This window comes from Psychrobacter namhaensis (genome assembly GCF_016107545.1).
GTDB lineage: Bacteria > Pseudomonadota > Gammaproteobacteria > Pseudomonadales > Moraxellaceae > Psychrobacter > Psychrobacter namhaensis.
Window position 1 is genome coordinate 1 of sequence record NZ_JABASS010000011.1, and the last position, 57671, is coordinate 57671.

52 protein-coding genes are annotated in these 57671 nt (G+C 44.4%); 32 read left to right on the plus strand and 20 right to left on the minus strand.

Going from position 1 to position 57671, the window contains the following annotated elements; translation table 11 throughout:
• Positions 1-143 precede the first annotated feature (143 nt).
• The 3 genes from JFC06_RS08860 to JFC06_RS08870 all read right to left on the minus strand — a co-directional run bounded on the left by JFC06_RS08860 (position 144) and on the right by JFC06_RS08870 (position 2539).
• On the minus strand, positions 144-1025 hold the full coding sequence (locus JFC06_RS08860) for an IS982 family transposase (RefSeq protein WP_198334757.1): 882 nt from the start codon (positions 1023-1025) through the stop codon (positions 144-146).
• 104 nt (positions 1026-1129) lie between these two features.
• Positions 1130-1453 carry a chaperone modulator CbpM gene (locus JFC06_RS08865; RefSeq protein ID WP_198334758.1) on the minus strand — a complete coding sequence of 108 codons (324 nt, stop codon included), beginning with the start codon at positions 1451-1453 and terminating at the stop codon, positions 1130-1132.
• An 81-nt stretch (positions 1454-1534) separates the two neighbouring features.
• Positions 1535-2539 (minus strand): DnaJ C-terminal domain-containing protein, encoded by a 1005-nt coding sequence (locus tag JFC06_RS08870; protein WP_198334759.1) that lies wholly within the window; start codon positions 2537-2539, stop codon positions 1535-1537.
• A 1251-nt stretch (positions 2540-3790) separates the two neighbouring features.
• Here JFC06_RS08870 and JFC06_RS08875 point away from each other — a divergent pair.
• Positions 3791-4153 (plus strand): septal ring lytic transglycosylase RlpA family protein, encoded by a 363-nt coding sequence (locus JFC06_RS08875; RefSeq protein WP_193005680.1) that lies wholly within the window; start codon positions 3791-3793, stop codon positions 4151-4153.
• Positions 4154-4248: 95 nt separating this feature from the next.
• Here the strand turns inward: JFC06_RS08875 and JFC06_RS08880 are convergent, their stop codons facing one another.
• A complete protein-coding gene (locus JFC06_RS08880; protein WP_198334760.1) occupies positions 4249-6270 on the minus strand; it encodes an ATP-binding cassette domain-containing protein in 2022 nt (673 codons plus the stop codon).
• A gap of 457 nt (positions 6271-6727) precedes the next feature.
• Here JFC06_RS08880 and erpA point away from each other — a divergent pair, with 457 nt between their 5' ends.
• The 8 genes from erpA to JFC06_RS08920 all read left to right on the plus strand — a co-directional run bounded on the left by erpA (position 6728) and on the right by JFC06_RS08920 (position 15285).
• A complete protein-coding gene (gene erpA, locus JFC06_RS08885) occupies positions 6728-7108 on the plus strand; it encodes an iron-sulfur cluster insertion protein ErpA (RefSeq protein WP_227670198.1) in 381 nt (126 codons plus the stop codon).
• Between the two features lie 339 nt (positions 7109-7447).
• The gene (gene gshA / locus JFC06_RS08890; RefSeq protein ID WP_198334761.1) at positions 7448-9022 is read left to right on the plus strand and encodes a glutamate--cysteine ligase; all 1575 of its coding nucleotides are present in this window, start codon (positions 7448-7450) and stop codon (positions 9020-9022) included.
• Positions 9023-9099: 77 nt separating this feature from the next.
• Positions 9100-9627 carry a disulfide bond formation protein B gene (locus JFC06_RS08895; RefSeq protein WP_193005684.1) on the plus strand — a complete coding sequence of 176 codons (528 nt, stop codon included), beginning with the start codon at positions 9100-9102 and terminating at the stop codon, positions 9625-9627.
• A 465-nt stretch (positions 9628-10092) separates the two neighbouring features.
• Positions 10093-10752: a copper resistance protein NlpE N-terminal domain-containing protein gene (locus JFC06_RS08900; RefSeq protein ID WP_226949448.1), complete on the plus strand. Its 660-nt coding sequence runs from the start codon at positions 10093-10095 to the stop codon at positions 10750-10752.
• Between the two features lie 346 nt (positions 10753-11098).
• Positions 11099-12586 carry a UDP-N-acetylmuramate:L-alanyl-gamma-D-glutamyl-meso-diaminopimelate ligase gene (gene mpl, locus JFC06_RS08905; RefSeq protein WP_198334762.1) on the plus strand — a complete coding sequence of 496 codons (1488 nt, stop codon included), beginning with the start codon at positions 11099-11101 and terminating at the stop codon, positions 12584-12586.
• A 330-nt stretch (positions 12587-12916) separates the two neighbouring features.
• Positions 12917-13171 carry a GlsB/YeaQ/YmgE family stress response membrane protein gene (locus JFC06_RS08910; protein WP_198334763.1) on the plus strand — a complete coding sequence of 85 codons (255 nt, stop codon included), beginning with the start codon at positions 12917-12919 and terminating at the stop codon, positions 13169-13171.
• 205 nt (positions 13172-13376) lie between these two features.
• Positions 13377-13931: a peptide deformylase gene (gene def / locus JFC06_RS08915; RefSeq protein WP_198334764.1), complete on the plus strand. Its 555-nt coding sequence runs from the start codon at positions 13377-13379 to the stop codon at positions 13929-13931.
• Positions 13932-14109: 178 nt separating this feature from the next.
• Positions 14110-15285 carry a type III PLP-dependent enzyme gene (locus tag JFC06_RS08920; protein ID WP_198334823.1) on the plus strand — a complete coding sequence of 392 codons (1176 nt, stop codon included), beginning with the start codon at positions 14110-14112 and terminating at the stop codon, positions 15283-15285.
• A gap of 266 nt (positions 15286-15551) precedes the next feature.
• Here the strand turns inward: JFC06_RS08920 and dapB are convergent, their stop codons facing one another.
• Both dapB and dnaJ read right to left on the minus strand, forming a co-directional pair.
• Positions 15552-16382, minus strand: coding sequence for a 4-hydroxy-tetrahydrodipicolinate reductase (gene dapB, locus JFC06_RS08925; protein ID WP_198334765.1), 831 nt, complete (start codon positions 16380-16382; stop codon positions 15552-15554).
• A 173-nt stretch (positions 16383-16555) separates the two neighbouring features.
• Positions 16556-17689: a molecular chaperone DnaJ gene (gene dnaJ, locus JFC06_RS08930; protein WP_193005689.1), complete on the minus strand. Its 1134-nt coding sequence runs from the start codon at positions 17687-17689 to the stop codon at positions 16556-16558.
• Between the two features lie 428 nt (positions 17690-18117).
• On the opposite strand from dnaJ, the gene JFC06_RS08935 reads away from it, so the two are divergent.
• Entirely contained in the window at positions 18118-18768 is a 651-nt protein-coding gene (locus JFC06_RS08935) for a DUF2939 domain-containing protein (protein WP_198334766.1), read from the plus strand.
• Between the two features lie 127 nt (positions 18769-18895).
• Here the strand turns inward: JFC06_RS08935 and JFC06_RS08940 are convergent, their stop codons facing one another.
• On the minus strand, positions 18896-19975 hold the full coding sequence (locus JFC06_RS08940) for a disulfide isomerase DsbC N-terminal domain-containing protein (protein ID WP_198334767.1): 1080 nt from the start codon (positions 19973-19975) through the stop codon (positions 18896-18898).
• Between the two features lie 315 nt (positions 19976-20290).
• Entirely contained in the window at positions 20291-20995 is a 705-nt protein-coding gene (locus tag JFC06_RS08945; protein ID WP_193005692.1) for a pseudouridine synthase, read from the minus strand.
• Positions 20996-21192: 197 nt separating this feature from the next.
• Between JFC06_RS08945 and JFC06_RS08950 the strand changes: the two genes are divergently transcribed.
• From JFC06_RS08950 to JFC06_RS08965, 4 genes are all read left to right on the plus strand, one after another.
• On the plus strand, positions 21193-21789 hold the full coding sequence (locus tag JFC06_RS08950) for a YigZ family protein (RefSeq protein ID WP_198334768.1): 597 nt from the start codon (positions 21193-21195) through the stop codon (positions 21787-21789).
• A gap of 118 nt (positions 21790-21907) precedes the next feature.
• A complete protein-coding gene (locus JFC06_RS08955; RefSeq protein ID WP_198334769.1) occupies positions 21908-22930 on the plus strand; it encodes a YheT family hydrolase in 1023 nt (340 codons plus the stop codon).
• Between the two features lie 60 nt (positions 22931-22990).
• Positions 22991-23533 carry an acyl-CoA thioesterase gene (locus JFC06_RS08960; RefSeq protein ID WP_198334770.1) on the plus strand — a complete coding sequence of 181 codons (543 nt, stop codon included), beginning with the start codon at positions 22991-22993 and terminating at the stop codon, positions 23531-23533.
• Between the two features lie 270 nt (positions 23534-23803).
• Positions 23804-24181 carry a DsrE family protein gene (locus JFC06_RS08965; RefSeq protein WP_198334771.1) on the plus strand — a complete coding sequence of 126 codons (378 nt, stop codon included), beginning with the start codon at positions 23804-23806 and terminating at the stop codon, positions 24179-24181.
• A 107-nt stretch (positions 24182-24288) separates the two neighbouring features.
• Here the strand turns inward: JFC06_RS08965 and JFC06_RS08970 are convergent, their stop codons facing one another.
• Together JFC06_RS08970 and JFC06_RS08975 are read right to left on the minus strand one after the other, a co-directional pair.
• Entirely contained in the window at positions 24289-25389 is a 1101-nt protein-coding gene (locus JFC06_RS08970; protein WP_198334772.1) for a hypothetical protein, read from the minus strand.
• A 1-nt stretch (position 25390) separates the two neighbouring features.
• Positions 25391-26596 (minus strand): hypothetical protein, encoded by a 1206-nt coding sequence (locus JFC06_RS08975; protein ID WP_198334773.1) that lies wholly within the window; start codon positions 26594-26596, stop codon positions 25391-25393.
• A 377-nt stretch (positions 26597-26973) separates the two neighbouring features.
• Here JFC06_RS08975 and JFC06_RS08980 point away from each other — a divergent pair, with 377 nt between their 5' ends.
• Positions 26974-28020, plus strand: coding sequence for an NAD(P)H-dependent flavin oxidoreductase (locus JFC06_RS08980; RefSeq protein ID WP_198334774.1), 1047 nt, complete (start codon positions 26974-26976; stop codon positions 28018-28020).
• Position 28021: 1 nt separating this feature from the next.
• On the opposite strand, the gene JFC06_RS08985 is transcribed toward JFC06_RS08980, so the two are convergent.
• Together JFC06_RS08985 and JFC06_RS08990 are read right to left on the minus strand one after the other, a co-directional pair.
• The gene (locus tag JFC06_RS08985; protein WP_198334775.1) at positions 28022-28972 is read right to left on the minus strand and encodes an alpha/beta fold hydrolase; all 951 of its coding nucleotides are present in this window, start codon (positions 28970-28972) and stop codon (positions 28022-28024) included.
• Positions 28973-29052: 80 nt separating this feature from the next.
• Positions 29053-29763 carry an aspartate/glutamate racemase family protein gene (locus JFC06_RS08990; RefSeq protein WP_198334776.1) on the minus strand — a complete coding sequence of 237 codons (711 nt, stop codon included), beginning with the start codon at positions 29761-29763 and terminating at the stop codon, positions 29053-29055.
• Positions 29764-29847: 84 nt separating this feature from the next.
• On the opposite strand from JFC06_RS08990, the gene JFC06_RS08995 reads away from it, so the two are divergent.
• The 7 genes from JFC06_RS08995 to JFC06_RS09025 all read left to right on the plus strand — a co-directional run bounded on the left by JFC06_RS08995 (position 29848) and on the right by JFC06_RS09025 (position 35662).
• Positions 29848-30024, plus strand: a complete 177-nt coding sequence (locus JFC06_RS08995) for a hypothetical protein (protein ID WP_198334777.1) — start codon at positions 29848-29850, stop codon at positions 30022-30024.
• Positions 30025-30028: 4 nt separating this feature from the next.
• A complete protein-coding gene (locus tag JFC06_RS09000) occupies positions 30029-30283 on the plus strand; it encodes a DUF2798 domain-containing protein (protein WP_193006406.1) in 255 nt (84 codons plus the stop codon).
• An 82-nt stretch (positions 30284-30365) separates the two neighbouring features.
• Positions 30366-31481 carry a DUF2157 domain-containing protein gene (locus tag JFC06_RS09005; protein WP_198334778.1) on the plus strand — a complete coding sequence of 372 codons (1116 nt, stop codon included), beginning with the start codon at positions 30366-30368 and terminating at the stop codon, positions 31479-31481.
• On the plus strand, positions 31474-32685 hold the full coding sequence (locus JFC06_RS09010; protein WP_198334779.1) for a DUF4401 domain-containing protein: 1212 nt from the start codon (positions 31474-31476) through the stop codon (positions 32683-32685). Before JFC06_RS09005 ends, JFC06_RS09010 begins: the two co-directional genes overlap by 8 nt.
• Positions 32682-33314: a GDYXXLXY domain-containing protein gene (locus JFC06_RS09015; protein WP_198334780.1), complete on the plus strand. Its 633-nt coding sequence runs from the start codon at positions 32682-32684 to the stop codon at positions 33312-33314. Before JFC06_RS09010 ends, JFC06_RS09015 begins: the two co-directional genes overlap by 4 nt.
• 177 nt (positions 33315-33491) lie before the next feature.
• A complete protein-coding gene (locus tag JFC06_RS09020) occupies positions 33492-34469 on the plus strand; it encodes a zinc-binding dehydrogenase (protein ID WP_198334781.1) in 978 nt (325 codons plus the stop codon).
• 176 nt (positions 34470-34645) lie between these two features.
• Entirely contained in the window at positions 34646-35662 is a 1017-nt protein-coding gene (locus JFC06_RS09025; protein WP_198334782.1) for a YhdH/YhfP family quinone oxidoreductase, read from the plus strand.
• Positions 35663-35715: 53 nt separating this feature from the next.
• Here JFC06_RS09025 and JFC06_RS09030 read toward each other — a convergent pair whose 3' ends face one another.
• Both JFC06_RS09030 and guaA read right to left on the minus strand, forming a co-directional pair.
• The gene (locus JFC06_RS09030) at positions 35716-36741 is read right to left on the minus strand and encodes a hypothetical protein (protein WP_198334783.1); all 1026 of its coding nucleotides are present in this window, start codon (positions 36739-36741) and stop codon (positions 35716-35718) included.
• 268 nt (positions 36742-37009) lie between these two features.
• The gene (guaA, locus tag JFC06_RS09035; RefSeq protein ID WP_193006415.1) at positions 37010-38614 is read right to left on the minus strand and encodes a glutamine-hydrolyzing GMP synthase; all 1605 of its coding nucleotides are present in this window, start codon (positions 38612-38614) and stop codon (positions 37010-37012) included.
• Between the two features lie 261 nt (positions 38615-38875).
• Here guaA and JFC06_RS09040 point away from each other — a divergent pair, with 261 nt between their 5' ends.
• Positions 38876-39373 carry a cupin domain-containing protein gene (locus tag JFC06_RS09040; RefSeq protein WP_198334784.1) on the plus strand — a complete coding sequence of 166 codons (498 nt, stop codon included), beginning with the start codon at positions 38876-38878 and terminating at the stop codon, positions 39371-39373.
• A gap of 103 nt (positions 39374-39476) precedes the next feature.
• On the opposite strand, the gene JFC06_RS09045 is transcribed toward JFC06_RS09040, so the two are convergent.
• Positions 39477-40280, minus strand: coding sequence for a crotonase/enoyl-CoA hydratase family protein (locus tag JFC06_RS09045; RefSeq protein ID WP_198334785.1), 804 nt, complete (start codon positions 40278-40280; stop codon positions 39477-39479).
• Between the two features lie 256 nt (positions 40281-40536).
• On the opposite strand from JFC06_RS09045, the gene JFC06_RS09050 reads away from it, so the two are divergent.
• The gene (locus tag JFC06_RS09050; protein ID WP_198334786.1) at positions 40537-41256 is read left to right on the plus strand and encodes a LysE family translocator; all 720 of its coding nucleotides are present in this window, start codon (positions 40537-40539) and stop codon (positions 41254-41256) included.
• Between the two features lie 65 nt (positions 41257-41321).
• Positions 41322-42347, plus strand: a complete 1026-nt coding sequence (gene rlmF, locus JFC06_RS09055) for a 23S rRNA (adenine(1618)-N(6))-methyltransferase RlmF (protein ID WP_198334787.1) — start codon at positions 41322-41324, stop codon at positions 42345-42347.
• Positions 42348-42451: 104 nt separating this feature from the next.
• Here rlmF and JFC06_RS09060 read toward each other — a convergent pair whose 3' ends face one another.
• The 5 genes from JFC06_RS09060 to dnaA form a co-directional block, all read right to left on the minus strand.
• Positions 42452-43048 (minus strand): manganese efflux pump MntP, encoded by a 597-nt coding sequence (locus JFC06_RS09060; RefSeq protein WP_198334788.1) that lies wholly within the window; start codon positions 43046-43048, stop codon positions 42452-42454.
• A gap of 126 nt (positions 43049-43174) precedes the next feature.
• Entirely contained in the window at positions 43175-45730 is a 2556-nt protein-coding gene (gene gyrB, locus JFC06_RS09065) for a DNA topoisomerase (ATP-hydrolyzing) subunit B (protein WP_406947981.1), read from the minus strand.
• A 575-nt stretch (positions 45731-46305) separates the two neighbouring features.
• Entirely contained in the window at positions 46306-47511 is a 1206-nt protein-coding gene (gene recF, locus JFC06_RS09070; protein ID WP_198334789.1) for a DNA replication/repair protein RecF, read from the minus strand.
• A 161-nt stretch (positions 47512-47672) separates the two neighbouring features.
• Positions 47673-48848 (minus strand): DNA polymerase III subunit beta, encoded by a 1176-nt coding sequence (gene dnaN / locus JFC06_RS09075; RefSeq protein WP_198334790.1) that lies wholly within the window; start codon positions 48846-48848, stop codon positions 47673-47675.
• A 172-nt stretch (positions 48849-49020) separates the two neighbouring features.
• Positions 49021-50466, minus strand: coding sequence for a chromosomal replication initiator protein DnaA (gene dnaA, locus JFC06_RS09080; protein ID WP_198334791.1), 1446 nt, complete (start codon positions 50464-50466; stop codon positions 49021-49023).
• A 593-nt stretch (positions 50467-51059) separates the two neighbouring features.
• Between dnaA and rpmH the strand changes: the two genes are divergently transcribed.
• From rpmH to ribD, 7 genes are all read left to right on the plus strand, one after another.
• Positions 51060-51194, plus strand: a complete 135-nt coding sequence (gene rpmH / locus JFC06_RS09085; RefSeq protein WP_007394757.1) for a 50S ribosomal protein L34 — start codon at positions 51060-51062, stop codon at positions 51192-51194.
• A 186-nt stretch (positions 51195-51380) separates the two neighbouring features.
• The gene (gene rnpA / locus JFC06_RS09090; RefSeq protein ID WP_198334792.1) at positions 51381-51752 is read left to right on the plus strand and encodes a ribonuclease P protein component; all 372 of its coding nucleotides are present in this window, start codon (positions 51381-51383) and stop codon (positions 51750-51752) included.
• 1 nt (position 51753) lies between these two features.
• Entirely contained in the window at positions 51754-52134 is a 381-nt protein-coding gene (yidD, locus tag JFC06_RS09095; protein ID WP_198334793.1) for a membrane protein insertion efficiency factor YidD, read from the plus strand.
• Between the two features lie 210 nt (positions 52135-52344).
• A complete protein-coding gene (gene yidC / locus JFC06_RS09100; RefSeq protein WP_198334794.1) occupies positions 52345-54027 on the plus strand; it encodes a membrane protein insertase YidC in 1683 nt (560 codons plus the stop codon).
• A 205-nt stretch (positions 54028-54232) separates the two neighbouring features.
• Entirely contained in the window at positions 54233-55669 is a 1437-nt protein-coding gene (mnmE, locus tag JFC06_RS09105) for a tRNA uridine-5-carboxymethylaminomethyl(34) synthesis GTPase MnmE (RefSeq protein ID WP_198334825.1), read from the plus strand.
• Between the two features lie 90 nt (positions 55670-55759).
• Positions 55760-56218: a transcriptional regulator NrdR gene (gene nrdR, locus JFC06_RS09110; protein ID WP_193006427.1), complete on the plus strand. Its 459-nt coding sequence runs from the start codon at positions 55760-55762 to the stop codon at positions 56216-56218.
• Between the two features lie 111 nt (positions 56219-56329).
• A complete protein-coding gene (gene ribD, locus JFC06_RS09115) occupies positions 56330-57385 on the plus strand; it encodes a bifunctional diaminohydroxyphosphoribosylaminopyrimidine deaminase/5-amino-6-(5-phosphoribosylamino)uracil reductase RibD (protein ID WP_198334795.1) in 1056 nt (351 codons plus the stop codon).
• Positions 57386-57671 lie beyond the last annotated feature (286 nt).

Below are 57671 nucleotides of genomic sequence, written 5' to 3' on the forward strand. Positions count from 1 at the left end.
CAGAACTCAGTCCTTGATATAAACTTAAACCGTCCAACATTTGGGGGTCAGTTCAAATCAGCCCTTTTTTATGGTCTAATTTTTACTATTTAGTTAACTAACCCCAGTTCGGGATAAGCCACATTGTAACTCATTGATACTATTTACAATGTTGCTACCTGTCCCTGCTGAGGCATATTTTTGATGGTGGGTTTATAGGGAAACCAGCAATAAGCAATTAAACCTGACAGCAAGTTTGTGATAAACCCCGTGACACTACGATGGCGTGAGTGTTCGATTTGGCACAAGTTTTTAAGCTCTCCAAACACCGTTTCAACCAAAGAGCGATGATTGAGTAGTGCCTCATCCATAGGCTCAAGTAATTGGGGTTTCATATTACGCCGAAGTTTGGTTATCAACGTGGTATCACTGTGTTTTGTGAGCCACTCGTTTAGGGCTTTACTGATATAGCCTCTATCCCCAAACACCTTGCCAAACACAGGCGTTGCCATATCCTTAACAGGCACTCTGTCATCCGTATTACCCGCAGTGACTTTAACAGATACAAGCTCGCCCTTATGATTGATAATGGCGTGTAGCTTAAAGCCATAGAACCAGCCCATGCTGCTTTTGCCTCGGGTTGCAAGTCCCTTAAAGACTTTATGACGGTAGATACGCTTGTTATGACAAACTGCTATCTTGGTTGAATCAATATAGCTGATACCCGTACAGTCGCCCATCATGCTTTGCAAGTAGCTGCACAGTGGCATGATACTGCGCGGCACAAGCTCTATAAATCGCGAGTAGCTCGGCAGATTTGGAAACGCCCGTTTCATCATGCCAAGCATGTGATGGTAGTAAAACGCCTTAAACTGTCGATACCGCAGTTGATGAAACAGTACCAAGATGGTCATAATCTCTGCTACACTTATCTGGCATGCTCTTAACCTTTGGTGTCCCGTTGCGATTAAATGAGCGTCAAACTCAGGTTTGAATTGCTGATAAAAGTCGTCAATATGGCAGTATAGTTCGGTTAGGTTGTCCATGTAAGAAGTCCTTGTTGTGAAGTTTGTCTTGGTAAACTCACTTTAGCAACTTCGGACTTCTTTTTTTATCTTTTTTTTGAGCCCTTATCCCGAACTGGGGTTAACTACCTCAAATGATCAGCATCTACCTCAATCACAGGGGCTGGCATATCGAGCTGACGTTTGAATCGGCGTAATTGTTCAAGCTCGTCTAACAGCTCCAGTATCAAACCAATAGCAGGGACGCTGGCTTCAAAGTCGCGGCTAAGACGTGAGGCACGGCGCACGGTTGTCAGCTGATAACCAGTAAATTGCTCATGCTCTGGCACATCATACTCAATGATATTTTCTTCAATCAATTCGATCACCCATTGGCGCTCTTGGCCACAGGCAGATACTAGCTCATCTAAGCTCATGATAATGTCGGTCAATTCAGGCGAGTGTTTCATAGCTGTTATCCTCGTTTGCGCTTTATTTCATCGTTATCGTATGGTTTTATCTCTATCACAGTGGTTGATCAAACACAGCCATTAACGGTTAATGCTGGTCTCAGAAAAAGCTTGTTTGAGCTGCTCGTAGGCCTGTGTTGCAGCCTCCGTACTGATATCAGGGTTCACGATGTTTAACGTTAAATACAAATCGCCCGCTTGTTTGGCCGGGATACCCTTACCTTTTAGGCGTAAGTTATTACCAGTTTTGCTGTTTTTAGGAATCGTCACCGCCAAAGTTCCTGCTGGCGTAGTCACGTTAATTTTGTCACCTAATGCCGCCTCCCATGGCGCGATATTAACGGTTTGATAGACGTCCGCTCCTTCGATACGAATGTTATCTGCATGACGAATTTTCACCTTTAAGAATAAATCGCCATTTTTGCCACCACCATTCCCAGCAGCACCTTGTCCTGCTAGACGGATTTGCTTACCGTCAGTGATGCCTTTAGGAATTTTAATTTTAAGCGTTTTATTATCGTACGCCACGCTACCATTAGGCTGGCGGACCGGAACATTCAACTTAATACTATAATCATCACCACTATATACCGAGGCTAAATCAACCGTAATCTCTGCATGCTGATCTTGCCCTTTGCTATCTTGCGAGCCAAAGCCTCCACCAAACTGATCAAAGCCGCCACGCTGCGACTGTCCACCTGCCGAGCCGCGCGCACCGCGACCGAACGCTGAAAAAATATCGTCGAAGCGAAAACCACCCTCGCCAAACGCTTCGCCATCACCGAACTGATCTTTGACATCTTCCCAACGAAAACCGCCCTGACTACCGCCTGCAGCTTGACCACCAAAACCGCCCCCTTGTCCAGCAAAGGGGTTGTCTAGCATGGCGTCATATTCAGCCCGTTTTTCTTTATCTCTGATGGTTTCGTAAGCGTTATTAATCTCCGCAATCTTGTTATCAGCGTCTGGATCATCACTGACATCAGGGTGATATTGACGGACGAGCTTACGGTATCTTTTTTTGATATCAGCGTCTGAGGCGTCTTTTTTGACCCCTAAAATGTCATAATAATTTTTCTCTACCATGTTATTTTTCCTTATCGTATTTATTATTAACGGTTTACTTAATACATAATATAGGGATGATGAGGCAATGTTTCATTTTTTGTTGCTGACTGTTGGTGTCGATAGTCGCGTTAATTTTTAGGGGGCACAAATAATTACATGTCGATACGTAACGGATAATCCAAACGAGACGCTGTCACTTATAGTGAATTCTCTGTATCGTTAAGAGCTCATCAATCATGGTGCCAAGCCTTAATGACTACTGGGTCTACAGCCTCGCTTAAAGCAGTATTATAGGCGTGTGTCAGTATGATTCTGGCATCATTGCTCTTCGATAACTGTTGCCGTAATGTCAATTTAGTAAGTGCATTTGCGGTACGGCCTTCGCGCTGAGCTACCACATAAGACAGCTCAGCACTTTGTATGTCACGCTTAGCCCGCAGGACCCGTTGTCTGCATGTCGGTCTTGATCGTAAATCACTGTATTTACCATACCATAGCCAAGTAGCTACTGGCCAAACGTTGCTCCTACCCTTGTACTCACTTGGATATAAGGACTGTGACTGTGATCGGTAAACAAATCGGTGCGCGCCCCTACCTTTAATGGCCAAGACAGCTTGAGCTTATCTGCTAATGTTTAGGTTAAGTTGTCCATTTTCTGTCTATCCCAACAGACAAAATCTGTCCGTATCCATTTATGATTATTAAGATCATTACCCCAAAGCAATGTCGACAGCATTAAATATTTCTGGTGCTAAGATCATGTTTAATTTTATAAAAACTACAATATGGTAATAATATAGAAATATTTTTTACACTAGCCTAGCTACTCTTTCATTTTACCTTTATTGATAGTGTTCAGTGACCATGAGCCGCTTGAGCGGTTGTACCTCATAGCTTTAGCCTAATCGGATCCCAAGCATTATTTATATTTTTCTACTGTGTTGGTTAGATTGCAAGAGACATCACTGATGATTATGTTACACAAATACTGGTTGACTCTATTATCTAGAGACACCGTTTTATTAGCAGACAGTAGGTGTAGCAACGCCTACCGGGCATTTTGTCACACCTGCTCACTGGCTGATTTTTTTGGGGCGATTTTTTGAAGTGTTAGAAGGGTAATATTTGAACTTGGGCGTTCTTTTACAGAGCCGTAAGGATACGACAATTTATGTGCTTTAAAATGAATATAACGTCGATACTCGTAGGGAGTATGGATGATATAGGCAAGAGTAGCTGTCTATCTTATAAATTGCTTAAAGGTATTAAATGTCTTATTTAATCAAGTCTTTGGTTATCACGTTGTCACTATTGCTGAGCACCACCGTTTTTGCTGGTAACACCAGTTATTATGGGAGTAAGTTTCATGGAAAACGTACCGCTAGTGGTAGTATCTTTAACATGAACTCTTTAACGGCCGCGCACCGTACGTTGCCGTTTGGAACGAAGGTACAAGTGACCAATCAAAAGACAAAGCAGAGCGTAGTTGTAAAAATCACAGACAGAGGGCCTTTTATTCGAGGCCGTATTCTGGATTTATCAAAAGCCGCTGCTGGTCAAATAAACTGTCAACTGTGTACCACGACAATGGAAATATTATCTTATGGTGATGGTAAATACCGTAAGGAATAACGTAATAAAAAAGGGAGGGCTAATGCCCTCCCTTTTTTACGTCTTTTTTGTATTAAAAACGACTGTCCCCATCAAAACCTGCTAATAAGACTCCTTTATTCAAAACCCGCTTCCATGTCCTCTAACGTCGTCATCGCTAACAGTAGCTGTTCTTCATGGTCACTATGCTGCTGCTGTAGAGCCGTTTGCTCATTGAGTAATACGAGCAAGTCAGATTTACGGCTGTCTTCGTAGAGGGTGCTGTCGGCAAGCTTTTCTTCAAGCGTGTCTAGTTTTTCCGCAATCTTAGCCAATACTTTTTCTGTGTTTTCAATATCACGGCGCACGGGTGCGGTTAATTTGCGTTGTTCCGCGGCTTGTTTACGCTGCTCTTCTTTGCTCAGAGCCGACTCAGCGGCTTTTTTTTTCGATGCTACCGTAGGCGCTTTATTACTCGTTTGACTATCGGCTGTTTCACGTGAAACAAACTTCTTACTCTCTTTTTTGTTTTTCTTCTTATGGCTACTTTTATCTTGTGAGTTTTCTTGCTTCCGCTTTTCTGCCAACCACTTACCATAGTCACTGATGTCACCATCGAATTCATCGATTTGCCCATCATGGACCAAATACAGCTCATCACAGACATTGGCAATCAGCTCACGATCATGCGAGACCAGTACCACCGCGCCTTGGAAGCCTTGTAGTGCGATGGTCAATGCTTGGCGCATTTGTAAGTCTAAATGGTTGGTTGGCTCATCCAGTACCAGCACATTTGGACGCTGCCAAACAATCAATGCCAAGGTCAAGCGCGCGCGCTCACCGCCCGAGAACAGCTCACTTGGCGTATCGATACGATCACCGCGAAAGTCAAAACTACCAAGGAACGAACGCAATAAGGCGTCTGAAGTCTTACCTGCCAAGCGACGCAACATCTCTATAGGCGTTGCTTTGGCATCTAAAATATCCATTTGATGCTGGTTAAAGTAGCCTAATTTTAGGGTATCAGACACACGGTACGTCCCTGATAAAATCCCAAGCTCACCCACTAATGCTTTAATCAGCGTTGACTTACCTGCGCCATTCATACCCAGCAGGCCAAGACGCGTGTCAGGCGTTACTTGTACATTGGCGTTGTAGAGAAGTGGCGTATCACTATAGCCGATATCCGCTTGTGTCAGCTCAATCAGCGGGGAGCTCATGTTGGCAGGCTCATAAAAGCGGAAAGAGAAAGGATTGTCTGCCATCATCGGTGACAGCTCTGCCATACGCTCAAGCTGTTTGATACGGCTTTGGGCCTGTTTGGCTTTACTGGCTTTGGCGCGGAAACGACGAATAAAGTCATCCAAATGCGCTTTGGTTGCTTGCTGCTTTTCAAACGCTTGCTGCTGCTGCGCCATACGCTCATGACGTGTACGGATAAACTGCTGATAATTACCCGTATAAAGGGTGATTTTTTGCTGCTCAACATGCAAGATGTGACCGACCGTGGCATCTAAAAATGCTTGGTCATGCGAGATCACAATGACCAGACCCGTATAGGCATTGATCCATGTCTCAAGCCATAAGATTGCATCCAAATCCAAATGGTTGGTTGGCTCATCAAGCAGCATTAAATCCGCACGGCTCATCAAGGTTTTGGCCAGATTCAAACGCATGCGCCAGCCACCCGAAAACCCCTCTACAGGCAACTCATGCTGGTTGGTATTAAACCCAAGTCCTGCCATGATTTGCGCCGCTTTGGTCGGCGTACGATAGCCATCGATTTCATCAAACTGCTGATGCAACACTCCAATCTGCTCATCGCTGACACTACTCAAATCATTTAACGCCGCGTTAATCTCATACCACTGCTCATCACCGCTCAATACATAATCAATCGCCGTCTGAGTACTGGCTCCCACTTCCTGCGCCATGTGCGCCACATGCCAGCTATCTGGAATGCTGACCTCACCCCGATCCAGCGTGACTTCAGTCTCGCCCTTGCCCATTTGCGTCAATAATAGGGCAAACAAGGTAGATTTGCCCGTGCCGTTATTGCCCGTTAAGCCAACCTTGTGGCCCGGATGTAGCTGGAAGCTTGCCCCTGCAAACAATTCACGGCCATCACGGCGAACACCAACGTCTTTAAATTCGATCATATAATTTCTTCATCTCAACAGTAATATAAAATATAAGGCAAGAAAAACACACATCTGGCATGTTAATTGGCGGCTATTATTTCAAACGCATGACCCATAGGCAAACGATTAAATAACTATTTCAAAACTAAGTATTTATTTGCGTAAAAAGCGCTTAGAGTTACAAAAAATAATGGGCATCATAAAGGCTAAAGTCGCTACATTAAATTTGGTTGGCGGTGACACGCTTGACAAACGATGTGCCACCCCCATTATGATATACTGCTACAAGAGATGTGTCAGCAATCAACGAAAACGTTGTGGTGGCACCAAAGTAATATTTATAATGTTTTAACAGCGTTGCCACAATGACAGCACCCAATCAAATCAAACGCCGTGCGTATCTTTATTTGCAAACAATGAATTGCAAACCCAAACAGGACGACGACAGCCTTTGATCCTAGCAACTGAGGTAGATATGAACGACTCAACCAACCAATTTAACCCAAGCTCGAGCCAACCTGTAGATCCAACCGTCTTGAGCCTCACTGACAGCGCAGCACAAAAGGTCCGTCGCCTACGTGAAGAAGAAGGTGACAGTGACCTGATGCTACGTGTGTACGTGACTGGCGGAGGCTGTTCAGGTTTTTCATATGGCTTTAACTTTGCCAATGACTTAAATGAAGACGATGCCAACTTTGACAATGGTGATGTGACGCTCGTCGTAGATTCGCTAAGTTATCAGTACTTGCAAGGCTCTACCGTTGATTATACTGAAGGACTAGAGGGCGCGCGCTTTATCGTGACCAACCCAAATGCCACCACCACTTGTGGCTGTGGCTCGTCGTTCTCTATTTAAATGAGGACGCATTACTTGTCCGTCATGATGCCTTAAAAGCTCGTCCGCGCTATGATAATACGCTTACCGTAGCGCTTTCAAAGCATCTATCTAATGGGTAGATGCTTTTTATTTTATAGAGTAATAGTAAAGCGCTGTTGATGAATAATTTAAACCAAATAACTGCTGGAATCTAGGCAGTTGAACCCTTGCAAAGCTTATCGTATTTGTAATTGTTCGTGGTTTTCAAGACAGCTTTAAGCTAAACTGACGGCATTCTAAATCCAATATTTACCTCTGTTATGGTCAAACGCCAGTCGTGTTTTGATCCACCATAATAAATAACAATAGATGACTATTATGAGTAATTTTGCGAGTAGCTTTGTTAATTTTGAAATTCCCAACTGGTTTGACACCAATCTGCTAACGGGTATGCTACGTGGTATCGAAAAAGAGGGGCTTCGCGTCAAGCCTGATGGTTACTTGGCCCAAACCCCCCATCCCAGCAAACTTGGGTCAAAACTCACCCATCCTTTTATTACCACTGATTATTCAGAAAGCTTACTTGAACTCATCACTGAGCCCAAAACCTCACCAAAAGAAACGCTGAACATGCTGCGTCAGCTGCACGTGTTGGTCTATCAAGGCATACCCGAAGGTGAGCTGATGTGGCCGCTATCGATGCCATGTATGCTGTCGGCTAACGATGAAGACATTCCATTAGCCAATTACGGCAGCTCTAATACTGGTAAGCTTAAAACCTTGTATCGTAGTGGACTTGGTATCCGTTATGGTCGTCGTATGCAGGCGATCGCAGGTTTACACTACAACTTGTCTTTTGGTGATGGATTGTTTGCAGCTTGGCAGTCACAAGTGCCTTCAGCGCAAAGCCAAACGCTGACAGAATTCAAAAACGAAAAGTACTTAGGACTTATTCGCAACTTTAAGCGTCTGACCAGTCTCGTTCTTTACTTACTTGGGGCCAGCCCAAGCGTGTGTCCTTGTTTTATAGCAGGGCGTGAGCATGATTTAGAGCGACTAAATGACGCAACCTACTACAAACCTGCCGCAACCAGCCTGCGGATGGGCAAGCTTGGCTATACCAATAGTGTGCAAGAGCAACTTGATATACGTTATAACTATCTACCAGAGTATGTGGATGGATTGCGCCGGGCGATTCAAACGCCGCATGAAAGCTTTGCCAAGCTTGGCTTAGATGATGCGGATGGCAACCCTATTCAGATCAATAACCATATTTTACAAATAGAAAATGAATACTATAGCCCTATTCGCCCAAAACAAATCGCGATGAGCGGCGAGACACCGACCGAAGCGCTTGAGCGTCGCGGTATCGCTTATGTTGAATTCCGCGCGATCGATCTCGACCCTTATAGCGATGTCGGCATCCGTCTCTCTAGCGCCTGTTTCTTAGAAGTCATGGCACTCTACTGTCTGCTGAGCGACTCACCCAACCTGCTACCTGATGAAGAGGAAGCGCTGGCCATTAATCTTGAGCGCGTGGTAAACGAAGGTCGCCGTGAGGGCTTGCATATCTTAGACAGTGGCAAAGAGAAATTACTCGAAAGCTGGATGCTAGAACACTTAGAACGTATGCAACCGCTTGCCGCATTACTTGACGCTCACTATGGTGGCAACGATTACCGTGCTGCAGTCGCCTTAATGCAAGGCAAAGCAGGACATCCTGAGTCGACCATCTCAGCCCAAGTCAATTCTGATAGTAAGCGTCTGGGCAGCTTATGGCAGCTTGGCTTTACCTTAGCCGAGCAGCATCGTGACTCACTATTGCAACAAACGCTGAGCCCAAATACCCAAGCTAAGTATGAAGTGCTGGCAGAAAAATCACTACTACAGCAAGCTGATATTGAAAAAGCCGAAACAGAAGACTTTATGGAATTTTTACAACAGTATCGCTAAGTCTTGACTGTGACCTTCAATGTTTTTGAATGTTATCTCATTTTTATAGATAACTACTTTATAAGAGTAACCATTTGATGCTACAGCTGACCACTTACCGCAGTTTACAAGTATTTTTAGTGATAATGGCCGTGATAGGTATGAGTTTTGCCCTGTTTTTTTTGCAGCGCCATCTGGGGCTTTTACCTTGTCCACTTTGTATTTTCCAACGTATTGGCTTGATGGTCATGGGTGGTTTTGCCCTCATAGCAGCACTATTCAACCCCAAATCTGTGGCTGTCAGGTTGGGGTTGTGGCTTGGTAGCTTAGCGGGGACTGGCTGGGCAACTGCGGTGGCGGGGCGTCACGTTTGGTTACAGCACTTGCCTGCTGATCAAGTGCCTTCTTGCGGCCCAGGACTCGACTACTGGCTAGACACCTTACCTATTTTACAAGTATTTAAAGAGGTCTTTGCAGGCTCTGGCGAGTGTGCCGCTATTGACTGGACATTTATGGGATTAAGCATCCCTGAGCAGTCTTTGATTTTATTTAGTTTACTACTGGTGGTACATGGTCTGATCTTATGGCGTATCCTGCGACCTGCCACCCATAATCGTCTTGCTTAGTAGCAAATTAGAATTCACATGGGTTTTCCGCTATAATCCTCTATCGCAGCAGACATGAGTGATATCCTCCTTCCTGTCTGTGTTGAGGTAAGCCCCTATTAAGCGCGGCTGCCAACCTTTATTAATCAGATCTACTGGTTGGTTGGGTAGTCAGCCTGACCTTTTAGATAGTTTGTCCATAACAAAAAAACCACAGATATAGCGATAGCTCTTGCTATCTTGACATAGCCTATGGGCCTTTTGTTTGAACAATGGGGTTTAGTTACGCAACCCTTTTAACCGCTAAGCTTGAGACTGTTGGTAACATCCTCTTAACGATAAAAATTTAAATGACGTTATTAAGTTTGCAACCTTTGGTTCTTTGAAAACTTATATATTCTATTATCTTGCATTTTTGACAACAGCGTTGTGTTGCCGATAGTATAGATAACCTTTAGACACACTGTTTTAAAAACTGTTTTTGGTATGACCATGATATATTTTGCGCCTATTCGCTCTATCCCTCTGACTGTCATTAGACGCGTTGGCTGCTCTTTGCTTGCGTTACCGATTTGTTTGCTGCTTGTTGGCTGCGACAGTGCCTCATCTAATGCCAATAAAGGCGTGGCGACTACCTTTGCTCCTGTGAGTAATTCAGCAGACTCTGATTTACAAAGTGCCGCCGTGCGCTTGCAAGATAGTAGTGTGGGTCAAGTGGAGTCTGATAGCGACTGGGATACAGGGGCCGATGGGCAATCGCTCATTGCTGCCGCCCAGTCTCAATCAAGCAATGAGGCGTATACGCAACAGACGCTGGTGGGATCAGACACGCCTAGCAGTAGCGCTCTACAGGCTACGTTAATGGGCGATTATGGGGGCATGGTTCCTTGTAACTCCTGTGCTAATATCGATGTTACCTTAAACTTGTTTGCTGACGGCTCAGTGCTAAAGACCAGTATTTATAACTATCCTGAAACACCACGTGCGCCGCTATTGGAGTCTGGTGTGTATCGCCAAGACAACAATATCATTACCATTGTCTATGAAGACAAAAACATTGAGACTTACTATATTCAAGACAATCATCTCGTGTTAATGGATGAGTACAAAAACCTTGACAGTGACTATACCCTATCGCGTAAATAAGACAGTAGCAGCATAGACAATGAGACAGCCAGTCAGAAAAAATAAGCGTCTGCAAATTTGTGGTTAGCCGTTATAAGATAAGGGTAAATCAGTCATATTGATGAGAAGAACAACGCCTACACGCTAGGCGTTTTTTATTGGTCATCTAACGGTGTTTACTTTACAATGAGTGCCTGTTGCCACACTGGTATGCTAGTGTCTGTTTGCACTTTTTAAGACAGACAATAGCCAGTGCTGATGATAGTTAGACAGCAGACCTCCGACCATTGCCAGCCCTTGAATGCTGCCAAAGTTACGGGGAACTCTGCCCTTTTACTCCTTTCATTTAAGTTCGTACGGAACGTCTATGCATATTCACATTCTTGGTATTTGTGGTACTTTTATGGGCTCACTGGCGCTACTGGCCCGTGCGCTTGGGCACACTGTCACAGGCTCAGATGCCAATGTTTATCCGCCCATGTCCACCCAACTTGAGAATGCGGGCGTCACGATCGAAGCAGGCTATCTGATAGAGCATTTACAGCCGGCACCAGATTTGGTGGTCGTCGGTAATGCCATGAAGCGTGGCATGGATGTCATCGAATATATGCTAGACAAAAACCTACGCTACACCTCAGGGCCGCAGTTCTTATCTGAGCAAGTGCTACAATCGCGCCATGTGATCGCTGTGGCGGGTACTCATGGTAAGACAACGACGACGACCATGCTCGCTTGGATACTGCAATATGCCGGCATCGACACTGGATTTTTGATCGGCGGTGTCCCCTTGGTCGATACCACTGACGCACGCCTACAGCAAGTCTTCGCACACAGCAGCTATTTGGGTGCAGAAAAAAACAGTGATGATAACTCAAAGACGGGGTATTTTGTCATTGAAGCGGATGAGTACGACTCTGCGTTTTTTGATAAGCGTTCAAAGTTCGTTCATTATCGCCCGCGTACCGCTATTTTAAATAACCTTGAATTCGATCATGCTGATATTTTTGCTGATCTCAACGCGATTCAGACCCAGTTTCATCACATGGTGCGCATGATACCCAGCACTGGCAAAATCATCATGCCAGCCGCGACCATCAGTTTAGAGGACACCTTAGCAAAAGGGGTTTGGACCCCCATTTGGCGTACAGCAGTGATCGACTCTACGGTGCCTGAACCGACTACAGAAGATAGCTCCCTAACAAACAGTAGTGACTGGCAAGCGGAGCTGTTAAGTAAAGACGGTAGTCAGTTTAAGGTGGTTTTTGCAGCTGATACTAATGAAGTAGCCATTGTAGATTGGTCGATGAGCGGCATACATAATGTGAACAATGCATTGGTGGCGGTGGCTGCAGCCTATAACGTTGGGGTCAGTGTTTCGACTGCTTGTGCCGCGTTATCTGCGTTTGCTGGTATCAAACGTCGCATGGAGCTGATTGGCAATGTAAACGACATCTTAGTCTTTGATGACTTCGCCCATCACCCCACTGCTATTATGACCACCTTAGACGGCGCCAAAAAGAAACTGGCTGGTAGACGTATCTGGGCAATCATTGAGCCGCGTAGTAACACCATGAAAATGGGCATTCACCAACACAGTCTAGCTGAGTCTGCCGCGCTCGCTGACCACACGCTTTGGTATGAGCCTACCGGTCTAGAATGGGGTCTAAAAGAAGTCATCGAACAGGCCACTGCCACAAATAGTGAGATTGGCCATCAGCAAGTGCTCTCTAGTGTCGATGCTATTATCGAGCACATCAGCACACATGCGCAAGCAGGCGATGCGATAGTGATTATGTCGAATGGTGGGTTTGAAGGTATTCATCAGCGTCTCTTAACTGTGCTACGTCGCAAATAACGCCCCAAATAACAGCGAGACATCCCTTGATTTAGACAAGAGCGTAGCTTTGTCATAGACGAGTTACGCTTTTTTATTCTCGGGTTTTGTGATTGTCTTTCTACTGATAGAAGACCTCATAACTAACGACGCTAGCGGTTTTGTAACTGTCGCTACCTTTGTAACCTTTCATTTACTTATCCTCTCTGCACATTAGCAAATCCCTGCTTTTTCTCACATAGCTCATACATTGGTAACATTTCGCGCTTACCTTTACGCCTATGCAGTGCTTACAATGTATTTATCAAAATTAGCAAAATATGATGAATGATAATAAATTAGGAGAATAGAATGAGCTTTATTTGGATGATTATCGTAGGTTTGGTCGCAGGTCTATTAGCACGTGCCATTAAGCCTGGCAGTGACCCTATGGGCTGGATAATGACCATTGTACTGGGTATCGTTGGTGCGTTGTTGGGCGGCTTTCTTGCAGGCCTCATCGGTATCGATGCGGATGGCGGCTTTACGGGTCTGATCTTCTCAGTGATTGGTGCCATCATCCTACTTTTCTTGTATGAGATGATCGTCAGCAAACGCGGCGTATAAGTGCTTGCTACACATCAGCTGAATCAAAAACAGAAAAGCCTTGCGGATTGCAGGGCTTTTCTCTGTTGAGTTTGGCTGATATTGTTCGACCTTCGCCAGCCAAAAAAGTGTGATCTAGGCGGGAAAGTATTGATAAGCATTACTTTTGTCCCCATTTATCTTATAATATCAACCCTATTTTATCCTTATCATTGAGGTGAGCGTTATGGCATTACTCCCTATCTTAAATTACCCAGACCCGCGCTTGCGCACCATTGCCAAGCCTGTCAAGGAAGTGACTGCTGAAATCAAAACCTTAATCGCTGATATGATTGAGACCATGTATGATGCCCAAGGTATTGGTCTGGCGGCCAGTCAGGTGGACCATCATATTCAACTCATTGTCATGGATTTATCTGAAGATAAAAATAGCCCTAGGGTGTTTATTAACCCAAAAGTGACGCCGCTGGTAGAAGAAAAACAACCGTATGAAGAGGGTTGTTTATCGGTACCTGATGTCTATGATAAGGTCGAACGTCCGAATAAAGTACGTATCGAAGCGTTGGATGAGAATGGTGAAAAAATTGATGAAGAAGTAGAAGGCTTACTGGCGGTATGTATTCAACATGAAATGGATCATCTAAATGGAGTAATATTCGTCGATTATTTATCACGTCTAAAACAAACGCGTGCTCGCGATAAAGTGCGTAAAGTCATCAAGATACGTGAAAAACAAGGCGAACACACAGCAGATAAACAGCCGCAAACCACCAATTCTTGATCGGGCTTTTATTTAGCGCTCTTGTCATATAAAGCGAGTGTTACATCAGCCAATTGGCTCATAGGCTTAAATTCATAAGCTTAGATTCATAATGGCATGAGGCAATAAAATAGTGATGTGACCTCGCTTTAATTCTCTAACATATATTTTTCTTCATTAAAGGTTTTCTACCATGACCATGATCAAAATTGACCAATATTTTGACCCTGCCGGCTGGCAGAAATTCACCAAAGCGGCTGAAGGTCGCGAGACGCCACTTTTGGTAGTGGACCTAAACCGCATTAAAACCAAATATCATGAAATGGTTGGTTTTTTCCCTACTGCCAAAATTCATTATGCGATGAAGGCCAGTCCTGCGGTCGAAGTCATCGATCTACTTGCTGATCTTGGCTCAAACTTTGACTGTGCGTCAATTTATGAGCTTGATAGAGTGCTCGACTGCGGAGTGGATGCGTCACGCATCTCTTACGGTAACACCATCAAAAAAGCCGAACATGTCAAATATGCATTTGATAAAGGCATCACTTTATATGCAACCGATTCAGAAGCAGATTTAAAAAATATCGCAAAGCACGCTCCAGGGTCAAAAATCTTTGTGCGTATCTTGGTGCAAGGGTCAGAGACCGCTGAATGGCCATTGTCACGCAAGTTTGGTTGCCACCCTGATATGGCGATTGAGCTGTTGATTCAAGCTCGCGATTTGGGCTTGGTGCCTTACGGCATCTCGTTTCATGTGGGCAGTCAGCAAAAAGATGTCGCTGCTTGGGATGATGCGCTGGCCAAGGTCAAATACATGTTTGACTGGATGAAAAATGAAGAAGACATTAAGCTACAAATGATTAATTTGGGTGGCGGTTTTCCAGCCAACTACATCAGTGAAGTGAATCCCATCAAGGTCTATGCAGAAGAGATCAATCGCTATCTGACGGATGATTATAATGCCGAAGACATGCCTGAGATTATTCTTGAGCCAGGACGTTCATTGGTTGGCGGTTCAGGGGTGTTGGTCAGTGATGTGGTCTTGATTTCTCGTAAATCAAATACGGATTTGACGCGCTGGGTGTATACGGATGTAGGCTTGTTCCAAGGCTTAATCGAGACATTGGGTGAATCCATCAAGTATCCTGTTTATACGCCAAAGATGGAAACGTCCACCAGCGAAGGTACGGTGGTATTGGCAGGCCCCACCTGTGATTCAACTGACATCATGTACGAAGAAGCAGGCTATCAGCTACCTGAAGAGCTGGAGATTGGCGATAAAATCTTTTGGTTGACGACGGGTGCTTATACCAACTCTTACTCATCGGTTGAGTTCAATGGTTTTCCGCCATTAGAAGTGGTTTACGTTGACTAGTTTCCAATCATTGATTGGTTTTTCATAACTGGCATTAATAAAAAGCGCGGCACTGTATATCGCAGTGCCGCGCTTTTTTGTGTTTGACCCTCTCACCAGCCAGCAACTACTGTACTCTTAGAGAAATTAGAACCAAGGCGGTTTGGCGTATATAGCCAATAATCAAAGCCATCATATTACTAAGCGTCGCTATCAGCCCTCCTCTAAATTGATTCACGTGCCATTCCTCATGATGAGTAAATCAGTACAGCCATAACTAGAAAACCCTACTCATTTAAGCCTAAAACATCCTGCATGTTATATTGCCCAGCTGATTGCTGAATGACCCAAGTGGCAGCACGTACCGCCCCAGCAGCAAAAGTCATCCGCGCTCGTGCACGGTGGGTAATCTCAACGACTTCGCCATCGGCAATAAACATCACGGTGTGATCGCCAATGATCTCGCCTCCACGAATGGCATGAATACCAATCGTCCCTGCTTCGCGCTCGCCCGTTTGACCTTCTCGGCCATACACGGCCACGTCTTTTAGTTGCTGTCCACGTGCTTCTGCAACGGCCTCTGCCATCATATACGCTGTACCTGATGGGGCATCGATTTTATGTTTGTGATGGGCTTCGATGACTTCTACATCAGCCTCTTCTCCAAAGGCTTTGGCAGCCATTGCTAGTAGCTTTAATGACAAATTGACGCCTGTTGAATAGTTACCGGCGTAAACAATGGCCACGTTCTCACTGGCTTGTGTCAGTACTTGCTCTTGCTGCTCATTAAAGCCCGTGGTACCGATAACCATAGCGACTTTGTGCTCAGCACAAATTTGCATGTTTTGTTCAGTGGCATCAGGCAAGCTAAAGTCAATCAAGACGTCGATGGCGTCTACTACCGATTTTAAATCGTCGACTATCTCTACGTTTAAACAACCGATCGCCGCGACTTCGCCCGCATCTGCGCCAACGAGGCTTGAGCCTTGACGTTCAATTGCAGCTTTTAGCGTCGTTTGGGGGTTGTCATTGATGGCTTCGATGAGCATACGCCCCATACGTCCACCCGCACCGATTACCCCTACCTTGATAGATTGATGACTTACTTGCTCACTCATATTTTTATCCTACGCCCTTTATAGTTAATACCGTTGTTTTTAAACACTGTTTGTCGTAAGTTTAGCAAATATCGCCCCATGAATGGTTTTTTATACCACCAATAAAAAGCCCAAAGGTTTCACATGGAGCCTTTGGGCTAGTATGCTAAACAAATCTCTGTTAGACAGGACTTTTAGTCAAACAAGTCGCCAATCTTTTTAAAGAAAGACTTTTTATGGGGCGATTGCTGATGCTTGCTATCATCATCCAACGTATCTTGGAATTGACGTAGCAGATCTTTTTGCTCACGTGTGAGGTTCACGGGCGTCTCGATGACCACACGGCAAATCAAATCGCCTTTCATCGTCGTACGAACTGGCGTTACGCCTTTACCCCGTACACGTAGCAATTTGCCACTTTGGGTCCCTTCGGCAACTTTGATTTTTACTTTGCCATCTAAGGTTGGGATTTCAACTTCTTTACCCAATGCCGCATCGGTAATACTCACTGGCACATCCATGTAGAGGTCAGCGCCTTGACGAGTAAAGACGTTGTGCGGTTTGACGCGTACTTCGACATACAGATCGCCATTTTGCACACCCGCACCGCCAGCTTCGCCCTCGCCTGCTAGACGGACGCGATCCCCATCATCAACGCCTGCTGGGATAGAAACCTCTAGCGTGCGTGATTTGTCCTTCACCCCATTGCCATGACAGTCAGGACAAGGGTTTTTGATTTGTTTACCCGTGCCGCCACACTGCGGGCAAGCTTGTTGAACCGCAAAAAAGCCTTGTTGCATACGAACTTGGCCTTGCCCATGACACATCTGACAAGTCACGACATCAGAGGCATCTTTTGCCCCTTTACCATCACAAGTGTCACAAGGCGCAGGGGCAGTAAAACTGATTTCTTTTTTGCAGCCGCGTACCGCTTCTTCGAGCGTCAGCTCAATCACATAACGTAGGTCTGACCCACGACGCGAACGCCCACCGCCGCCACGCGACTGACCAAAGATATCACCAAAGTTACCAAAGATATCGCCAAAGATGTCTTGGAAATTGCCGCCGCCTGCACCGCCAAAGCCGCCACCGCCCATGCCATTTTCAAAGGCAGAGTGACCCATACGGTCATAGGCTGAACGTTTTTCTTCATCACTCAGTACTTCATAAGCCATTGACGCTTCTTTAAATTTATCTTCTGCATCAGGGTCATCAGAGTTACGGTCTGGGTGATATTTCATCGCCAGCTTGCGGTAAGCCCGCTTAATCTCTTTGCTATCAGCCGTCTTGCTGACACCTAACACTTCATAAAAATCGCGCTTACTCATGGGCTCTCCTATCGTCTTTACAGTCTACCGGCCAGTCGATTCATTAACCCTAATCCATCCTCTCTAACCTCCCACCATCGCACTCTAAGGTTTCACATGAAACATAGTAGAAGATAAGGGGAAAACGAGAAGATAACGTATGAATCTATAAGCGAATACGGCAGGATGCTGCTTAGCCAAATCAATTATTAAAAGTTTGCGCTATTTATGGAGATGGCACAGCGATTTATCAAGCGCTTAGGCAGGGAAAGTGTGAGTTAGGATGAGATAGCCCATACAAAAAGGTTTTATTAAGAAATACACAAAGGTTTTCGTACCGTCATAACGGTCAGCCATGCTAGTATTTATCGCCCTGTTTATTGTTGAATAAACACTGCGGTTCATATTTACCTTCAAAGCCATTAATTTGTGATAAGGAATCGATTGTTATGAAGAAGCTGATTGTTTTATTGATGGTCATAGCAGTGGCAGTCTATGTAGGTTCGCCTTATTACAGCGCTTATCAGCTCAAAAACGCTTATGATGCCAAAGATGGTGCCACCATCGCGGCGGCTATTGACTATGATCAAGTGCGACCCAGTATTCAGAACCAATTAACCAGTCAGTTTTCGGCGACTATGAGCAACTATCCGTTGGTCGCTGAGCTGGGCGGCGAGCCATTAATCCAAGCCGCCAACAGTTTTATCGCGCAGGCAGTCGATGGCGCGATTACGCCGCAAAATATCGAAAAAATCATCAACACGCAAGGCCAAGCCAATACCGCCACCAAAGAGCTGGCGGCAGCGTGGGCAATCGCCAGCAATCAAGTCGACTTAAAAAACCTGATTCAAAATTTAATCATCCAGCGCGGTGATGTAAACGCGGTGGTTCAAAGCCAAATGCAGCAAATGATGCAAAAACAAGCAGCCGTACTCGAACAACAAGCAGCCCAAGGCTCTGATAGTGACAAACTAGAACTGAGCTACTGCGGTATAAATTGCTTCCAAATCAGCGGTCAAGTTAAAGGCTATCCCCTCACCATACAGATGCAGCGTGAGGGCCTGATTGACTGGAAAATCGTTGATATTGTTTTGCCTTAAACGTCCGTTATCCCAACCCATTATCCCAAATAGAAACCGCCCCATGATACTCACTCATGGGGCGGTTTTTTTATAGATCATTTTTATTAAAAATTTGATAAGAACGATTTAGAATGAGTGGTACTGGCTACTCTACTCCCAAGAACTCGAGAAACTCAGGACTCTCAAAGCTTGCTTGGTATAGCACGCCATCTTCACGATAAATGGCCGGTGTGGCCATCACGGCAAGCCCTGCGGCTTTTTCGCGATTGGGCGTGATAGGATCGATGTTACAACTGGCAGGTGCGAGCGTCATCTCACCTTGCAACATGGCTTTATCAAAGGCTTTACGTCGGCTATCTTCATCACCTTGACACCAAATACCACGCATTTGCGCGGGCGACTGCTCATATATCGGATAGCCGATAATATTTACCGTGACGCCTTTTGCATTGAGCATGGGCAAACGCTGATGTAGACGGCGGCAGTAGGGACAATTCACATCGTCAGCCACGTATATAACGGCTCTCTCAGGACTGGTGGCGGGATAAGTAATCAGCTGCTCGGCATCCAATGTCGCAAATACCGATTGGTTTTTACGCTGCTCAAACTCTGTATCAAGACCAACAAACTGACCGTTTTCGATCACTGATATCTCACCATCGGTGATGTACTGCGCATCGTCCGATAGTAAGAAAGGCACACCCTCCATCGTTGCGCCCCAAATAACGCCCGGCACTGCGGTATAAAAGAACGGGGTTTTGGTGCTCATGTTTTTGAGCGCGCTCATATTGGCAAGCAGCGCTGACTTGAGCGCAGAACTGACTGGCTGACCTATTTGTGCGCGGTGACTACGTTGCGCCATGTTGGACACTACTCGCTTGCTTGGGTTCTTTTGTAGCTCGCCTTGAATGACGTACTTACCATCTGCGGTCATATGCAGTGGCAACTGACCCACCAAATTGACTTGATACATATGGGGGAAGTTGGATGGCACAACAGAGGTAATTTGCGTTTTGATGCCTGCTTGCTTTAGGATTTGGCGCAGCCGCTTGTCGACAGACGGACTCACCGTGCCAGCCGCCTGAGTCCTTGCTATATTTTGACTGGCCACATTTTGATTGGTGTGATTGCTGCTAACATTAGCAGGGTTAGGCTGAGCACAAGCGGTGGTTGCCACGATAAAAGTAGCAATAAGAGTAGTGGATGTTAATAAAGAGCGTTTCACAGAGACAGTCCTATCTGGGTTTTCATAATGAGTATGTTTTGGTGATCAACATAGTACTCATACCTAGCCTATAAAAAGCGAATGAGCCATATATTATGCAAAAACATATATTAAAAAGAAAGATAGACTGTAGCATGGAGTGGATTTTTGCAAAGGCTTAAAAACGCATTATTGCAAAATTGCTACCCAGCTTTAAGAGACAGGCAACACAGAGCGCTGTTAGACCTAGCTGACAGTGTACAGACAGCAAAAAGCAGCGGACGTTTGGTGCGCTGCTGATGGTTTTCGGGACGACTTTTTAGGGCAGTGTCTTACTTAAAACTTGGCGACTTCATCGGCTGTTAAGAAACGACTGTCGCCTTTGTCCAGACCGTCTAAGTTGATATGGCCAATGCTGGCGCGATGCAGCTCGATCACTTTATTACCAAAATACCCCATCATACGTTTGACTTGATGGTACTTGCCTTGCTCTAAGGTCAGACGCGCGTGCGTTTCATCAATGAACTCAAGAATCGCTGGCTTGGTGGGTTCGTGATCGCCTTCTAATAAGATCCCTTCGGCAACTTTTTTTACCGCTTTTTCTTGGGCGTCGCTATCCATCGCATCTGCTAAGGTCAGCTCATAGACTTTTGCATGCTCGTGCTTAGGGCTGGTGACACGGTGCAGCCAGCCGCCATCATCACTGATGAGCAGCGCGCCTGTGGTATCGACATCGAGTCGCCCAGCAATACGTAAGCTGCCAAGCTCTGGTACGGCGATCAGCTCGGTGACGATTGGGTACTCTTTGGCTTTTAAGGTACACTCAAACCCTTCAGGCTTATGCAGTAAAATATAGCGGTTACCAGTCGCGACCGATAATGGCTCGCCTGCCCACATCACATCGTCATTGACGATATCGACATGCAACCCTGGATCTTTGATGACTTGATCGTTTACCGTGATTTCGCCAGCGTGCATAATCTTTTTCGATTCTTTGCGCGACAGCTCAGTGGCTTTACTAATAAATTTATCTAGACGCATACTATTGACTACCATCCGTTTTATGATACCTACTCTGCCTCTAAAGCCAACGTCGCAAGTATGCACACTTATCTTGTTCGCTATCTTAACTGGTCAGAAGTGGTACTATAATAAAAAATAAAATGAACACTGCGCCAAATACGGACAGCAGTGAAAGTTAGACCAGTTTACCATATCCAACCTAGACCTGATGAAATATGAGCTATCAAACGCTAAAACGTGCTGTCAACGCGCGCTTAGAAATCAAAAAATCTGAGTTCATTGCTTACGCTTATCCCGTAACGTCACGTGACGACGCGATGTTTCACGTGGAACAATTACGCGAGCAATATGCGGACGCCCGTCATCACTGCTGGGCGTATATTATTGGCGATCCCAACAATACCACCAGCGCAGGTTTTGATGATGATGGCGAGCCAAACGGTACGGCAGGCAAACCCATTTTAAATGTTTTGCAGCATAAATCTATCGGCAACGTCATTATCATCGTGGTGCGTTACTTTGGCGGCATCAAACTGGGCGCAGGCGGCCTCACCCGCGCTTATGCAGGCTCAGCGCAAGCGGCCGTCGACCAAATGACATTGAGCCCGTATGTACCACTGCTGCAAGTGCAGATTTTGGCAGAGTTTGCGACCGAAGCGCAGTGCCGCTATGTGATCGACAGTCTAAACGGTCATATTGATGAGGTACATTATAGTAAACAAGTTACCCTGACTGCGACATTGGCTGCAGCAGATATAGACAGTCTAAAAGAACGCCTTGCGATGGATGGACGGGTCTTGGAGAAAACGTAAACGTTTTTGCGTCAGTGGTTTTGAGTAACCATGCGTTCACTGAAACTTGTTGGTTTTAACCATTGCTGACGTTATGATAACGCATTGCTTTTTAACGATAATTAAATAAGATCCCGCTATGTCCACTTCAAAACCAACCAACGCTTTCTCTCCAGCCCCTTTTAAACCGCCATTTTGGTTGAAGAATGCTCATCTACAAACGATCTTGCCTAGATTTATTGCGGCGAAAGCCCCTGAATATCGCCGCGAGCTGCTCAAAGACTCACTCGATGAGAGCGAGATTGCCTATGATTTTTATGATACTAATGAGACGCTGGCAGATCAGGGAAAATACCAAAAACCCCTAGTCGTCTTATTTCACGGTATGGAAGGCAGTAGCAACAGCCACTATGCGCGTACCCTCGCCCATGCCGTACAGCGTAACGACTGGCATTTTGTGGTGGTGCATTTTCGTAGCTGCGGCGGCGTCCCAGTCAAAGGCCAAGTGTTTTATCAAGCAGGTGACACCAGTGAACTTGAGCACGCACTACAGTATTTAAATCAGCAGTACCAAACGGTCTATAGTATTGGCGTGTCTTTGGGCGGTAATGCTCTGGCAAAATACATGAGTGAATACGGTGAGGCAGCGCTTTGTAAGGCCGCTGTGGTGGCATCTGCGCCTGTCGATCTGATCTCCTCCTCGCAGGCGATGGAGCGGTTTTTGGGTCGACGTATTTATACACCTTACTTGTTAAACCCCATTGTCAGCAAAGCCATCAAAAACAATTTGACCGAAGATGAGATTAAAGCCATTAAAGCCACCAACCGCATCAGCGAGTTTGATGATATCTTCACTGCGCCGCGGCATGGCTTTCGCTCCAAAAACGACTATTATTATCAAGCATCCGCGTTGCCGCATCTGATTCATATAGCCAAACCAACCTTAATCATCAGCGCCAAAGATGATCCATTCTTGGGTGCGACTGCCACACGTGGCGATGTGTCTAACAATGTGACCTTGATTGACACCGATCACGGCGGGCATATTGGGTTTATCAACTACCGCAATCGTAAATTTGATTTGGGTTGGCTGCCGAGTACAGCGATGCGTTTTTTTGTAGAAGCAACCAAGACCGATGATGACTCAGCGGCCTCTGCGTAAATCATCATAAGTCATCTGTGTTTCTAAGCTCTGCCCTATTTTCTCATTTAGAGTCCGATTATGTATCCATTTATCCGCTATGCCAGTATCATCGCTCATGCCGCCCTACAAGTAAAAAAAGGTCAGACCTTAACGCTGAAAGAGACCAGTGAGATTCAGTTTCGCTGCCGCTTGACGGATATCGATAACTTCTTAGAGATGAATAATGGTCGCGTGTTCACGCTGTATGATTTGGGACGTATCGACTTTGCGGTACGTACAGGACTTGGCAAGCAGCTATTGAAACAGCGTTGGGGGTTGGTCGTCGCTGGCAGTACCATCCAGTATCGCAAGCGTATTCGCGCCTTTGAAAAAGTCACGCTTAAAACCAAAATCGTTGGCATTGATGCGCGCTGGATGTATATCGAGCAGTCGATGTGGGTCAAGGGTAAGCCCTGCTCGTCTGCCATACTGCGTACGGGCGTGACCAAAGGCGGTAGAGTCATTGATACATCAAAAGTGCTCGCGGCGTTGGGTCAATCTGATTGGGAGTTACCGCCAACAGGTTACGTGGCCGAATGGATTGAGAGTGATGCTGAGCGTCCTTGGCCGCCGCAGGACTAGATGTGTGCTACGTCTCTCATCAAAGGGTTTGCCGATCTCTTATTCGTATTTATGCCAAACGCTTCTTGGGACTCGACTCGTTACAACTAAGTAACCTTATAGCTACTATTTCCTTACAATACATTATATTAATAAATATATTAATTGTTAGAGTATCAATAAGTATAGTCAGTTCAAGATAATTGGCTGGGCAAGTCTAATTCCCTATCTGATTTATGTAGAACTGACAGTATTATACGCACCTAAATAGGGTCTTATAAGGAGAGCGATATGGCTAACACGACGGATTATGTTGGTACATTATTTGATAATAGTGAATCAAACCCAAGCAAAATCACGCTAGCCTTTACCATGGCAGGTGTGGCCCTTAAAAAAGGGCACTCTGCCACTGTAATTTTGATGATGGACGCAGTACATCTGGCAAAACCACATGCGCTAGATAATATTGATATTGGAGATCCATTTGAGCCTGCTGGCGAATTGCTGGAAACCTTTATTGAAAAAGGCGGGCAAGTATTGGTCTGCGGCGCTTGCATGAAGCACAATGATGTGGAAGAGCCTGCCATCGACAAACGCTTTAACGTCATCAGTGGTGATGATGTAGTTGAACTATTGATGAATGCGACAGGATCATTGCAGTTGAATTAGTCATAAAAGTTGAAAAGTAAAGTTATAAGAATGGGTCAGTTTTCTTAGTCATCTTTTTAATGGCTTAGATAATTGGCTCTTTTTTTAGGATAAATCAGCCTTTGAATCTATTCTAGTGTAGTTAGAAAATCCTCGACAATCGAAACTACTAGCATTTCAAAATCGTTAACAATATCTGTTAGTTTTTCATACTCAGTATCTTTTATTATTTTGAAGTCGTGAACCACCAAATTCCTAACATCATAGATTAAATCCCCTATAGTGTTCCTAGGCTCTCTCTTACAACTATTCAGTAGCTCAACACAATTATCTTTTAGATTGGAATACTCAGACTGCTTCACAATATTTTCAGTTAAGATGTTAACCCTTGTTCTTTCTTTACGAGATGAGCTTATTCTTTCAATAAATTCATTTTTACTCATTTGATTATCGCTAAATTTTTTTATTATTTTATCTGATTTATTATCAAATATTATATCTATGCAGTATTCGACCACTTGATAAAGCAAATGAAATCTCAGTAGACTATGTTCTAAGTTTTTTAGATACTTAGTAAATAAATTATAAAGAAACTCATTCTCTCTAATGTTTATATCTGTTTCTTTCAATACAATTTTATCTTTATTTCTAATTTCATCAAGGAAGTACTTTTTATGACTAATACTTCTAGTATTTTCTATATGATTGTATTCATATTTAATCAAGCTAGGAAAGTAGTCATAAATATTTGATTCTGTAATCGAATTTAAGTTTTTTTTACATACTATAAAGACAATGACATCGTCTTCATATATATCAGATAAACTATATTTTTCTTTGTAATTAATAAATTCCTTATTGCAATTTAAAAGAATTAATAAAAAAGCTACAAATTTATACTTATTAAGATGTACATTATCGACGTAATCATGTTCCAAACTCTCTAAGTTAGATATTGTAAATATCCAACCAAGACAGTTTTTTACCGGCTTTCCATTTACAATTTTTTCTCCAAAAACCTGAAACACATCGTTCTCAGCTTTTAAATATTTATTTTCTAAAAGAATCAACTGATAATCATTCTTATCATATTCTGTATAAACTGTAGGCTTATACTCAAAATCTAGTGATGATTTTCTCTCGTTGTCATATATACGAAAAATATTTCTTGAATTTATTTCTTCAAACTCAACATCATTAAACTCTAATCCATTAAATTTTATAGTCATTTTATTGTGTCTTTCTAATATACATGGAGTAAGCCTCATCGACGGAACGATCAAAATTTAAATACGCGTCTCCTTTTTTGTCAAATAACTCACGAAATAAGTAGTGAAAAAACAAACGCTGATCATTACCTATTTTCGTAGCTGTTTTCCTTATTAAATCTAACTTAGTAATATAGTTATTGAAACCATTATTTACACCTATTGCGTTATCTTCTATTTCAGATAAGTTTATATCGTCGATTAAAACTAACACATCATCTATACTTTCAAGAGCATTGAAATCTATAAGCTTTCCTATAGCAGAGCCAAAACCAGTCATAACTTGAGGCTTCCTGAATAAGCCTATGATATCTTTTCCAAATGGTGATGTAGATAGTTCCGTTTCTAAAGTATTATCGTCAAATATCCAACCACTAGATTTACAAGATAAAATATTAATAAATTTATCAAATGCTTTTAAATAACTTAAGAATAAATCATCTTTTTGGCTTTTAGACTCTGAGGATAACTTATCTAAACTTTTAATATTTTCAAGCACAGTGCTCCTATCTATAGGAAGGTAATCTCTATCTAGATAAGAATTAAAACCTTCAACAATGTCTTTGAATTTATATTCACTTGGATTACTAGGTGATTTTTCATCTGACTCCATTATTAGCAATACTCCATCCAAATCTTTTTCTAGATAGTCGGAATAAAGAATTTCTATTTGATGTCTCATTGACATAGGAGTTTGACCAGTATTTAAAGTTAGCATTCTATACAAGATATCAGTCTTGCTCATTCCAAAATAAATCTCAATCCTCAGCTTTTGATTTTTTAGATTTTCAAGTCTAGAACTATCTTCAGAGTCGTTTAACTCTTTATATAAATCCCTGATCGTAAATGTTCTTTGGAGTCCATCCAGTATAATCAGTTTATCTTGTTTTTCTTGGATGTAGTCATTATATCTTTCTTGTTTGAGGTTTGAATTATCTTTAAATTCTTTATCAGAAATAGCTAAAACAATTGGAGGGATGATACAACCTACTACTAAGTCTTCTTTTAGCAAACTATACACAGTAGAAGAAGACTTTACTCTTCTCCTTTGAAACTTATTTTTAGTAAGAATTTCGGTTGATAATAAATAGTATTCTTCAATACTCATTTCAAAAAGAATATTAACCGCATTGATACGATTATCATGTATCTTACTTATTAATTCCACGTATTATCCCTTTTGTAGTTTGGTAATCAATTATTCAATGTTCTAAGAGTTATGAAAAATTTGAGCATTTCTCATTGTAGACATGCAAAGCATGCTTGAATGATATCAAAATTTATACATGAATGTGGATTATAATTTATCTTCCATAACTAATACCTACTCGTAAAGAAACTTAATAATCTTATTGAATTTATTAGTCAAAATACCATATCAACAGCTCAACTTAACTCTTAAGATATAGGTGTTTTAGCTAGGATCTCTCATGTAGTCCAAAACTTTCTGCCATATTCAGCAACTAAATAAACACTATCCAACACGCGCTCTGCCTTCCTCTGCTACAGTAAGTCATGCAAATATCCTAATAAAAAGGATCTATCATGAGCTTACTTAATACGCTTAACCTAACCTACCCCATCATCCAAGCACCAATGGCAGGCGGAGCGACCACGCCTGAGTTGATTGCCTGCGTCAGTAATTTTGGTGGGCTGGGATCGTTGGGTGCTGGCATGACCGCGCCAGATGTTTTGGATAGTCAAATCAATACGATTAAAACCATAACGGATCGCCCCTTTATGGTCAATCTGATGGTGTTGTCTGAGTATGAGTCGAGCACCTTTGATACGGCTATGCCTGCTTGGCTGAGTCAATATTACCAAGAGCATAATATAGAATTTACGTTACCTGAGCGTCCTGCACAACACTTTGCCGAACAGTTGCAAGTGCTCTATGACAATCCTGTGCCGGTCGCCAGTTTTACCTTTGGCATTATCAGTGCTGAGCAAGTTCAGCGGTTGCAGCGTCTAGGGACACGCGTCATCGGTACGGCCAATCATCCATTGGAAGCCAAGCTATGGGCGGATATAGGTGCGGACGCGGTGTGTGTACAAGGAGTGGAAGCAGGCGGTCATCGTGGCGGCTGGTTACCACAAAGCGAAACCGATCCTTTGGGATTATTGACGCTGATTGGCCAAACGCGCGTTTATACTGATATTCCGTTGATTGCAGCGGGTAGCATTATGACGGCACAGGATATCAGAGCGGTACAAACAGCAGGTGCTGAACTTGCGCAACTGGGGACGGCATTTTTAACCACAGATAAATGCGGTATCAATGGCACTTATAAACAAGCGCTACTTGATGCCAGTGAAAGGGCACGAAGTACTGAGACGCGCTTAACTCGCCTGTTTTCCGGCAAGCTTGCGCGTGGTTTATTAAACAACTATTTGCAAGATTTTGCACAATTTGAGAGCGAGCAGAACCTACCGCCCTACCCACAATTGAATGCCATGACCAAATTTATGCGGGCGGATGCGACTAAGCGCTTGGACGCAGAGTATCAATCTTTGTGGGCAGGACAAGGCGTCGCTTTGGTTAGAGATGAGAATACAACGACATTGCTAAAGCGCCTGGTAAAAGAATTATAGCTTACTTATCTTTAAGCCCTGCCCGAAACCTTTTATAATCCTCCGCCGTCTGATCTACTGCTTCTACCATCGGTATGTGGCCAACCTTAGGCATCGTAATGACCTTCGCTTGCGGCATTAATTGTTTCATCACGACTGCTGTCTCAGGCTTTATAATTTTGTCCTCAGCACCCCAAACGACAAGCGTTGGAATATTGTGTTGAGCAATGACTTTGGCGCGTGCTTCCACATCGTCTTCCGTGATCTGCTTAAGGATGTTGGCATGCAGCTCTCGGTTGGCAATGTTGCTCTGAGCAAAGACGGCTTGCACGGTTTTGGGAATATAGGGCGGGTCGTACATGACCAAATCATATAAGGCAAAATAGTCATCCGCATTCTTGACCAACAGCGGGCTATCTTCAAGACTACCATCGCCAAACCTGTCTTCTGGAAACCCTGCTGACCAAAAGCCACCACTGTCGAGTAACCATAAGCTTTTGACGCTATCAGGGTACATGGCTGCGTAGGCGACACTGATACCGCCGCCCATCGAGTTACCGCCTACATGGATACTACCAGCCAAGCCTTTAGCTTGCATGAGCTCGTGCAAACGCTGCGCTTGGGCATCCGTACGGTAGTCGGCTTGCTGCGGCTTACTCGACTCGCCAAAGCCCAACAAGTCAGGAATGATTAAATGATAATCTCCCAATTCTTTAGCAATACGGGTAAAGTTATCTTTGTTCGCCCCAAAGCCATGGATCAATAACAAAGGCTCACCATTTAAGTTACCGCCTTCTAGGTAGGTCATGGTATCGCCAGACGCCAGTGTAAATACCTTTTTTTCAAGGTCGGCTTTATTTCGCTCATACTGTACGAGCTTTTGGGCGGTGTTGACTGTCACGGTATTGGGTGTGGTACATCCTACGACCGAAACCAATAGTAACGCGGTGATACTGGCGCGCAATAATGTCATCAAAATCTCCTTATTCATCATAGACAAAAAGCTTATCGCAATTTTTAACTCGCCATAAAACTATAGCGGATAACGACCCATTAATCTTTATTTAATAAGAACGCAACAGCCGCTTTTGCATGAATAGCCGTGGTATCAAAAACGGGCAACGGACTGTCCGCTTGCGTGATCAATAGGCCAATCTCTGTACAGCCTAGTATCACACCTTCAGCGCCTTGCTCAGCAAGGGCTTTGATGACATCGACGTAATAGTGACGCGAACTGTCTTTTATTTGCCCTTGGCACAGCTCCTCATAGATAATGCGATGTACTTCTGCTCGTGCCTCCTCTTCTGGTATCAGTACTTGCAAGCCTGCATCCATCAGACGCTGCTTATAGAAGTCTTGTGTCATGGTAAATTCGGTGCCGAGTAAAGCAATCTTGGTCAGGTTTTGTTCTTTGATCGCATTAGCAGTCGCATCAGCAATATGAATTATGGGTAAATTGGTCGCCTCTTGTACATTATCCATAACTTTATGCATGGTATTGGTCGCGATTAACAGTCCTTTCGCGCCAGCCGCTTGCAAGCGTGTGCCACTACTTGCCATGATGTTACCCAACTCATCCCATGCGCCTTGCGCTTGTAACGCACCGATTGGCGCAAAGTCCACACTATGAATGAGTAGGTCTGCTGAATGTAGACCGCCAAGCTCAGCCTTGACCCCTTCATTAATCAGACGATAATAGCTTTGGGTACTCTCCCAGCTCATACCACCGATGATGCCCAGTGTGTTTTGTTGCTGATTTGGCATGTACACCCTCACATTTGTCGGTTTTTTAGTACGGTAGACTCAGTTTTTTAGCATACTTTTTTTATAGAAGCAGGACAATATAATATGGCAAAGGCCAAAGTTAGTAATAACGATTTTACCCGCTTATCATCACAAGATATCATGAGCGCTACTAGCCGACCATCTCGTGACTCACGAGCATTTATCTGCTCACCATTATCTGCATTATACGTGCCAGCATTATCCACGGCGCGTAGCGATCGCCCTGTAGGACACCCTTAATATTATGGCCAAACTCCCTCTCATCAGAATACGCATACGGCGCAAGTACTACCGCCTTATTTTTACCGGTCTTATGGCATTGATGATGTCTTTGATTATTTCGTCAGCGTTACTACTCGTCAAAGTCGGCTACGTCGATGGCTTCTTTACCGAGCTTTTGCACTCCTGGGGTCTGGCCTTTATTTTTGCGTGGCCAAGTGCTTATGTCTGTGCCTATATGGTGCAAGAGCATGTGCTCAGTCACATTGAGTTTTATTAAGTAAGCACAGCCCACAAGTGATATCACTACCTCATAAAAACCGCTAAGATAGTCTGCAAATTGTTCTTAATGAGAGAGTGCTATGAGTCAACCAAAGCGCACTATTGAGCATTTACTAAAACACGGCACGCTCCCCATCAGCCGCGTCGATGCAGCGGCTACCCACCTTGGAATCTATCCCACTAAGCAGACATGGCTGGCGTTTTTTGATAAAGCACTGCTGGTTATTGGCGCGGTGGCACTGGTCCTGTCTCTTGTTTTCTTTATCGCCTACAACTGGCAAAACATGGGCAAGATGGGTAAATTTGCTTTGGTTGAAGGAGCGTTGGTCATCACCATCGCTCTCTACGTTGGTCTTCATTTTACAAGACGGTTTAGACAACGATTCCAGCTTATTCGCCAGTTATTACTGCTCATCGCCAGTATTATTACTGGTAGCTTATTGGCTTTATTTGGGCAAATTTATCAGACGGGCGCAGATACTTGGCAGTTATTTTTCATATGGGCCTTATTGATTACGCCATGGGTCATGATCGCGCGTTTTCCTGCGCTGTGGCTGCTGTGGCTGGCGCTTATTAATACCTGCTTAATGCTGTACTTCGATGTCACCAGCTTGCCGTTTATCAACGCAGGCTTTCAACATCACTTTCAGGTAGCGATCCTGTCGCTATTGAACCTTATCGCCTTATACGGCTGGCTCAGCGTTTTTGATCATCAACGCGCCACTTTTTCTAGTCATCCTTTTGATACTACGACTCACAATAGTAATACTGCTATTAGCGTAACAAGTGTGCAAAAAACAACCAGTTTACACTGGAGTACGTATGTCGTCGGTTTCTTGAGCACCTGCTTTGTGACGTACCTTGTCACTATCAGTGCCTTTGACGATGGTCCTATTGTAGTCACGCTGATGTCGATCACACTATGGTTAGGCTGGTGCGGGTTTATGCTTTGGCATTTTTATCAGCGCCGCGTGGATTTACTCATGCTCACTTATCTGGCGTTTTCTCTTATTACTGGGGTGATGGTTTGGGTAGGACGATGGCTGTTGGACGATGCTAACGCCGCTGGCTACTTAATATTAGCCCTGCTGCTGATTGGGATGAGTTCAGCCGCAGTGATATGGCTACGCAACGCTGCGCACTTAGATAGGGATAATAAAACCCAGCCAATCAAAAGAGGCGCAGACGATGAATGAAAAGATGAATAAAGAGAGGCAAGTACTGGCTGAGCTAAAAAACCTTGGTGTCATTGATCGCAACTTGTCTGATGCCAATGAAATGAGCGCAGAGATAGACAGCAGCAAAAGGGCTAATGACGATCCTTGGTTCTTACAGGTATTTTTTGGCTTTAGTGGTGTCTTGGCGAGCTTGTTTTTCATTGGGTTTTTATCACTCATATTATGGGAAACCAATGTTTTCGACAGTACGCTCGGTGCATTTGTTATCGGCCTATTACTGAGTGTCGCAGGATTGGGGTTATTTAAAAACAAGCATATGCGCCGCCACAGTTTTTGGGCCAGTTTGGCCTTTGCCATCAGCGCTGCGGGTCAGTTATACCTCATTTTTGCATGGTTGGACGCCGACATAGACCAGCCTCTGAGTATCTGGCTATTTTTGCTGTTTCAGAGCGCAGTGACCATCATGATGCCAAACTTCGTGTATCGTTTGTTAAGTAGTATGGCCGCACTGGGCAGTATGGTCTATCTGCTTAATTATTATCAGCTGACCGAGGTCAGTTTGGCGCTACTGGCACTGATTACTATTGGGGCCAATCTACAACGTTATACGCTATTGCGTTACGCTCCTAGCAAGTGGCGCTTAAGTGCTTTTGAGGTCAGTAAAGCGCTCATGTATGCCAGTGCGTTGACACTGCTTGTCTTCTCAGTCTATGTGGTTGCGGGCGAGTCCAGATCCCTCTTGGTAGACAGCAATGAGGCATTTCACTATAACTACCTCGTCGCACAAGGGCTGCTGGTAGGGGCGAGTCTATATGCGGTCTACCTTATTCTTAAACGTTACAATGTCAAACTATGGTCAAAACATGGCGTTATCGCGGGCGGCGCCACCATCGTTCTTGGCATAACGTCGATTTATGTCTCAGGCTTACTGGCCACCAGTTTGCTTATCATTATCGCCATAGCCAACAGTCAGCGCACCCTGTTAGGCCTCAGCGTTTTTGCCTTGGTTTGCTACGTGTTTTGGTATTACTATCAGCTCGATACCTCCTTACTCGTTAAGTCCGGCTCGATGCTCATCATCGGCATCGTCCTGTTGCTACTGCGCTGGCTCGTCATCAAACGGTATTTTATGGATAATCTCACTGCTCCTGTTGCTGATGATCTTACCCGTCATACAAAGCCACCAAGCAGCATTACCAATAGTCAGGAGCGTCAGCCATGACAGACAATATCTTGACTAAACGTGCGTCTAAGCCCGCCTCCAAGCCCTCCACGCCCCCCAATCATTGGAGCCAAAAACGCGTATTTACCATTGCCGTTGCTCTATCTGGACTAATATTAATTTTAATCGTCATGACGCTCAGTGTGGTGAAATATGAGACGCATCTTATGACTGGCGATACGGTGTTATTAGAGCTCGCTCCAGTAGACCCGCGTGGCTTTATGCAAGGGGATTATATGACGCTTCGTTATGACTTGGAGCGTGATATTTTGGAGAGATTGGCGACAGCTAGTGACCGCGAAAAACCCTCTGATGGCTATGTGATAGTCGCCTTAGATGAACACAACGTTGGCCACTTTGTGCGCTTGGCTGACAGCCATCAGCCTGCCACTTTAGCTCATAATGAGAAAGCCATTCATTACCGTAGGCGTCATAGCTCGATACAGATTGCGACCAACGCTTACTTCTTTCAAGAAGGGAATGCCGAGGCTTTTGAGGCAGCAGAATACGGTGTGTTTCGTCTCAACGATAATGGTGAGCCGCTACTGGCAAGTCTAGCCAACGAAGCGTTTGAAGTGTTAGAGCCAAAAGAGCGGATTAAAACGCCATTGGATAACCCACCCGACTAGACGATGACAACTTGGTGAGAAGTCATGGATAACCTTACTTAACCAAATAAGTACTGATAACGATAAGGTGGTCTTGCTACTGTGGTGATCGAATTGTACGCTTCTCTATGGAGCGTTGATTGCTAATAACCTAATAACTAAAGTACGATTACTCAAAAATAAATAAAGGAAATTAACATGCGTAGTGCCACTTATAACACCTTTGGTAAACCCACTGAAGTATTGAGCCTAGGCGATAGCCCTGTCCCTGAGCCAAAAGCGGATGAAGTCCGTGTCAAAACCATGCTGGCCTCTATTCACAATCATGACCTGCTGACCATTCGTGGACAGTATGGCTTTAAGCCTGAGCTGCCAGCAATTGGCGGTAGCGAAGCGGTTGGGATTGTCGATGCCATCGGCGATGATGTCAAAAATGTCAAAGTCGGTCAGCGCGTCGCTGCTGCTAGTGTACAAGCCACATGGGCTGAGTACTTCGTCGCTGCAGAAGATATGGTGTTCGCCGTTCCTGATGACTTAGAGGACGAAATAGCCGCTCAGCTTATCGCCATGCCCCTTAGTGCCTTGATGGTGATCGAATTTTTAGAACTAAAAAGCGGGCAATGGGTTATCCATAATGCAGCCAATGGGGCGGTCGGTACCTCACTCGCCATGCTGGCAGCAGCGCGCGGTATCAACACCATCAACGTCGTCCGTAGTGCTGATGCCGTAGCAGAATTAGAAGCGCTCGATATCAAAAACAACATCAACTCATCAGATGAGGACTGGAAAGATCAAGTCCGTAAAATCATTGGCGACGATAAAATCAGCGGCGCGATTGACTCTGTCGGCGGCGAGTCCAGCAACGACTTGCTATCGTTACTGGGGCATGGGGGCACATTGGCATCGTTTGGTATTATGTCAGGGCAACCAATGGCGCTCGACCCAACCAATATCATCTTTAAACAAGTGACTATCAAAGGGTTTTGGGGCAGTAAAATCAGTCAAGAGATGAGCGTTGAAAACAAACAGCGTTTGATTGATGAGCTGATCGAGCGCGCGATCAACGGCAACCTCAAACTACCGGTTGAAGCAACTTTTGATTTGGCCGATATCAAAAAAGCGGTCGATGGCAAATTGCAGTCAAACAAAAACGGCAAGGTATTGCTTAAGCCTTAATAAGTAACGCATCCTCACATTGATGGCTAAACCCGTCCCCTCAAAACACAGATAAAAGCCCATTCGTATTAATATAACAATACAGTGGGCTTTTTTTGTTTTAATGATATAGGTAAGTCATTAATAGTGACCGCCAATAATGTCTATCAATAATAATGTTTAATAAGGATATAACCATGTCTAACAACACAGCATCAAACACCACGTTTAAAGCCTTGGTCGTCGAAGAGACCAATGACGGTGAGTTTAAAAAAAGTATCAAAGAACGCAATGTCAGTGACTTGCCAGACAATGACCTGCTAATTGAGGTACATTACTCCTCGCTCAACTATAAAGATGCGATGTCGGCTTCGGGTAATAAAAGAATCACCAAACACTATCCGCATACGCCCGGTATTGATGCTGCTGGTGTGGTCGTCAGCGACAAATCTGGCACCTTCACCGAAGGCCAAAAGGTGGTGGTATTTGGTTATGATCTGGGCATGGATACGCCGGGTGGCCTAGGGCAAATGATTTCTATACCTACCGACTGGGCCATAGAATGTCCAGAGTCCTTGACGCTAAAAGAAGCCATGATCTATGGTACAGGCGGCTTAACGGCAGCCTTAAGCGTGCAAAAATTAGAAAAAATGGGCGCAAAACCAAGTGATGGTGAGGTCGCTGTCACTGGTGCAACGGGCGGCGTCGGTAGTATCAGTATCGCTATCTTAAAGCAGCTCGGCTATGACGTCATCGCCTTCTCAGGTAAACCTGAACAAAGCGAGCATCTAAAAGAGCTTGGCGCAAGCGAGGTACGTCATCGCGACACCATCAATGAGATCGGTAGCAAACCTATCGGCCGTGAGCTGTGGGCCAATGCCATCGATACGGTAGGCGGCGATTATCTAGCAAACTTGCTCAAACAAACCAAAGCTGGCGGCGCGGTCACCAGTTGCGGGCTGGCGGCATCACCTGAGCTCTCGATGACGGTAATACCTTTTATCACTAGAGCGGTATCCCTGCTCGGTATCGACTCGGTATATATTCCATTGACGGACAAAAAGGCCATCTGGGAGCGTGTCGCCACCGACATGAAACTGCCCAATCTCGAAAGCTATGGCGAAGAGATTACGCTAGAGCAGACACCAGAGTATTTAGATAGATTTATCGCTAGCAAAACCGTGGGGCGTTATGTGGTAAATGTAAAGGGTTAGATAATATACGCTTTCACTTAAAAACCATACTAAACTTAGATCCAGTATGGTTTTCATTTTATAAAGAATAACCACATAAACGTGTTGTATATTGCAGACGTAATCAAACCATTTATTATTGCAACTTTATTCTGGTTCCAATAATTGCTGATAAAAAGCATTGAGCCCTCAATATTATTAACAAAAACAAAGCTCTTACTTGATAAATCTAAGTCTTTATCTAAATATTTTTGAAGGAGGTATAATGAAACTATAGCCTCTATTATAAAGTAATCATAATATTCTGAAAAAACTTTCTTTAAGGATTTTTGGGTTGTTTCAGACAAGTCATTGAAGTCATCTACAGAAGATACTTCATCACTTATCCTTGCATCTATCTTTTGAACTTCAGCCAAAGAATCCTCTATTAGTCTAGTTGCTTCATCATAATTTTGTATCCATAGTTTTTCATTTGGGAAATTCTTTAGTCTATATATTGCTTTAAAAGACTCAAGGTTACGTAACGATTCAAGCTGCTTAACTATACCAGCATATTCTGAGATGGTTGATTCAGTAATAATTCTAGATGTTTGCAGCTCTCTCACAAGATTAGCAAACTCACTTCCATTAAACGCCTTGCCAACTGTATTGAGAGAATCTCTCAATGGCTCTATCGATTTTCTGAATTGACTGAATGATTTCATCGCATCTTTATACACATTATTTCTATCCATGCCTTGCCTAGCACTTTCTGCCGCGCGCATGACATTGTTGTTCGCACTCAGACTTCCTGTGATGTGAAGAAAAGTATCTTGCACAGCCATTGCTTCTGGGACTCTCAACTGAGCATTCATTGCTATTGCACTATGGTCTACAACACTACTAGAAGCGAAATCCACTGGTTGAACAGCTTTTCTTGCAATATCCGCAATACTCACAGTTGGGTTAAGACGCTCATACTGGCTTGCTATTCCCTGTATACTATTTATTTTTTCGAGCTGGTAGGATAACGGGTTCATTTGACTCTGAACTTTATCAAACATTTCACTAATTTCTAACATCGATGGTAGTCTGTGTTCTTTTATAGGTTCTTCATCCATTTCCAAATTCCTTTTACTGAACCATTTTTAATTGTCCAAAATCAATTTCAAAGATAGCACAATAGTTAGTGAAACAGAGCACTAACCTTTACTTGTCTTCTACTTCTTTGGATCACAAAAAAAACACCCAACCAAGTTGAGTGCTTTTTTATTTATGACAAAATGTATATCAATTCAAAAAATTTGAGTAGCAAGGAAAACGAGTGATAGCACTACATTAAGTAGGCTGAACGAGTTTGACGATGCTAATCAGATTTTTGGTTTGATATTATTCCCATTCAATCGTTGCTGGTGGCTTGCTCGATACATCATAAGTCACGCGTGAGACGTCTTTGATTTCATTCATGATGCGGTTTGATACCGTCTCAATCAAATCATACGGCAGATGGGCAAAGCGCGCGGTCATAAAGTCTACGGTCTCAACCGCACGTAGCGCAATCACCCACGCATAGCGGCGGCCATCACCGACCACGCCGACCGATTTGATCGGTTGGAACACCGCAAACGCTTGCGCCGTCTTGTCATACCAGCCTGAACGCTCAAGCTCTTGCATAAAGATGGCATCGGCCAAACGCAGGATATCGGCATATTCTTTTTTCACTTCGCCCAAGATACGCACACCCAAACCTGGACCTGGGAATGGATGACGATAGATCATTTTTTCTGGCAGACCCAAAGTGATACCCAGCTTGCGTACTTCGTCTTTAAAGAGGTCACGTAACGGCTCAACCAACTCAAACGCCAAGTCATCCGGCAGACCGCCTACATTGTGGTGGCTCTTAATGACGTGCGCCTTACCTTGATGCGACTTGGCAGATTCGATCACGTCAGGATAGATCGTACCCTGCGCCAAGAACTCAACGACTTTGCCATCGCTTTGCTCACTCACTTCGCGCGCACTATTGGCGAATACGTCGATAAAGGTCTTACCAATGATTTTACGTTTTTTCTCTGGATCAGACTCACCCGCCAGCGCATCTAAGAACAAATCTTCGGCATCGACACGAATGACTTTAACACCCATGTTTTCGGCAAACACTTGCATGACTTGATCGCCTTCATGCAGACGTAAGAGGCCATTATCAACGAACACACAAGTCAGCTGATCGCCAATGGCTTTGTGCAAAATTGCCGCGACCACTGAACTGTCGACACCGCCTGATAATCCTAGTAATACTTGCTTGTCACCGATTTGCTCTTTTAACTGCTCGACACGCATATCAATGATGTTGTCAGGCGTCCACTCACCTGCACACTCGCAGATCTGATGGACAAAACGGCTGAGCAACGCTTGCCCTTGTAAGGTATGCGTGACCTCTGGGTGGAACTGCAGACCGTAATATTGCTTATCATCATTGGCCATGATCGCAATCGGACAGCTTGGCGTACTGGCGACGATGTCGAAGCCTTTAGGGGCTTCTATTACTTTGTCGCCATGACTCATCCACACATTTAGCTTGGCTGACTGACCGTCAGTTTTGCTGTCTTCAATGCCTTCAGTCAGCTGCGAGTGACCATTTACTTCGATCGTCGCGGCACCAAACTCATGAATGTCACTGGCATGAACCTGTCCACCGAAACGATCCGCCATCGCTTGCATACCATAGCAAATACCCAAGACTGGTACGCCCAAGTCAAACACCGCATCGTTGATACGTGGGCTGTCGTCTGCATGTACGCTTTCAGGACCACCCGATAGGATGACGCCTTTTGCGCCAAAATCGATGATGCGCTGGCTGTCGATATCATAAGGGAACATTTCACAAAACACCCCAGAGTCGCGCACACGGCGGGCGATCAGCTGGCTGTATTGCGAGCCAAAATCGAGAATTAAAATGCGGTCTTCTTTGATTGCAGGCGTGGCAGTGGTCATAGATCGATATCCATCAATAGATAAATTGGTGCCCTATTTTAACAAGTTTAGACACGCTATTGGCTATTAGATGTTCAATTATTCACAGTTATGTATAAATATTTCATTTTTAGGAAGGTAAGCGCGAAAAAAGAAGGTCAAGCAGAATGAACAATAAGAGGGCGGAGAACTGCCAAATACTTTTTGTACATAATTCAATAAATACAACCAGACATTATTCGCTAGTATAAACAGCAGCTTATCATAAAATCATGGAGATGAATGATGACCACACCCGACCAAAAGCCGCCTAAGGATACGCAGTCTTACGTCCTAACGAAGTCCGCTATAGACAGCACCACCGAGACCAAACATATCCATCAATTCAATGAACGCGCCATTCGCCACACCGTCTCGTTAAGTGACATCGTCGGTCTTACTAAGTTTGGTTTGCACCTTGTGCGGGTTGAGGCAGGCGATGAGACGACGACGCATCACTACCATGAAGAGTCCGATGAGTTCATCTATATGCTGTCAGGCGAGCTATCACTGCGTTATGGCGATGCGCATTATCAGCTAAGTGCTGGCGACTTTGTGGGCTTCCCTGCGCATGGCGCGCCGCACTCGATGCGTAATGATAGCGATGCCGATGCCACTTACCTGATGGGCGGCAATAGGCCACCGATTGACATTACCCTGTATCCGGACATCAAGCGTAAGATGTACAACATTCATGAGGAAAAAGAGTATGTGGATTTGGAAGATTTGGGTGAGGTTTGAAAAGAGTGTTAGTTGCTAAATAAGCCCGTGTTAATGGTTGTTTTAAACAACTACCAACATGGGCTAACTAGGTGATTTACTTTTTCAAATGAACGACTAAATGTTATTTACCTTTAAACTCAGCCTCACGTCTCTCCACCATCGCCATCGCGCCCTCACGCGCATCTTCTGAATAAAACAAATCTGGCAGATAGCTATGAATATTTGCCAGTGCCGCGCCGACGCCACTACGGCTGACATCTTGTGCCGACGACAGTAGGCTTTTTACACCAAGCGGAGCCGCTTGGCAGATCTCTTTGGCAATCGTGAGCGCTCGCTCATATTCGGTGCCGTTTTCTACCACTTCACTGACCAGATTGAGTCGATCTGCCGTCTGTGCGTCAAATGCTTTGCCTGTGAGCAGATACGGCATGGCTTTTTGCCAGCCTGCCGCTTGTACAAATCGGACGGTTGCCCCGCCAAACGGCATGATACCGCGCTGCACTTCCATTTGCGCAAAGTTGCAGTTGCTACTTGCAATGACCACATCACTGTTGAGCATCAGCTCAATCCCAGCGGTAAAGCATGTGCCTTGCACCGCGACGACCACAGGTTTGCAGCGTAATTTACCGCTGATGCCCCACGGATCGATTTGGCTATCGTCAAACTCAAACGCGCCTTTGTCCCATTTATCTTGTAGCTCCATCAGATCCAGACCGGCAGTGAAGTGCTCGCCATGGGCGAAGATGAGCGCACATCGTAGATGATCGTCGTTTTCGTAGTCAGTGAGCGCCTCGGATAACTGCTTAATCATATGGCTATCAAAGGCGTTGCGTTTGTCCGCGCGATTAAGTCCAATCAGACAAATATAGCCGTCGGTTTGATAGGTGATGCGATTGTCGATGTGTTGATTGTGGTCCGTGGTCATGACGTTATCCTTGTCGAAACTGGCGTTGTAAGAGCGTTATTAGAGGGGCAGTTGCTATAAACTTATTTTTATTAACGTGCTTTTAATATAATCATCCTTACACTAGAACACAAGCAGCAAAGCATTGATTTATAAAGGTCATTATTCATAAAAGTGTGCGTTATTAGCAGTTGACCTCATTTACGATAAGTGCAACTATCATTAAGTTTTGTGGCGTCACTTCATTTATTTTTCGGCATAACGGGATAACGGTCTTATGGAATTTTGGCACGGCTTTTTGCTTATCACCAGCGTTCACTTGCTTGCTGCCGCCTCACCTGGCCCTGATTTTGTCTTGGTGTCGCAGCAAACCTTATCAAAAGGTCGGCGCACTGGTCTGGTTTGCAGTCTCGGTATTACGTTTGGTTTGGGTATTCACATCATCTATTCTGTATTGGGACTGGCGACTATCATCGCGCATTCGCAGCCGCTATTGACCGCGATTAAGTGGCTGGGCGGTGGTTATCTGATTTATCTCGGTTGGCAAGGGATTGGGGCCAAACCCAAAAAGCCATCAGATTTGGCAAATTCAGCAGACTCGGCAAGGTCAGCTGTTAACGTGCCACAAGATGTGCTTACCCATCAAACCACGATTTCTAATAAAAACCTCTCTACCAAAAAACCATCTGAGAATACCGACTCAACTACCGCTATTTTGCGTCGTGACTTTTTTTGTAATGTCTTTAACCCAAAAGCGCCCGTGTATTTTGTGGCGATATTTACGCTAGTGTTGTCGCCAGACATACCCCTTTGGCAGTTGGCCATCTATGGCGTATGGATGATGGTCTTGCAGATGGCATGGTTTAGTACGGTCGTCATGCTGCTCTCTATCCCAGCGATCCATCGCCGCTTCCAACGCTTTGAGCATTGGATAGACCGCGTCTTGGGGTCAGCGATGATCGTATTGGGGTTAAATCTTATTTTACGTAGCCGATAAGCCGTTCGTTCCTTGTGAAATCTGCTAAACTGGTTGATTATATTCAGATATCAAAGCCCCACACTATGACAAGTAAGCCTTCAAACCAAAAACACAGAAACCGATCGCCATCTACGGCCAAAAAACTTGGCCAGCTGCATCCGCGCAACCCGCATCAAGGTCGCTATGACTTTGCCGTACTGACCCGCGCTTTGCCTGAGCTCGCTGACCATACCATCACCAATCCTAATGGCGAGCCGACGATCAACTTCTCTGATCATCAAGCGGTGCGTGTGCTTAACAAGGCGCTGCTCGCCCATTATTATGGCGTCAAATTTTGGGACATTCCCGAAGGCTACTTGTGTCCGCCTATCCCTGGGCGTGCCGATTATATTCACTATATCGCTGACTTGCTTGCCCAAACCAGCCACGTCAATGACGACAACACCCCACCAACAGGCAAAGAGCTCCATGCTCTCGATATTGGCACGGGGGCCAGTGCCATTTACCCTATTATCGGTAGCCAAAGCTACGGTTGGCGTTTTACCGCAAGTGATATCGATCCCGTTTCGGTCAATACGGCAGCGCTGATTTGTGAGGCTAATCCAAAGCTCAAAAGCGCGGTAAAGGTAAAGCTGCAACCAGAACCCAAATTTATCTTTAAAAACATCATCGGTCGCCAAGATTACTTTGATGTGGTCGTTTGCAACCCTCCCTTTCACGCCTCGTTGGAAGAAGCCATGGAAGCCAACAGTCGTAAGCAGCATAACCTGCAACGACATCGTGGCAAAAATGAAAACGAAAAGATCAGTCGCCATTCCTCAAAAGAAGGCAATGCCGCACAAAACCTAAACTTTGGCGGTCAGCATAAAGAGCTGTGGAGTGAAGGCGGAGAAATTGCCTTTTTGACTAAGATGGCAAAAGAGAGTCAAAGCTTCGCAGAGCACGTTGGTTGGTTTACTACCCTTGTCTCTAAGTCTGAAAATGTAAAACCTTTGCAGCTTTTATTAAAGCACCTCGATGTCGCCCAAATGCGCATTATTGAGATGAGTCAAGGTCAAAAAAACACACGCGTTTTAGCATGGCGTTTTAACACTGATGAAGACGCATAAACAGTAACAGCATTTAAAAAGTTTCACGTGAAACAAAAAATCACCGCTTTACTAGCAAAGCGGTGATTTTTTATCGTAAAAATAAGTGACTGTAGTCAGGCTAATCAGCTAAAAAACATCACTTTTAAGCCAATAGCAATGAGTACCAATCCACCTAATGCTTCCGCTTTATCTTCTAACCACGTACCAGAGCGCCAGCCTAAATAAACCCCCAGCAGACCAAATAAAGCGGTGATCACGGCGATAATTAAACAGGCCAGCCACGCATTAAGCGCCAACAAATTAAGGGTAAATCCTGCGGCCATTGCATCGATACTAGTGGCGATCGCTAGGGTAAACATGGTTTTATGATTCACACTTTTATACCCGCTATTTTTTGCTAATACCTCCTCAGCAATGTCATCAATCTCTTCTTCATTATGACCAGCAAACACTTCATAAAGCATTTTGCCACCGAGTACGATAAGAATAATTCCGCCAATCCAAGGCGCTGCAGCCGCCAGCCAACCTAATAACGCTGCCCCTAATAAATAACCAATAAGGGGCATGATGCCCTGCGCAATACCAAAATACAAAGCAGCATACATAGCCAAACGCAACACGTATTGAGAGGAATGTTTTTGCGACTTGGCACCCAGCCCGATTGCAACAGCAAACGCATCCATCGCTAAAGCAATAGCGAGTAATAGGACTTCTATCATTTTATTTTTCTCTTATCATAAGTAGCGTATTTTTAGCGTTTCACGTGAAACAAAAATACCGCTTTGGAAGCCAAAGCGGTATTTTCTGTCATCAATTAAAAAGGAGCGCATGTCTAATCATGGTGTTTATATGTCTAAATTAGACACCGTCAATGCGTTTTCTTCAATAAAGATACGGCGCGGCTCAACATGATCCCCCATTAAGCAGGTAAACATGTGATCTGCAGCGATGGCATCTTCAATAGTGACCCGTAGCATACGGCGGTTTTCAGGATCCATCGTCGTATCCCAAAGCTGATCGGCGTTCATCTCCCCCAGCCCCTTATAGCGCTGAATCGCCAGACCACGACGGGCATCTAGCATCATTTGCTGCCATAAATAGTCAAAGTCGCGTATTGGGATATCTTTGGTAGTACCAGCACTGGCTTCACGGCGGATAAAGGCATCCTCTGCCAACAACGTGTTCCACTCAGCCGATAAGCGCAGTAGCTTGCTGTATTCACCTGAATTAATAAAACTAGAGTCTAGCAAATAATGATGTGCCAGCTGATGCACGTATACAGTCACCCGAGGTAGCCACTGTGCTTTAGTCGACAACGCCTCGCTATCAGACTCTGCCCCTTCTTCAGTGTCTACTGCTGGTGTCATACCCAATAAATCAGCAGCGGCAGCATCCATGTTTTTTGGCTGAGGCGCATGGATGTTCACCAACTCAATCTCAGGACTTAGCTCACTGCCTAAACGGTCAAGTTGAGTTTGCATGGCCTCTCTCCAACCTTGCATAGCCGACTTGTCATAAGTCATGTCGGTACTAAGTTTTGGCGTATGGGTTAAGGCATCCAAAATTGTGGCCGGAAAACGGATCTGCAAACGTGCTTTGATCAGCTGCGTTTGGTTATAGTCATTTAGAAGCGTTTCAAGCGCTTGACCAGTGATAGCAGGTGCATCAGCACTGACATGCAGCTTAGTATTGTCAATCGTTGATGACAGCAGATAAGCCTTAAGTGCCTCATCATCTTTTAGATACAGCTCTTGGCGCCCTTTTTTCACTTTATATAACGGTGGCTGAGCGATATAAACATAGCCACGTTCAATAAGCTCAGGTGTTTGACGGAAAAAGAAGGTCAACAGCAACGTACGAATGTGGGAGCCATCAACGTCCGCATCGGTCATGATAATAATTTTATGATAGCGTACTTTATCAGGGTTGTACTCATCAGGACCAATACCACAGCCAAGCGCGGTAATTAGGTTACCAACTTCAGCAGACGACAGCATTCTGTCAAAGCGGGCGCGTTCAACGTTGAGGATCTTACCTTTTAAGGGCAAAATCGCCTGCGTTTTACGGCTACGGCCTTGTTTGGCCGAGCCACCTGCAGAGTCACCCTCCACAATGTACAGCTCTGACAGTGACGGATCTTTTTCTTGACAGTCAGCCAGTTTACCTGGCAAACCGGCGATATCTAATGTGGTCTTACGGCGGGTCATCTCACGTGCTTTACGAGCCGCATCACGCGCTCGTGCAGCATCGATAATCTTATTGGCAATCGCTTTACCTGCACTTGGGTTCTCGAGTAGATAGTCATTAAACTTATCACTCATCGCCGATTCAACCGCAGATTTTACTTCGCTTGATACCAGCTTGTCTTTGGTTTGACTTGAAAACTTTGGATCAGGAACCTTAACAGAAACGATTGCCGTTAGGCCTTCACGGGCATCATCACCAGTCGCAGCGATCTTCTCTTTTTTGAATAAGTTTTCGCGATCCATATAGCTATTTAAGCCGCGCGTTAATGCTGAGCGGAAGCCTGATAGATGCGTACCACCATCGCGCTGCGGGATGTTATTGGTAAAACACAGGACTTTTTCGTTGTACGTGTCCGTCCACTGCAACGCCACTTCGACGCTGATACCCTCATCTTGGTCACTCGTGAAGTGGAACACGTCATTGATGCCATCTTTGCCCGCGTTGATATAACTGACAAACTCCGACAAACCACCTTTATGCTCAAACTCGTGACGCTTATCAATACGCTCATCGGTTAAAACAATACGCACGCCAGAGTTAAGAAACGATAGTTCACGTAGACGTTTGGCTAAAATATCGTACTCAAAGATAGTCCCTGTAAACACATCAGCACTTGGATAAAAACGAATCTGTGTGCCTGTTTTATCCGTTGGTTCCATCTGCTGAATGTCAGCATCAGGCACGCCATCGGTGTAGGTTTGGTGGTAGTGATGGCCTTCACGCCAGATATTCATCTCAAGCTTTTTAGACAAAGCATTGACGACCGAAACCCCGACACCATGTAGGCCGCCTGACACTTTATAGCTATTGTCATCGAACTTACCGCCTGCATGCAGTACCGTCATGATAACCTGCGCGGCCGACACTCCCTCTTCTGGATGAATGTCGACAGGCACACCGCGGCCATTGTCCATCACACTCACAGATTCATCTTCGTGGATGATGATATCAATCTGATCGCAATGACCAGCAAGCGCCTCATCGATAGAGTTGTCCACCACCTCAAAGACCATATGATGTAATCCGGTACCATCATCCGTGTCACCGATGTACATACCAGGGCGCACGCGTACCGCTTCTAATCCGCGCAATACACGGATATCTTTGGAGCTATAATCAGAAGGTAAACTTTCAGGCACCACAGTTGACGCCATGGTTTCAGTAGCACTGTCTGACATCAGTTGCTCGTGGTCGGTAGGTAATGAATCACTCATGTGCATTCCTTAATCTAGCCATAATCAGCCGTTTGTTATTGCCCCATCACTACGATGACGCCTTATAACGTTATTTTAGACTCAATTTTATAATCAAAATCAATGATACGTCTCATTGACTAACACGATTCGCCAAAACTTTATAAAATGTGATAAAGACTTAAAAAAATATCAAGTCAGCGCTTTATCATTCCCGTACTCGCTTCTTTTTTTTAAAGATTATTAAAGCAAATACAATAAATCAAACACATACTTATCAGACACTTGAAAATCAATAGGCAATAAAAAACGTCTGTACAACGCTATCAAAAAACTTGCTGAAAACAGGACAAAAATAAAGCCTCATTTTAGCATTTTTTTGCCTTTAAGTCACTGTTTACTGAGCGTTTTATGGCGATTAAACCCGTGTCTAAAGAGAGTAAAGCTTCAGGAGAAAATGGCAAAACAGGTTGGGGTAGTATAGGTATTTTGGAGAGCGGAGAGAAGAAACACCACCGTTTAAAAACAGGGCATATTTACCCCATGGAGACTTGGCCTTGTTTCACGTGAAACACGTGCGGGTTTGACCATAACGCTCTGACCAATGGTAAAACATCATCAGTCAAACTGGTCATAAATACCTGACACGGTAACTGAGACAGCGCTGATAACAGGATCTCTATAGCTCTCGCATCCAGCTCGGCAGTGATATCATCTAGCAACACCACGGGGGTTACTTGGGAGTTAAGGCCACTATTGGACAAATCGCTGCCTTCTTCCGTATGCAGTAGCAAGGGCAGCTGTGACAAGCGCAACGCGGTGATTAACAATTTTTTTTCACCGCGAGACAGCACATTAGCCGCCTGCTCTTTTAGCGTGGGCAACGGGCTACTCCCATCGGTTTCTATGATGGTATTTGCATGCTCGCTATTCGTTTGTACGGAATCGCTAGAGCGCCAATGAACATGAACATCGGCGCGATGATTGCCGATACGCGTGTATCCCAGCTGCAGATCCTGCTCTAAGCGCTCGTTAAGCTGCACATCAAGCGAAATATTGGTGTCGTAACCCGGATTGTAACTCAAACTTAATTGTTCAGCGTAGGCAGGCAATAGCTCAGCGACAGTGTCAGCAAAATAAGGCTGCCATGCTGCAAACACACGTTCACGGTAATGATGAATAAGCGCAGCATGGTTACTTAGCCCCTTATCCCATGACTTTAACTCAGCAAGCTGCACTTGGGACAAGTGGCGCGTCTTTTTTAACAGACTATTGCGTTGTTTTAGTAGGCGCTGATAGGCTACCCACTGTGGGTGAAACCCTTGTTTCATGTGAAACACTAGCCAATCTAATAGTTGCCGACGACTGGCACTCCCCTGCTCCAACATATCCATTGTCGAGGGGTCTACCAATAACGTGGGTAGTTGTTCAGTTAGGATGCTTTGGTTATAAACAGTGCTTTGATTAAGACGTAGGACCGTTGTAGCATCGGTTTGCTTTTGGATAGCCAAGGTACGGTTATCATTGAGTTTTGCATGCACGGTTGCGGAATTTTGATGGTGCTGAATGTAGCGTTTGGGCTGATGGTGACGAAAACTCTTACCTCTAGATAATAAGAATATAGCTTCAAGCAATGACGTTTTACCACTGCCATTTTCCCCAATAATGACGTTGCAAGCAGCAGACTGGAGGTTGGTTTGCGTCAAATTACGCAGATGGGAGATTTGTAGACGTTCAATCATAATACCGACAGCCGCCTATGGATGTTGCTGAAAAATTAGCGAACAAAAATTTATAAAAATAATAAGTCAGACAAAGATTGGAAGTTAAATCTGGATTGCAAAAACTGCTCTACAGCCTAACTCCCTGTCTTTAAAAAACAAAACGTACTATTTAAAAAACACTATATACGCATCGGCATGATGACATATTGATGGAACTCATCGTTCAGCTGATTGACCAATACCGAGGCATTTGATTGACTCATATGCATCTGTAAGTCGCCTTGGATGACACTTAGCACATCCTGTAAATAGGCGGCATTAAAAGACAGCTCCATCGGCTCACCTTGATACTTGGCTTGTATCATCTCGACCGCTTCATCTTGCTCGGCGTTATTTGCGCGGACTTCTACCATGCCGTCACTGGCAAAGTTGAACACCACACCGCGCGATTTTTCATTACTTAAAATGGCGACACGGCGTAGCACATCCGCCATTTTTTCTTGATTGAACAACGCGAGCTTATCAGTATTACTCGGCATCACGCGGCGGTAATCAGGGAACTTGCCATCAATCAGACGCGCTGTGAACGTAACCATCAAGTTTTGGTTCACCTGCCCTGCACTATCGACGTCGCCAAAAGGTAAGCTCACTTGTAAAAACTCACGGCCAAAGCTTAAGGTGACCTGATTGTCTTGCTCACCAAGCATTTTACCAAGTTCAGTAGCCAAACGCTCAAGCTCAATCACAGCCTTACGCGGCAAAATCGCCTGCATATTTAGATCAGCGCTCACATCGATAACACTGCGTGCCAAAGCCAAACGGTGGCCATCGGTAGCCACTGTCGTCAATTGCTGCTGTGAGACGTCAAACAACATACCGGTTAGATAGTAACGGACATCTTGGATTGCCATCGCAAACTGAGTCTTGTGAATCAAATCAATAAGACGACTACGACTGATGGTCAATGGCGTGATGTTTTCTGGGTTACCCAAACTTGGGTAATCTTCACTAGGCAAGGTTCCCAAAGTAAAGCGACTTTTGCCGCTGGTCAGTAAACAGCGCTCGTTTTGTTGAGTAGCAAGGTTGATCTGTGCTTGAGCAGGCAACGATTTACAGATGTCTTTTAACTTTGTTGCCGGTAATGTTGTGGTACCTGCTTCAATACAAGCACCAGCAGGCAGTTTTAACGTCGAGGTTAGCTCTACCTCTAGATCTGAGGCAGTCAAAATAAGCGCCGACTCAGACAGCTGTAGCTTGATATTGCCCAAAATAACCATATTGTGGCGCTTATCAGCCGCCTTCGCGATCAAGTTAATGGCTTTTAGTAACGACTCTCGATTAATCGATAATTGCATGCTTAGTTACTCTTATTATTAGTTACTCTTATTAAATGATTTTTTATAGTATAAAAATATTGTCTCAATAATACCTTGTCTACTGCCTAGAATCCATTAGCTATCTGTGTGCTTATATTTGCAATATTATAAACCATATCATCTTACTACAACATAGGGACGCCGCGGCCTTCTAACCAGCTTGCAACATGAGGGCTAATGTTTTGTAGTCTTTGTCAAACGCTGGATCTGCGGCTCTTAGCTCATTAACTTTATCGCAAGCGTGCATCACTGTCGTGTGATCGCGTCCACCAAATGACTGTCCAATCTCAGGAAAGCTATCACCAGTCAGCTCTCTTGACAATGCCATTGCGATTTGACGTGGTCTTGCAATACTGCGCGTGCGTTTGCGTCCCATAATGTCTTTGACCGTCACGTCATAGTACTCTGCGACCATCTTACGAATATTATCCATATTTACCGCTTGGACACGCATCGCAACGATATCTTTTAGCGCATATTGCACCATCTCAAGGGTAATCTGTGCCCCAGTCAAGTTGGCATTTGCAAACACTTGATTGAGAGCCCCTTCTAAGCGTCTGACATTAGACACCACGTTTTGAGCAATAAATAGGGCACACTCTTTAGGCAAAACCATGCCGTATGAGGCCGCTTTTTTCTGTAAGATTTGTACACGAGTATCAATCTCAGGAGGATCGACAGCGACTGTTAACCCCCAAGAAAAACGTGACCGAAAGCGTTCGTCAAACTCAGTCATTTGTGACGGATGACGGTCAGACGCTAAAATCAGCTGTTTATCACCGCTTGTAAAATCTGCAAATAGTGTCAAAAACTCATTACTACTTTTGGTCTTACCTGCTAATACATGAATATCATCTACAATTAATAAATCTACTTTTTTAATTTTCTTTTTAAAATCTTCTATTTTATTATTTCTTAATGAATAAACCAATTGATTAATAAATTTTTCAGAAGTGAAATAATAAAAACTTTGATTATTTTTTAAATATCGGTGTGCTACTGAATGCATTAAATGCGTTTTTCCCAACCCAGAAGGACCATATATAAATAGAGGATTGTGTCGATTTTTTGATTGACGTTTACCAAGCTCATAACAGGCCTTGTAGGCTAGATTGTTAGATTTACCGGTAACAAACGTCTCAAAAGTGAAATCAGGGTTTAGATAGCTTAGCGATTTTGCATCAGCAGAATCGATTGACTCTGTGTGTCGCATATTGGCATCAATATCTGCTTTCGCATTGTTATGATGGATGGTTTCAAACTTATGATCTGTCGGGGTAGGGGAGGGCGTATCCGCCACAAACAAAGACCCTGACTGCAACTGGTTGGCCCCATCCGTATTACGATCAGCGTTATCGACGCGGACGACGACCTCCTCGATACTCCCTTGGCTGTGCTTAGTAACCAATTGCTGAATGTCTTGCAAATGGTTTTTTTTAATGTAAGTTACAAAATAATCATTAGGGGCAAGTATGATAAGTGTTTGTGCTTCTTGGTGAGCTGATAATGGTCTTAACCACATGGTAAATACGTTGTCTTTGACGTTATATCGTAAATCGTTTAGACATTTATCCCAAATGTTTGCTGTGTCTATCATGAAAAGTGCTAACCCTATAAACTAAAATAATAGATATGTCTCAACGGTATAAGAGGCTCGTTAACCTCTGATGCCATCCATAATTCCTAAACCAAAATCAATGGCCGTGCAGGGAGCTAATCTAACACAATACCCCTGTGGATAACACCTTGTTTTTTGTGGATAAGACTGTGGATAGTTTTGGGGATAAGTTCATCATCTAGGTTATCCATATTTAACCCACAGGTTATCCACAGGCTTACCCATAGCTTAGTATTATGATAATTAAAAGAAAGGTGGACTTAACCACAGAAAATATGGGTCCCAATAACAACAATATCTATATATATTAATGAATTAATTATTATAGGGTTCGAGGCAAACTGTGGATAACTACCAAAATTAAGAGCGGGTTAACAGTAAGTTCTAGTCACTAGGTAATAAATTTATCAATCACAATGTTTTGGAATAATGGAGTTTTCTCCAACAGGACAGCCAAACAACAAAATGCTCCGATAGTAACGTAAGTCAAATTAGTTTATTGACCAAAAGCAGATGGAATGATATAATCCTCCGTTATTACGAATTTATTCCATTATTTTGATAGGTGAGTTATGAAACGTACATTCCAACCAAGCGTGATCAAGCGTAAACGTACTCACGGTTTCCGTGCTCGTATGGCAACTAAAAAAGGCCGTCAGGTCTTAGCTCGTCGCCGCGCTAAAGGACGTCATCGTCTTACTGTATAATCAGTAGACTGCGCTAAGCATACCTAGTAATGCTTATTGCGTTGCTGGTATCTATAGATCACGATAGTCAATCATCAAAACTGACACGTAGCCATATATTAAAAGCGCCCAGATAGGCGCTTTTTTTGTCTCTATATTTTGTGGCTATTCCTAAACTTGCCATTCGCTCTCATACTAGGTTGTAATATGCCCAACACTGTCTCAGCCACACCTGCCGCCCGCTTCACTAAAGAGCAGCGCTTACTCACACCAGCAGCGTTCCGTGAGGTGTTTGACGCACCTGAGCGGAAGCTTCACCAGAGTCATTTGATGGCTTTTGTACGTGATAATACTCAAAATAAGCCACGAGTAGGTATGGCAATTACCAAGCGTAAAGTCCCCACTGCGGTCGCACGAAATCTTATCAAACGTCAAATACGTGAGCAGTTCCGTATAAAGGCTTTTAAATTAGAAAACAAAGATATTGTTTTTATTGTTAAAAAATCTATAAAAGATTTAAATAATAAAGATTTAATAAATGAGATAAATAATATATTTAAAAAAATAGAAAAAAGTTAATATGAATTTTATATTAAAAAAGAAAAATAATATTTTTAATAAAATTATATTGTCTATTATTTGTTTTTATCAAAAAATAGTAAGCCCTATGCTACCGGCACGTTGTCGCTACTATCCAACTTGTTCGAATTATGGCAAACAAGCTTTAGCATGGCATGGGGTCCGGTCAGGCAGTTGGTTACTATTAAAACGTATCAGTAGGTGTCATCCACTAGGGGGACACGGCGTCGACTTCGTACCGCTACCTTTGGCTTCTTATAGCTATCATTACGTACCCGCTATTTGTACAAAAGACATAAGTGCGCAAGGATTGGGTATTTATCGGGATAGTAGTAGCTATGTTTCACGTCTCAATCAGTTAATGAAGACTGAGTCAAAATAACGCTGACACCGCTTTAATATCATACCTTTTGAGTTACCCACAAGTTATCCACACTCTTGGTATCATTTGAGGTGGTTTTTTAGTAAAATGATGCACATTTTATGTAAATGACTGTCAATGCTGTTGTCATAGATTGGGGCAAACAGAGTGGGCGGTCATGACACATGCCCTAATTTTTCATTCCCTAATTTTTTAATCTAGGAAAGGTTTATGCAAAAGATATTTCGGGTGATGATCATCATTGCGATGCTAATCACCGCTTATCTGCTGATTTTGGCATGGCGAGACGATTATGCCGATGCGCCAGCTGTAGATGCGGTGCCAGAAACGACCACTTCAGTAGGTGCGGACATTCCTTCTACGACTGGTGCAGCAGGTGATATTCCGGTACAGACGCTGCCTGTTGATAACGGTACTGTGACTGCCACCCCTGCTAAAGACACAGGTCTTATCACGGTAACGACCGATCGCTATGATATAAAAATCAATCCAGAAGGCGGTGATATCGTTTATGCTGCGCTCAAGCAGTATGATGCGACGCTCGATAGCGATAAGCCTTTCGTATTGTTAGAAAATAATAGTAATCGTGTGTATGTAGCCCAGTCTGGTCTCATTGGTCCAAATGGTACTGATACCGCAGAAGGCCGCGCTAATTACAGTCATACTGCTAATAATTACGTCATGGAAGCGGGGCAGCAAACCTTATCAGTCCCGCTTACTTATAAAAAAGATGGTGTCACCATCACCAAGACGTTCACCTTTACAGAAAACAAATACCCCATTGATGTTAGCTATCAGATCCAAAACGCCTCTACAAACGCGTGGCAGGGTCAAATGTTTGCGCAGCTAAAACGCGACGATAGTAAAGATCCTGGTATGTCTGATAAAGGCGCGCTGAGTATGGCCACCTATTTGGGCGGCGCTTGGGGTACACCCGATGATCCTTACAATAAGCTAAAGTTTGGCGATTTTAATGATGGTGAGTTAACCACAACCAGTGACAAAGGTTGGGTGGGAATCGTACAGCATTATTTTGTCTCTGCATGGACGCCTAACAATTTCACGGGTAAGTTTTTTAGTCGCGAAACTGGCGATGATTACTTTATTGGATTTAACAGTCAGCCTGTCAATGTGGCACCAAATAAACAAGTGACGTTGGACGCCACCTTGTATGCTGGCCCAAAAGTACAATCTGAGCTAAAAGACGTCGCTGTAGGTCTCAATCAGACCGTGGATTATGGCCTGTTGTGGCCAATATCAAAAGTCTTGTTTGCTATCTTGGATGGCGTTCATAAGGTTGTTGGTAACTGGGGTTGGTCGATCATCATACTAACTATTTTGGTCAAAATTGCCTTAATGTGGTTCTCTAATAAGAGTTACTACTCAATGGCGAAGATGCGAGCTATCGCCCCAAGACTAAAAGCTCTCAAAGAAGAGCATGGCGATGACCGCATGAAAATGTCGCAAGAAATGATGGCCATCTATAAAGAAGAGAAAGTCAATCCGATGGCAGGCTGTTTGCCTATCTTGATGCAAATGCCGATCTTCTTAGCGCTGTATTGGGTGTTGGTTGAAAGTGTTGAGCTACGCCATGCGCCTTGGATCTTATGGATTCAGGATTTATCGGCGATGGATCCGTGGTTTATTTTGCCATTGCTAATGGGTGCATCGATGTTTGTACAGCAGCAGCTAAATCCGCAGCCAGCGGATCCGATGCAAGCGAAAGTAATGAAGTTCTTACCGATTATCTTTACAGCGTTTATGCTATTCTTCCCAGCAGGTCTGGTACTGTACTGGACAGTGAATAACTTGTTTAGTATGACCCAACAATACATTGTTAATAGAAAGGTTGAAGAAGAGCAAAAACGTCGTACGGTTAAGGTACTCGATTAGTCATTAGTTAGCATTATAAAAGGAACCATCGCGTAAGCGGTGGTTTTTTTATGCGTGACAGCTTTGCACAACGGTTAATGGCGCGCCAATATAAAGCCTAAAGTAAGATCAAAGTAGGGCGATTTAAAGTTTGCTTTGTCAGTCTGCGCTCAGCCGTCTATAATGGTGCTTTTAGCTATTGAGAGTTATTGTGGATTCTTTGGAGATGGCGTTGATTGCCCCTCATTCATCTGAAAATCCTAGCCCTTCTGGGTTGGCGACTATTGCTGCCATTGCCACACCACTTGGCCGTGGTGGCGTCGGCGTGATACGTCTGTCAGGCGCACGTGCTTATGCCATTGCCTGCATCCTAACTGGTAAGTCTGCCTTTACACCGAGAATGGCCAGTTTTTGTCGTTTTTATCAGGCAGATGGTACGGTCATTGATGAAGGGTTGGTACTGTACTTTAAAGGTCCGCACTCATTCACTGGCGAAAATGTGATTGAGCTACAGGGTCATGGCGGCATGATCTTGCAAAACCAGCTATTAGCCCGCGTTTTTGAATTGGGCGCAAAACAAGCGAGCGCAGGCGAGTTTTCTTATCGGGCTTTTGATAATGATAAATTGGATCTGATCCAAGCAGAAGCCATTGCTGATGCGATTGACGCCACCAGTGCCGCCGCCGCTAGCAGTGCCATTCGTTCACTAAGCGGTGAGTTTTCCCAAAAAATCAATCAATTATTAGAACAACTGATTCATCTGCGCTTGCACGTTGAAGCGGCGATTGATTTTCCTGATGAAGAAGACGTGGACTTTTTGTCTGATGGGGTGATACAAAATAAGCTTGAGCAAACACAGGCCAAGATTCAACAAGTACTAGCGACTGCCAAGCAAGGCCAGCTCTTACGGGATGGCATACATGTGGTGTTGGCAGGCAGACCCAATGCTGGGAAATCAAGCTTACTGAATCGTCTTGCAGGACAGGAGCGTGCGATCGTTACTAACGTAGCTGGCACCACTCGTGATACGCTACAAGAGACAGTGGTACTCAATGGTTTAACGCTACATTTAACCGATACCGCAGGTCTACGCGAAACTGAGGATACGGTTGAGCGCATCGGTATTGAGCGTGCACGTACCGCTATCACTCAGGCTGATATGCTCCTGATGGTCTACGATGTGACCCGAGATCTTGAAGAGGAGAGTACACCACTACAGCTTGCAGAGCAGCTATTTGGCGAACTCCCAGAGGCCAAACGCTTACTAATTATTGCAAATAAAAGTGATCTGTTAAGTGAGTCTAGTGATGAAAGTGCCACTGCTGTCTCGCAAATTGAGATAAAAAATCGAGGCTATGAACAAGTCAATGTTTCATGTGAAACAGGCAGCGGCATCGATACCTTAGCCGACACCTTATGTGCTAAAGTGGGTTTTCATCCACCAGAGAATAGCTTGATTGCCCGTACGCGCCATCTAGATGCATTACGAAGAACAGCAGACTATTTAACAGAAGCACACGAGCAGCTCACTGTGTTTAAAGCAGGAGAGTTGGTGGCTGAAAGCTTGCGCCAAGCCCAGCTTAGTTTGGGCGAGATTACGGGTGAGTTTAGTGCGGATGATTTGTTAGGTAAAATATTTGGCAGCTTTTGTATTGGTAAATAATCCATAAGCGTGGTGTTTTAACCGCCTGATATCACCGATCATGCTTTGAATGGCTACTTTTATTTTTAATATTATCATAAGGAAAAAGTCATGCACTGTCCGTATTGTAATGCGTCAGACACGAAGGTGATTGACTCGCGCCTTGCAGCGGAAGGTGCCCAAGTACGCCGCCGCCGCTCATGTAATAGTTGCCAAGAGCGTTTTACTACCTTTGAGATGGTAGAGGTGGTGATGCCTAGAATTATCAAATCGAGCGGCAAAATTGAGCCTTATGACAATGAAAAATTGCGTCGCTCTATTTTATTACCCCTGCAAAAACGCCCTATCACCATTGATGAGCAAGAAGCGATGATTAGCCGTGTGGAAAAACGCGTCAGACAGATGGGGGAGCGCGAAGTCAGTAGTAAAGTTTTGGGTGAGATTATCATGAGTGAGCTCAAAGCGTTGGACGATGTCGCCTACGTCCGCTTTGCCAGTGTTTATCGAGATTTCCAAGACATAGATGCTTTTCATCAAGAAATTGCCAATATTCGACCCAATGAAAAATAATAAATAGTTGAGAAATCGCTCACTCCTTAGTTACCTCTCAGTCTTAGTATTTTCAATTTAATAGATACGCTTTTACACCGTGACTATCCAACTCTGATTAAGTATCCCTTTATGTCAACCCATCACCACTCGCAAGATGCACAAGACCGTTATTTTATGATGCTGGCTATCGAACAAGCCAAGCACGGTTTGTATACCACCCGACCGAATCCGGCAGTCGGTTGTGTGATCGTCCACGCGGGTGAAGTGGTCGGACAAGGGTTTCACCCTAAAGCAGGTGAGCCGCATGCAGAAGTGTTTGCGCTCAAAGAGGCAGATGCGCGCGCAGTCGGTGCCACTGCGTATGTAACCCTAGAGCCCTGTAGTCACACAGGACGCACGCCGCCCTGCGCACTTGCCCTTATTAACGCTGGTGTGAAACGAGTTGCGATAGCAGGTCTTGATCCCAATCCACAAGTGGCGGGGCGCGGTGTAAGGCTACTAGAACAGGCAGGTATTGAGGTCAAGGTGGGGGTGTTGACCGCGCAAGCAGAAGCGCTAAATCGTGGGTTTTTAAAGGCGATGCGTACGCAAATGCCCTACGTGCGCCTCAAAATTGCCACCAGCCTTGATGGCCGTACCGCGATGGCATCGGGAGAGTCAAAATGGATCACGTCTACAGCAGCTCGCGACGATGTACAAAAACTACGCGCACAAAGTGGCGTGATTATCACAGGCAGTGAAACAGTTATTGCTGATGATCCACAATTGAATGTACGCTCTAACCAACTAGCTGTGTCACCTGAGCAAGTGCCTGCGCCTATGGTCGTCGTGCTTGATAGGCGTCAACGTCTAGACTACGATCCGCACGCTAATTATCAACTATGTCGTCGTCCAGAGACGCTTTACTGGCGCAATGATGACCTGCCTTCGTTGTTAAAAACGTTAGTCAGTGAGCATCAATGTTATGACGTACTGATAGAAGCTGGTGCAAGCGTGGCAGGCAGCTTTTTAAGTCAACAACTGGTCGATGAATTGGTCGTCTATCAAGCGCCTTGCTTATTGGGCGCTAAAGCACGGGCAATGGTTGAGTTTAATCCGCTGTCTCTGGCGCAGCAGTTGCGTTTTGATATTTATCAGCATGAACAGATTGGTGTTGACCTTAAACTAACGCTATTACCTTTATAAAACGTGTTATTTATAAACAGTTTATCCGCAACCTGTGATTAAAGTGGGATAAGTGTGGATAACGTGTCTCCTAAACGTAAGGTTTCACATGAAACTGTGTATAACTTCGTTTCACATGAAACAGTAAAGACGTATTTTTATCTGATTTTCTTTATAATACTATATATATCAATGACTTACATTCAAGCTCACTATTTCTTAGATTTGATCTAAAATTCAGGTTTGCTGTGGATAACTCTATGTTTGGAGGGGTGTTTAAAGGAATCAGGTGTGGTTTCTCTTTACT

Excerpts from the sequence above, each read along its gene's own strand:
- JFC06_RS09020 (WP_198334781.1), top strand. The coding sequence starts at position 33,492 with ATGCGTAGTGCCACTTATAACACCTTTGGTAAACCCACTGAAGTATTG.
- JFC06_RS09050 (WP_198334786.1), top strand. The coding sequence starts at position 40,537 with ATGGAATTTTGGCACGGCTTTTTGCTTATCACCAGCGTTCACTTGCTT.
- yidD (WP_198334793.1), top strand. The coding sequence starts at position 51,754 with ATGAATTTTATATTAAAAAAGAAAAATAATATTTTTAATAAAATTATA.
- def (WP_198334764.1), top strand. The coding sequence starts at position 13,377 with ATGGCATTACTCCCTATCTTAAATTACCCAGACCCGCGCTTGCGCACC.
- JFC06_RS09030 (WP_198334783.1), bottom strand. The coding sequence starts at position 36,741 with ATGGATGAAGAACCTATAAAAGAACACAGACTACCATCGATGTTAGAA.
- JFC06_RS08990 (WP_198334776.1), bottom strand. The coding sequence starts at position 29,763 with ATGCCAAATCAGCAACAAAACACACTGGGCATCATCGGTGGTATGAGC.
- JFC06_RS08935 (WP_198334766.1), top strand. The coding sequence starts at position 18,118 with ATGAAGAAGCTGATTGTTTTATTGATGGTCATAGCAGTGGCAGTCTAT.
- JFC06_RS08880 (WP_198334760.1), bottom strand. The coding sequence starts at position 6,270 with ATGATCGAATTTAAAGACGTTGGTGTTCGCCGTGATGGCCGTGAATTG.
- JFC06_RS09040 (WP_198334784.1), top strand. The coding sequence starts at position 38,876 with ATGATGACCACACCCGACCAAAAGCCGCCTAAGGATACGCAGTCTTAC.
- rpmH (WP_007394757.1), top strand. The coding sequence starts at position 51,060 with ATGAAACGTACATTCCAACCAAGCGTGATCAAGCGTAAACGTACTCAC.
- JFC06_RS08985 (WP_198334775.1), bottom strand. The coding sequence starts at position 28,972 with ATGACATTATTGCGCGCCAGTATCACCGCGTTACTATTGGTTTCGGTC.
- JFC06_RS09025 (WP_198334782.1), top strand. The coding sequence starts at position 34,646 with ATGTCTAACAACACAGCATCAAACACCACGTTTAAAGCCTTGGTCGTC.
- dnaJ (WP_193005689.1), bottom strand. The coding sequence starts at position 17,689 with ATGAGTAAGCGCGATTTTTATGAAGTGTTAGGTGTCAGCAAGACGGCT.
- JFC06_RS08965 (WP_198334771.1), top strand. The coding sequence starts at position 23,804 with ATGGCTAACACGACGGATTATGTTGGTACATTATTTGATAATAGTGAA.
- JFC06_RS09000 (WP_193006406.1), top strand. The coding sequence starts at position 30,029 with ATGGCCAAACTCCCTCTCATCAGAATACGCATACGGCGCAAGTACTAC.
- mpl (WP_198334762.1), top strand. The coding sequence starts at position 11,099 with ATGCATATTCACATTCTTGGTATTTGTGGTACTTTTATGGGCTCACTG.
- JFC06_RS08995 (WP_198334777.1), top strand. The coding sequence starts at position 29,848 with ATGGCAAAGGCCAAAGTTAGTAATAACGATTTTACCCGCTTATCATCA.
- JFC06_RS08920 (WP_198334823.1), top strand. The coding sequence starts at position 14,110 with ATGATCAAAATTGACCAATATTTTGACCCTGCCGGCTGGCAGAAATTC.
- JFC06_RS08900 (WP_226949448.1), top strand. The coding sequence starts at position 10,093 with ATGACCATGATATATTTTGCGCCTATTCGCTCTATCCCTCTGACTGTC.
- JFC06_RS09005 (WP_198334778.1), top strand. The coding sequence starts at position 30,366 with ATGAGTCAACCAAAGCGCACTATTGAGCATTTACTAAAACACGGCACG.
- yidC (WP_198334794.1), top strand. The coding sequence starts at position 52,345 with ATGCAAAAGATATTTCGGGTGATGATCATCATTGCGATGCTAATCACC.
- dnaA (WP_198334791.1), bottom strand. The coding sequence starts at position 50,466 with ATGATAGACACAGCAAACATTTGGGATAAATGTCTAAACGATTTACGA.
- dnaN (WP_198334790.1), bottom strand. The coding sequence starts at position 48,848 with ATGCAATTATCGATTAATCGAGAGTCGTTACTAAAAGCCATTAACTTG.
- JFC06_RS09060 (WP_198334788.1), bottom strand. The coding sequence starts at position 43,048 with ATGATAGAAGTCCTATTACTCGCTATTGCTTTAGCGATGGATGCGTTT.
- mnmE (WP_198334825.1), top strand. The coding sequence starts at position 54,233 with ATGGCGTTGATTGCCCCTCATTCATCTGAAAATCCTAGCCCTTCTGGG.
- JFC06_RS08860 (WP_198334757.1), bottom strand. The coding sequence starts at position 1,025 with ATGGACAACCTAACCGAACTATACTGCCATATTGACGACTTTTATCAG.
- JFC06_RS09010 (WP_198334779.1), top strand. The coding sequence starts at position 31,474 with ATGAATGAAAAGATGAATAAAGAGAGGCAAGTACTGGCTGAGCTAAAA.
- guaA (WP_193006415.1), bottom strand. The coding sequence starts at position 38,614 with ATGACCACTGCCACGCCTGCAATCAAAGAAGACCGCATTTTAATTCTC.
- dapB (WP_198334765.1), bottom strand. The coding sequence starts at position 16,382 with ATGAGTGAGCAAGTAAGTCATCAATCTATCAAGGTAGGGGTAATCGGT.
- JFC06_RS09015 (WP_198334780.1), top strand. The coding sequence starts at position 32,682 with ATGACAGACAATATCTTGACTAAACGTGCGTCTAAGCCCGCCTCCAAG.
- ribD (WP_198334795.1), top strand. The coding sequence starts at position 56,330 with ATGTCAACCCATCACCACTCGCAAGATGCACAAGACCGTTATTTTATG.
- recF (WP_198334789.1), bottom strand. The coding sequence starts at position 47,511 with ATGATTGAACGTCTACAAATCTCCCATCTGCGTAATTTGACGCAAACC.
- JFC06_RS08950 (WP_198334768.1), top strand. The coding sequence starts at position 21,193 with ATGAGCTATCAAACGCTAAAACGTGCTGTCAACGCGCGCTTAGAAATC.
- gshA (WP_198334761.1), top strand. The coding sequence starts at position 7,448 with ATGAGTAATTTTGCGAGTAGCTTTGTTAATTTTGAAATTCCCAACTGG.
- JFC06_RS08945 (WP_193005692.1), bottom strand. The coding sequence starts at position 20,995 with ATGCGTCTAGATAAATTTATTAGTAAAGCCACTGAGCTGTCGCGCAAA.
- JFC06_RS09045 (WP_198334785.1), bottom strand. The coding sequence starts at position 40,280 with ATGACCACGGACCACAATCAACACATCGACAATCGCATCACCTATCAA.
- JFC06_RS08870 (WP_198334759.1), bottom strand. The coding sequence starts at position 2,539 with ATGGTAGAGAAAAATTATTATGACATTTTAGGGGTCAAAAAAGACGCC.
- JFC06_RS08895 (WP_193005684.1), top strand. The coding sequence starts at position 9,100 with ATGCTACAGCTGACCACTTACCGCAGTTTACAAGTATTTTTAGTGATA.
- nrdR (WP_193006427.1), top strand. The coding sequence starts at position 55,760 with ATGCACTGTCCGTATTGTAATGCGTCAGACACGAAGGTGATTGACTCG.
- erpA (WP_227670198.1), top strand. The coding sequence starts at position 6,728 with ATGAACGACTCAACCAACCAATTTAACCCAAGCTCGAGCCAACCTGTA.
- rlmF (WP_198334787.1), top strand. The coding sequence starts at position 41,322 with ATGACAAGTAAGCCTTCAAACCAAAAACACAGAAACCGATCGCCATCT.
- JFC06_RS08980 (WP_198334774.1), top strand. The coding sequence starts at position 26,974 with ATGAGCTTACTTAATACGCTTAACCTAACCTACCCCATCATCCAAGCA.
- JFC06_RS08970 (WP_198334772.1), bottom strand. The coding sequence starts at position 25,389 with ATGACTATAAAATTTAATGGATTAGAGTTTAATGATGTTGAGTTTGAA.
- JFC06_RS08955 (WP_198334769.1), top strand. The coding sequence starts at position 21,908 with ATGTCCACTTCAAAACCAACCAACGCTTTCTCTCCAGCCCCTTTTAAA.
- JFC06_RS08910 (WP_198334763.1), top strand. The coding sequence starts at position 12,917 with ATGAGCTTTATTTGGATGATTATCGTAGGTTTGGTCGCAGGTCTATTA.
- rnpA (WP_198334792.1), top strand. The coding sequence starts at position 51,381 with ATGCCCAACACTGTCTCAGCCACACCTGCCGCCCGCTTCACTAAAGAG.
- JFC06_RS08960 (WP_198334770.1), top strand. The coding sequence starts at position 22,991 with ATGTATCCATTTATCCGCTATGCCAGTATCATCGCTCATGCCGCCCTA.
- JFC06_RS08865 (WP_198334758.1), bottom strand. The coding sequence starts at position 1,453 with ATGAAACACTCGCCTGAATTGACCGACATTATCATGAGCTTAGATGAG.
- JFC06_RS08875 (WP_193005680.1), top strand. The coding sequence starts at position 3,791 with ATGTCTTATTTAATCAAGTCTTTGGTTATCACGTTGTCACTATTGCTG.
- gyrB (WP_406947981.1), bottom strand. The coding sequence starts at position 45,730 with ATGGCGTCAACTGTGGTGCCTGAAAGTTTACCTTCTGATTATAGCTCC.